This is a genomic window from Arthrobacter sp. 1088, from assembly GCF_031455315.1.
GTDB lineage: Bacteria > Actinomycetota > Actinomycetes > Actinomycetales > Micrococcaceae > Arthrobacter.
In genome coordinates this window covers 57672-108949 of record NZ_JAVDSM010000014.1, presented here as the reverse complement: position 1 = coordinate 108949, position 51278 = coordinate 57672, and the positions used below count along the sequence as shown (strand labels likewise).

General features: G+C 62.1%; 48 protein-coding genes and 1 tRNA gene (1 of these 49 only partly in view). 12 read left to right on the top strand and 37 right to left on the bottom strand.

Annotated elements, in window-relative coordinates; all coding sequences use genetic code 11:
* A partial coding sequence (locus J2Y41_RS19815; RefSeq protein WP_309931060.1) for a hypothetical protein occupies positions 1-250 on the top strand: 250 nt, incomplete at its 5' end.
* Positions 251-441: 191 nt separating this feature from the next.
* Here the strand turns inward: J2Y41_RS19815 and J2Y41_RS19810 are convergent.
* The 3 genes from J2Y41_RS19810 to J2Y41_RS19800 are packed head-to-tail and all read right to left on the bottom strand — an operon-like array spanning position 442 to position 7956.
* Positions 442-4098: a 1,4-alpha-glucan branching enzyme gene (locus tag J2Y41_RS19810; RefSeq protein WP_309931058.1), complete on the bottom strand. Its 3657-nt coding sequence runs from the start codon at positions 4096-4098 to the stop codon at positions 442-444.
* A gap of 1 nt (position 4099) precedes the next feature.
* Positions 4100-5896 (bottom strand): maltose alpha-D-glucosyltransferase, encoded by a 1797-nt coding sequence (gene treS / locus J2Y41_RS19805; protein ID WP_224166502.1) that lies wholly within the window; start codon positions 5894-5896, stop codon positions 4100-4102.
* The gene (locus tag J2Y41_RS19800) at positions 5896-7956 is read right to left on the bottom strand and encodes an alpha-1,4-glucan--maltose-1-phosphate maltosyltransferase (protein WP_224166501.1); all 2061 of its coding nucleotides are present in this window, start codon (positions 7954-7956) and stop codon (positions 5896-5898) included. The genes treS and J2Y41_RS19800 overlap by 1 nt, the downstream gene beginning before the upstream one ends.
* A 152-nt stretch (positions 7957-8108) precedes the next feature.
* Between J2Y41_RS19800 and glgP the strand changes: the two genes are divergently transcribed.
* Complete coding sequence (gene glgP / locus J2Y41_RS19795; protein ID WP_309931055.1) at positions 8109-10733, top strand: alpha-glucan family phosphorylase; 2625 nt, start codon at positions 8109-8111, stop codon at positions 10731-10733.
* A 135-nt stretch (positions 10734-10868) separates the two neighbouring features.
* Here the strand turns inward: glgP and J2Y41_RS19790 are convergent, their stop codons facing one another.
* The 3 genes from J2Y41_RS19790 to glgX are packed head-to-tail and all read right to left on the bottom strand — an operon-like array spanning position 10869 to position 13825.
* Entirely contained in the window at positions 10869-11228 is a 360-nt protein-coding gene (locus J2Y41_RS19790) for a barstar family protein (RefSeq protein WP_224166499.1), read from the bottom strand.
* 6 nt (positions 11229-11234) lie between these two features.
* Positions 11235-11699, bottom strand: coding sequence for a ribonuclease domain-containing protein (locus J2Y41_RS19785; RefSeq protein ID WP_309931052.1), 465 nt, complete (start codon positions 11697-11699; stop codon positions 11235-11237).
* An 11-nt stretch (positions 11700-11710) separates the two neighbouring features.
* Positions 11711-13825 (bottom strand): glycogen debranching protein GlgX, encoded by a 2115-nt coding sequence (glgX, locus tag J2Y41_RS19780; protein WP_224167459.1) that lies wholly within the window; start codon positions 13823-13825, stop codon positions 11711-11713.
* 240 nt (positions 13826-14065) lie between these two features.
* On the opposite strand from glgX, the gene J2Y41_RS19775 reads away from it, so the two are divergent.
* Positions 14066-14875, top strand: a complete 810-nt coding sequence (locus J2Y41_RS19775) for a carbon-nitrogen hydrolase family protein (protein WP_309931050.1) — start codon at positions 14066-14068, stop codon at positions 14873-14875.
* A 365-nt stretch (positions 14876-15240) separates the two neighbouring features.
* Here the strand turns inward: J2Y41_RS19775 and rlmB are convergent, their stop codons facing one another.
* The 6 genes from rlmB to J2Y41_RS19745 all read right to left on the bottom strand — a co-directional run bounded on the left by rlmB (position 15241) and on the right by J2Y41_RS19745 (position 20058).
* Positions 15241-16230 (bottom strand): 23S rRNA (guanosine(2251)-2'-O)-methyltransferase RlmB, encoded by a 990-nt coding sequence (gene rlmB / locus J2Y41_RS19770; RefSeq protein WP_224166496.1) that lies wholly within the window; start codon positions 16228-16230, stop codon positions 15241-15243.
* Between the two features lie 79 nt (positions 16231-16309).
* Positions 16310-17779: a cysteine--tRNA ligase gene (gene cysS / locus J2Y41_RS19765; RefSeq protein WP_224166495.1), complete on the bottom strand. Its 1470-nt coding sequence runs from the start codon at positions 17777-17779 to the stop codon at positions 16310-16312.
* A 35-nt stretch (positions 17780-17814) separates the two neighbouring features.
* On the bottom strand, positions 17815-18171 hold the full coding sequence (locus tag J2Y41_RS19760; protein WP_224094477.1) for a hypothetical protein: 357 nt from the start codon (positions 18169-18171) through the stop codon (positions 17815-17817).
* The gene (gene ispF, locus J2Y41_RS19755; protein WP_224166494.1) at positions 18164-18727 is read right to left on the bottom strand and encodes a 2-C-methyl-D-erythritol 2,4-cyclodiphosphate synthase; all 564 of its coding nucleotides are present in this window, start codon (positions 18725-18727) and stop codon (positions 18164-18166) included. The genes J2Y41_RS19760 and ispF overlap by 8 nt, the downstream gene beginning before the upstream one ends.
* Positions 18727-19509, bottom strand: coding sequence for a 2-C-methyl-D-erythritol 4-phosphate cytidylyltransferase (ispD, locus tag J2Y41_RS19750; protein WP_224094475.1), 783 nt, complete (start codon positions 19507-19509; stop codon positions 18727-18729). The genes ispF and ispD overlap by 1 nt, the downstream gene beginning before the upstream one ends.
* A gap of 66 nt (positions 19510-19575) precedes the next feature.
* Entirely contained in the window at positions 19576-20058 is a 483-nt protein-coding gene (locus J2Y41_RS19745; RefSeq protein WP_011690592.1) for a CarD family transcriptional regulator, read from the bottom strand.
* 293 nt (positions 20059-20351) lie between these two features.
* Here J2Y41_RS19745 and J2Y41_RS19740 point away from each other — a divergent pair, with 293 nt between their 5' ends.
* Positions 20352-20903 (top strand): hypothetical protein, encoded by a 552-nt coding sequence (locus J2Y41_RS19740; protein WP_224095159.1) that lies wholly within the window; start codon positions 20352-20354, stop codon positions 20901-20903.
* Between the two features lie 102 nt (positions 20904-21005).
* On the opposite strand, the gene J2Y41_RS19735 is transcribed toward J2Y41_RS19740, so the two are convergent.
* Together J2Y41_RS19735 and J2Y41_RS19730 are read right to left on the bottom strand one after the other, a co-directional pair.
* A complete protein-coding gene (locus J2Y41_RS19735; protein ID WP_159704610.1) occupies positions 21006-21686 on the bottom strand; it encodes a response regulator transcription factor in 681 nt (226 codons plus the stop codon).
* A 95-nt stretch (positions 21687-21781) separates the two neighbouring features.
* Positions 21782-23020: an ATP-binding protein gene (locus J2Y41_RS19730; RefSeq protein WP_309931066.1), complete on the bottom strand. Its 1239-nt coding sequence runs from the start codon at positions 23018-23020 to the stop codon at positions 21782-21784.
* 199 nt (positions 23021-23219) lie between these two features.
* On the opposite strand from J2Y41_RS19730, the gene phoU reads away from it, so the two are divergent.
* Positions 23220-23873, top strand: a complete 654-nt coding sequence (gene phoU / locus J2Y41_RS19725; RefSeq protein ID WP_224094474.1) for a phosphate signaling complex protein PhoU — start codon at positions 23220-23222, stop codon at positions 23871-23873.
* Between the two features lie 162 nt (positions 23874-24035).
* Here phoU and J2Y41_RS19720 read toward each other — a convergent pair whose 3' ends face one another.
* Positions 24036-24782, bottom strand: a complete 747-nt coding sequence (locus tag J2Y41_RS19720) for a phosphoglyceromutase (protein ID WP_309931043.1) — start codon at positions 24780-24782, stop codon at positions 24036-24038.
* 131 nt (positions 24783-24913) lie between these two features.
* Between J2Y41_RS19720 and J2Y41_RS19715 the strand changes: the two genes are divergently transcribed.
* On the top strand, positions 24914-25735 hold the full coding sequence (locus J2Y41_RS19715; protein ID WP_309931042.1) for a class I SAM-dependent methyltransferase: 822 nt from the start codon (positions 24914-24916) through the stop codon (positions 25733-25735).
* 6 nt (positions 25736-25741) lie between these two features.
* Here J2Y41_RS19715 and J2Y41_RS19710 read toward each other — a convergent pair whose 3' ends face one another.
* A complete protein-coding gene (locus J2Y41_RS19710) occupies positions 25742-26083 on the bottom strand; it encodes a DUF2516 family protein (protein ID WP_216921243.1) in 342 nt (113 codons plus the stop codon).
* Between the two features lie 10 nt (positions 26084-26093).
* Positions 26094-27278, bottom strand: coding sequence for an aminotransferase class I/II-fold pyridoxal phosphate-dependent enzyme (locus tag J2Y41_RS19705; protein WP_309931038.1), 1185 nt, complete (start codon positions 27276-27278; stop codon positions 26094-26096).
* A gap of 74 nt (positions 27279-27352) precedes the next feature.
* On the opposite strand from J2Y41_RS19705, the gene tmk reads away from it, so the two are divergent.
* Genes tmk through J2Y41_RS19690 form a run of 3 tightly spaced genes read left to right on the top strand, consistent with a single transcriptional unit; the run spans position 27353 to position 30794 of the window.
* Positions 27353-28027 carry a dTMP kinase gene (tmk, locus tag J2Y41_RS19700; RefSeq protein WP_309931036.1) on the top strand — a complete coding sequence of 225 codons (675 nt, stop codon included), beginning with the start codon at positions 27353-27355 and terminating at the stop codon, positions 28025-28027.
* On the top strand, positions 28024-29175 hold the full coding sequence (locus tag J2Y41_RS19695) for a DNA polymerase III subunit delta' (protein ID WP_309931034.1): 1152 nt from the start codon (positions 28024-28026) through the stop codon (positions 29173-29175). The genes tmk and J2Y41_RS19695 overlap by 4 nt, the downstream gene beginning before the upstream one ends.
* 8 nt (positions 29176-29183) lie before the next feature.
* Positions 29184-30794: an alpha/beta hydrolase gene (locus tag J2Y41_RS19690; RefSeq protein ID WP_309931032.1), complete on the top strand. Its 1611-nt coding sequence runs from the start codon at positions 29184-29186 to the stop codon at positions 30792-30794.
* A 21-nt stretch (positions 30795-30815) separates the two neighbouring features.
* On the opposite strand, the gene J2Y41_RS19685 is transcribed toward J2Y41_RS19690, so the two are convergent.
* Complete coding sequence (locus J2Y41_RS19685; protein ID WP_309931031.1) at positions 30816-31547, bottom strand: HAD family hydrolase; 732 nt, start codon at positions 31545-31547, stop codon at positions 30816-30818.
* A 217-nt stretch (positions 31548-31764) separates the two neighbouring features.
* On the opposite strand from J2Y41_RS19685, the gene J2Y41_RS19680 reads away from it, so the two are divergent.
* Positions 31765-31837, top strand: a tRNA-Thr gene (locus J2Y41_RS19680).
* Positions 31838-31935: 98 nt separating this feature from the next.
* On the opposite strand, the gene J2Y41_RS19675 is transcribed toward J2Y41_RS19680, so the two are convergent.
* From J2Y41_RS19675 to J2Y41_RS19660, 4 genes are all read right to left on the bottom strand, one after another.
* Positions 31936-33093 (bottom strand): hypothetical protein, encoded by a 1158-nt coding sequence (locus J2Y41_RS19675; RefSeq protein WP_309931029.1) that lies wholly within the window; start codon positions 33091-33093, stop codon positions 31936-31938.
* Positions 33094-33234: 141 nt separating this feature from the next.
* The gene (locus J2Y41_RS19670) at positions 33235-34659 is read right to left on the bottom strand and encodes an amidase (RefSeq protein WP_309931027.1); all 1425 of its coding nucleotides are present in this window, start codon (positions 34657-34659) and stop codon (positions 33235-33237) included.
* A complete protein-coding gene (locus J2Y41_RS19665) occupies positions 34656-34871 on the bottom strand; it encodes a hypothetical protein (RefSeq protein WP_309931025.1) in 216 nt (71 codons plus the stop codon). Before J2Y41_RS19665 ends, J2Y41_RS19670 begins: the two co-directional genes overlap by 4 nt.
* Positions 34868-36241 (bottom strand): amidohydrolase family protein, encoded by a 1374-nt coding sequence (locus J2Y41_RS19660; RefSeq protein WP_309931023.1) that lies wholly within the window; start codon positions 36239-36241, stop codon positions 34868-34870. The genes J2Y41_RS19665 and J2Y41_RS19660 overlap by 4 nt, the downstream gene beginning before the upstream one ends.
* 92 nt (positions 36242-36333) lie before the next feature.
* On the opposite strand from J2Y41_RS19660, the gene J2Y41_RS19655 reads away from it, so the two are divergent.
* The gene (locus J2Y41_RS19655; protein WP_309931022.1) at positions 36334-37245 is read left to right on the top strand and encodes a polysaccharide deacetylase family protein; all 912 of its coding nucleotides are present in this window, start codon (positions 36334-36336) and stop codon (positions 37243-37245) included.
* A gap of 95 nt (positions 37246-37340) precedes the next feature.
* On the opposite strand, the gene J2Y41_RS19650 is transcribed toward J2Y41_RS19655, so the two are convergent.
* From J2Y41_RS19650 to J2Y41_RS19580, 15 genes are all read right to left on the bottom strand, one after another.
* Entirely contained in the window at positions 37341-38060 is a 720-nt protein-coding gene (locus tag J2Y41_RS19650; protein ID WP_309931020.1) for a hypothetical protein, read from the bottom strand.
* Between the two features lie 2 nt (positions 38061-38062).
* Positions 38063-38680 carry a cupin domain-containing protein gene (locus J2Y41_RS19645; protein WP_224094454.1) on the bottom strand — a complete coding sequence of 206 codons (618 nt, stop codon included), beginning with the start codon at positions 38678-38680 and terminating at the stop codon, positions 38063-38065.
* A gap of 113 nt (positions 38681-38793) precedes the next feature.
* Complete coding sequence (locus J2Y41_RS19640) at positions 38794-39516, bottom strand: aldolase/citrate lyase family protein (RefSeq protein ID WP_309931018.1); 723 nt, start codon at positions 39514-39516, stop codon at positions 38794-38796.
* 61 nt (positions 39517-39577) lie between these two features.
* On the bottom strand, positions 39578-40003 hold the full coding sequence (locus tag J2Y41_RS19635) for a cupin domain-containing protein (protein ID WP_223935903.1): 426 nt from the start codon (positions 40001-40003) through the stop codon (positions 39578-39580).
* A complete protein-coding gene (locus J2Y41_RS19630) occupies positions 40003-40935 on the bottom strand; it encodes a polysaccharide deacetylase family protein (protein WP_223935902.1) in 933 nt (310 codons plus the stop codon). Before J2Y41_RS19630 ends, J2Y41_RS19635 begins: the two co-directional genes overlap by 1 nt.
* 38 nt (positions 40936-40973) lie before the next feature.
* Positions 40974-41798 (bottom strand): MBL fold metallo-hydrolase, encoded by an 825-nt coding sequence (locus tag J2Y41_RS19625; RefSeq protein ID WP_309931015.1) that lies wholly within the window; start codon positions 41796-41798, stop codon positions 40974-40976.
* Complete coding sequence (locus J2Y41_RS19620) at positions 41795-42568, bottom strand: MBL fold metallo-hydrolase (protein WP_309931013.1); 774 nt, start codon at positions 42566-42568, stop codon at positions 41795-41797. The genes J2Y41_RS19625 and J2Y41_RS19620 overlap by 4 nt, the downstream gene beginning before the upstream one ends.
* Positions 42569-42601: 33 nt before the next feature.
* A complete protein-coding gene (locus J2Y41_RS19615; protein WP_309931011.1) occupies positions 42602-43279 on the bottom strand; it encodes an isochorismatase family cysteine hydrolase in 678 nt (225 codons plus the stop codon).
* A 78-nt stretch (positions 43280-43357) separates the two neighbouring features.
* The gene (locus tag J2Y41_RS19610) at positions 43358-44953 is read right to left on the bottom strand and encodes an ABC transporter substrate-binding protein (protein WP_309931009.1); all 1596 of its coding nucleotides are present in this window, start codon (positions 44951-44953) and stop codon (positions 43358-43360) included.
* A gap of 28 nt (positions 44954-44981) precedes the next feature.
* Positions 44982-45812, bottom strand: coding sequence for an MBL fold metallo-hydrolase (locus J2Y41_RS19605; RefSeq protein WP_224094444.1), 831 nt, complete (start codon positions 45810-45812; stop codon positions 44982-44984).
* Positions 45813-45821: 9 nt separating this feature from the next.
* Entirely contained in the window at positions 45822-46649 is an 828-nt protein-coding gene (locus J2Y41_RS19600; RefSeq protein ID WP_309931008.1) for a hypothetical protein, read from the bottom strand.
* A 51-nt stretch (positions 46650-46700) separates the two neighbouring features.
* A complete protein-coding gene (locus J2Y41_RS19595; protein ID WP_309931005.1) occupies positions 46701-47786 on the bottom strand; it encodes an ABC transporter permease in 1086 nt (361 codons plus the stop codon).
* Positions 47783-48586, bottom strand: a complete 804-nt coding sequence (locus J2Y41_RS19590) for an ATP-binding cassette domain-containing protein (protein ID WP_309931003.1) — start codon at positions 48584-48586, stop codon at positions 47783-47785. Before J2Y41_RS19590 ends, J2Y41_RS19595 begins: the two co-directional genes overlap by 4 nt.
* Before the next feature lie 2 nt (positions 48587-48588).
* A complete protein-coding gene (locus J2Y41_RS19585; RefSeq protein ID WP_309931001.1) occupies positions 48589-49485 on the bottom strand; it encodes an ABC transporter ATP-binding protein in 897 nt (298 codons plus the stop codon).
* Positions 49482-50369, bottom strand: coding sequence for an ABC transporter permease (locus J2Y41_RS19580; RefSeq protein ID WP_224094439.1), 888 nt, complete (start codon positions 50367-50369; stop codon positions 49482-49484). Before J2Y41_RS19580 ends, J2Y41_RS19585 begins: the two co-directional genes overlap by 4 nt.
* A gap of 441 nt (positions 50370-50810) precedes the next feature.
* On the opposite strand from J2Y41_RS19580, the gene J2Y41_RS19575 reads away from it, so the two are divergent.
* Positions 50811-51278, top strand: partial view of a branched-chain amino acid transaminase gene (locus J2Y41_RS19575; protein ID WP_309930999.1) — the start only. Its footprint extends 507 nt past the window's final position; only the first 468 of its 975 coding nucleotides appear in the window; the start codon lies at positions 50811-50813; its stop codon lies off the right edge, out of view.

The window sequence follows — 51278 nt, the reverse complement described above, 5'->3', positions numbered from 1 at the left end:
AACACGGCTGCACAAAATTCGAAACCAGCTGAAAACCAAACCACCACACACGGGGGTGCGCAGCAGCCTGGCCATAATTTCAACCAATCAAAAAACAATCGGCATCAACAAACTTGGCACACTATTGAGTTCTCAAACAACAGGTCACTATTCCAAAGCAGAACCACCAGCCTTCGCTGGATCGCTCCGGAGCAACTTTTCAAACTTACCGGCTGGACCTCTCGGAGTCAAATCGGCAAGCATGACTTGATTTTTCCTTGCGGTATCTTGTCTGCTTGGCGATCTCCACTCGGGGACCAGCGCGGGTACTAACTATACCCCTACTCCAGCGAGATGGCAAAGCCCGCTGGCAGAGGTCTCCCTCGTCACCTCTGAAACCCCTGAAACACAGGGAAGGAGGGCCCGGAGCGGCAAGCTCCAGACCCTCCCTGTTCCACGGAACTAGTCAGCCAACGCGAACCACGAGGCTCCCAGTGGTGGAAGAGTCACGGTCAATGCTGCCGGCTGGCCGTCAGTCCCCGGTGACGCAGCCTTCAATGTTCCGGCATTGATGACACCCGAACCACCGTAGGTCCCGGAGTCCGTATTCAGGACTTCAACCCACTCCCCTGCTTCTGGCACTCCCAGGATGTAGTCGTTGTGCGGGCCCCCCGAGAAATTGACTGCGCACACCAAAGGCTTGCCGTCGTGGTCCCAGCGAATGAAAGTCAGCACGTTGTGGTCGGCGTCTCCACCGTTGATCCACTGGAAGCCACCGGGTTCGTTATCGCGTACATGCAGTGCAGGCGTTGACTTGTATAGGCCGTTGAGGTCGCGGACCAGAAGTTGGAGCCCACGATGCGCCGGGATGTCAGCCAGGAACCAGTCAAGTCCGTACTGCTCCGACCACTCGGCTTCCTGGCCGAATTCGGTGCCCATGAAAATGAGCTGCTTACCGGGGTGTGCCCACTGGTAGGCGAAGAAGGCCCGAAGGTTTGCAAGTTGCTGCCAACGGTCACCCGGCATCTTCCGAAGCATTGATCCCTTGCCGTGGACTACTTCGTCATGGCTGATGGGCAGGAGGAAGTTCTCCGAGAAGGCGTAGACCATGGAGAACGTGATGGTGCCGTGGTGCCACCTGCGGTTGATGGGGTCTTCGGAGATGTACTTCAGGGAGTCGTGCATCCAGCCCATGTTCCATTTGAGGCCAAAGCCGAGCCCGCCATGATTGGTGGGTGCCGTTACACCTGGGAATGCAGTGGATTCCTCTGCGATGGTGACGGCTCCGGGGTGCGTCTTGTAGACGGTCGCGTTGACCTCCTGCATGAAGGAAATTGCTTCGAGGTTCTCGCGGCCGCCGAACTTGTTGGGTTGCCACTGTCCTTCCTCGCGCGAGTAGTCCAGGTAGATCATGGAGGCCACGGCGTCAACGCGGAGTCCGTCAATGTGGAATTCTTCGAGCCAGTACAGTGCGTTGGCAACCAGGAAGTTGCGTACCTCGGTGCGTCCGAAGTCGAATATGAGGGTGCCCCAGTCCGGGTGTTCGCCCAGGTTGGGATCCGAGTGCTCGTACAAAGCCTCGCCGTCAAAACGGGCCAGCGCCCAGGAATCCTTGGGGAAGTGCGCAGGGACCCAGTCCAGCAGGACACCGATGCCTGCCTGGTGCAGGGAGTCCACGAGGAAACGGAACTCGTCCGGGTGCCCGAACCTGGACGTGGGCGCAAAGTAGGACGTGACCTGGTAGCCCCACGAGCCACCGAACGGGTGTTCTGCTACGGGCATGAATTCCACGTGGGTGAAACCAAGCCACTTCACGTAGTCAACCAGTTCCTTGGCCAGCTCCTTGTAGCCCAGGCCAAGGCGCCAGGATCCCAAGTGGACTTCGTAGACGCTCATGGGCGAGTTGTGCGGGTCCTTTTCGGCGCGCGCAGTCATCCACTCCGCGTCCTTGAATCGGTAGCTGGAGTCCACCACGCGGGATGCCGTCAGCGGTGGAACCTCCGTGCCGAAGGCCAAGGGGTCCGCCTTCTCAACCCAGTGGCCGCCGCGGGTCAGGATCTCGTATTTGTAGCACGCCCCTGCTACAACCCCGGGAATGAAGATTTCCCAGACACCGGACGAGCCGAGGGAACGCATCGCGTGGCTACGGCCATCCCAGCCGTTGAAATCACCCTTGACCCGAACCGCTTGGGCGTTCGGTGCCCAGACAGCAAAGGAAACACCGTCTACTTCACTCAGCGAAGAGCGGTAATGCTGGACGTGGGCGCCAAGGACGTCCCAGAGACGCTCGTGCCGGCCTTCGCCGATCAGGTGCAGGTCCACCTCACCCACGGTAGGCAGGTAGTGGTACGGGTCATCAATGGTGACGGGTTCGGCGTCGTAGACCACTTCCAGCCGGTAGTCCGGCACATGGCCGTGTTGCAGCGGATCCAGGACAGCGGCCCAAATGCCGTTGGCCTCGTGCTCCATGGCAGTGCGTCCGGCCTCCGTCACCACCGTTACCGACGTGGCGAGGTGCTTCACGGTCCGGATGGTGACGTGGCCGTGATCGTCCAGGTGGGCACCGAGCACGGAGTGTGGTGCGTGGTGGGCTCCAGCTGCCACGCGGGCCAAGGTCTCGGAGTCCACATGCAGGGGAACTCGGGGCCGTTCGGTGCGTGCAGAGCCTGTCATTTCATTACCTTCCGCTGTAGCCGCGGCGTGCTTGCCGCGGCTCGTGTTGTCGAGGATTTGCCGTGATGCGTTGACCGGAATGGACAGCCAGTCCGGCCGGTTCCGCAACTCATAGACCACCTCATATAAGGCCTTGTCCAGCCACAATGCCACAAAGAGCGGCGAGCGGCGGTCAATGGTTCCCGGCATGACTTCGCTGTAGCCGGCCAGGAACGCGGTGGAGCAGTCATCCGCCCATGTTGCGGGCACCTTGGCTTCGGCGTTCTCGCGGACAGCGGCTCCTGCCGCGTAGTCGAAGGAACGGAGCATTCCCACGACGTCCCGCAAGGGGAGATCGGGAGTGTTGCGCTCGTTAATGGTCCGAAGGGGCTCGCCTTCGAAGTCCAGGATGGCCCACCTGCCCGGCGCCCCCGCCTTTCCGGGAACCTTAAGGATCTGGCCAAGGTGGAGATCGCCGTGGACGCGTTGCAGCTGGCCCACATCGCTGGGATGAAGCGTGTCCAGCAGCTCTTCGAGGTTGCCCTCATAAGGCCCGACGGCGGAAGCCGCTTCTGCCCATGACTGGCGGACACGCCGGGCCAGGGTCGCAATGATGCCGGCGCCCTGCGTTTGGCCATCCAGTGTGCCGAAAGTTTCCGCGAGCCTGGCGTGGACCGTTGCTGTTGCAGCACCGAGTTCGTGGGCCTCTTTGGTGAAATCAGCGCCGGCTGCAGCGGCCTCGACTGCCAGCCTCCACGCGTCCAGTCCCCCCAGCAGGAATTCATGGGCCACCGTGAGCTCGCCGGTCGCCGAACCGCCTGGGTCCTGGCCATCCCAGGAACCTGTGATCCAACCCAACGTTGCGGGCACCTCGGTTGTCCCTGCTGCCGTCAGCGCAGCGCCCAACTCCACCTCGGGATTCCTGCCGGCTGCCAACACACGGAAGATCTTCACGATCGCCGTCGAACCGCCGTCGTCAATGATGACGGACGTGTTGGACTGCTCCCCGGACAGCACGCGGACCGAGGTAGGTCCTTCCGGAAGGGCCACACGGCCCCGGGTGAGATGGCCCGCGGCGAGGCCGTCACCTACTGTGTCCTCCCGGCGCATGAGGTCCAGCCACGCCGTGATGAACTCGGTGTCGTACACGGCGTCGTAGACGAGCCGGAGCCCCAGTTCGGGATCCGTGATCTCCCCGAGCAGGGCAGTGGGAGCATCCGGCAACGGCTGGCTCCTGAAGCTCAACGGCACCTGGACGACGTCGGTCCGGGGACCGCCGTCGGCTGTCCGATACGTTACGGCGAGCAGTTCAACCTGCAAACCGGCGCTACCTTCGGGGTATGGGAGGGTGAAGCCGCCCACACGCTCCAGCGCAAAGTCGGGGCTCTTCACCGGGAACCAGCGTTTAGTGGGAAGCCAGCTCCGGAGAAGACTCTCGATCGAGGGGTTAAGTGTTCCCTTTTTCATCTCATCCTTTGGTAGACACCACGGGAATCGCCTGGGTAAATGGCGATGACGGGTTGGAAAACGCAGAGCGCAGCCGCAACCAATAGAAGTTGTGGCTACCCAGCATGACTGTTAGTTGGCCGTTGTCCCCAACGGCCGGGAATGGTTGGCCACCGAAAATGTCGCGGAAGCCCCTGCCGGCATATTCCGGCAGATCAAGGGTCGCGGCCACCGGATGCTGCGAAAGGTTGAAGACGCACAGGATAGTCTCCGCGTCCTCGCCTTCAGGATTGCCGGCGGGCAGTTCCCGGACATAGGCCAGGACGGCCTCGTGGTCCGCTTCGATGTGGCGGAAACTTCCCAGGCCGAACACGGGGTGGTTCCTGCGCACGCTAAGGATCTGCCGGGTCCATCGCAGCAGGGAGCCTGAGTGCGCGGCCTCTGCTTCAACGTTGGCCATGCTGTAGTTGTAGACGAGGGACTGGATCACCGGCAGGTACAGCTTGCCCGGGTCCGCGCCCGAGAAACCCGCGTTCCTGTCCGGGTTCCATTGCATGGGTGTGCGGACGGCATCGCGGTCATCGAGCCAAATGTTGTCCCCCATGCCGATTTCGTCCCCGTAATAGAGGAAAGGGCTGCCTGGCAGGGAGAGCAACAGTGCATTGATGAGCTCAATCTCAGCCCTGGAATTGTCCAGCAGCGGAGCCAGCCTCCGCCGGATACCAATGTTGGCGCGCATCCTGGGGTCCGGTGCGTACCAGCCAAGCATGGCAGCGCGGTCGTCCGCGCTGACCATCTCCAAGGTGAGTTCATCGTGGTTTCGCAGGAAGGTCCCCCACTGGGCACCCTTGGGAATCTCCGGGGTCTCCCGAAGGGTCTGGATGATCGGAGCCGCCTTCTGGTCCCGGAGGGCATAGTAGAGCCGGGGCATGATCGGGAAGTGGAAGGCCATGTGGCATTCGGGGGCTTCCTCGGTGCCGAAGTACTCCACCACCTCATGGGGCGGCTGGTTGGCCTCGGCGATGATCACGCGTCCGGGGTAGTTGGCATCCACCATCCTGCGCAGGTCCTGGAGGAAGGCATGGGTGGCTGGAAGGTTCTCGCAGTTGGTGCCTTCCTCCTCAAAGAGGTAAGGAACGGCGTCGGCGCGGAAACCGTCGATTCCCTGGTCGAGCCAGAACCGGATGACGTCATAGAGTGCCTCGACGACTTTGGGGTTCTCGAAGTTCAGGTCCGGCTGGTGGCTGAAGAAGCGGTGCCAGAAAAACTGGCGCCGGATGGGATCGAACGTCCAGTTGGATTCCTCCGTGTCCACGAAGATGATGCGCGCGTCCTGGTACTTCTCATCCGTATCGCTCCACACGTAGAAATCGCCGTAGGGACCCGTGGGGTCCTTCCGGGATTCCTGGAACCACGGGTGCTGGTCCGAGGTGTGGTTCAGGGGGAGGTCGATGATCACCCTGACGCCGCGGGCGTGCGCCTCCGCCACGAGGCGCTTAAAGTCGCTGATCGTGCCAAACTCGTCCAGCACCGAGGTGTAGTCGGCGATGTCATAGCCGCCATCACGCAACGGGGAATGGAAGAACGGCGGCAACCAGAGGCAGTCAACGCCCAGCCATTGAAGGTAGTCCAGTTTTTCGATCAAGCCGTGGAAGTCACCGGAGCCATCCCCGTTGGCATCCGCAAAGGCCCGCACCAGTACTTCGTAGAAGACTGCCTTGCGGTACCAGTGCGGATCATGCTGGAGACCGGGGGCATTCAGCTCGAAGGTGTTCTTCGGAGTGAAGTACTGGCTCGGGTTTTGCGGAGAAAAACTCACTAAGGCTGCCTCCGGATGCTCAGGATGTGTGCGGGCTCCACGTGTGCGTCGAGCCTGACGTAGTTGTGTTCACCCCACCACCAGCTTTGCCCGCTGATCAGGTCATCCACCAGGAACCGGCCGTCCTCGTTGAAGTCCGCGGGATCCAGCTGCAGGGCAGCCAGGTCCAGGGAAACCGTGCTTTCGCGGGCGCTGTGCGGATCCACGTTAACAACGATGATCAACGTGTCCTTGGTGCCGTCCGGCAAGGTCTTGTGCTTGGAGTAGACGATGGTTGCGTCATCGGTGCTGCTGTGCAAAGTCAGGTTCTGCAGGTCGCCCAGGGCAAGGTGGTCCTTGCGGATGGTGTTCAACCTGGTGATGTACGGAGCCAACGTGCGGCCGGACGCGGCAGCGCCTTCCCAGTCCCTGGCCTTGTACTCGTACTTTTCGTTGTCGATGTACTCTTCTGCCCCGGGCCGGGCCACGTGTTCGTACAGCTCGTAACCGGCGTACACGCCCCAGAGCGGGCTTGCCGTCGCGGCAAGGACAGCGCGGATGCGGAAGGCCGCGGGACCACCGTACTGGAGGTACTCCGTGAGGATGTCAGGCGTGTTCACGAAGAAGTTGGGCCGGAAGAAAGCCGCGCTCTCGTGGCTGACCTCATGGAAATACTGCTCCAGCTCGGTCTTGGTATTCCGCCACGTGAAGTAGGTGTACGACTGCTGGAACCCTGCTCTGCCCAATGCATGCATCATGGGTGGACGCGTGAAAGCCTCGGCCAGGAAAACTACCTCGGGATTCTTTTTGTTGATCTTTCCAATCAACCATTCCCAGAACCAGACAGGCTTTGTGTGCGGATTGTCCACGCGGAAAATCTTCACGCCATGGCTGATCCACAACTGCACGATCCTCAGGATTTCCTTGGAAAGGCCCTCCGGATCGTTATCGAAGTTCAGGGGGTAAATATCCTGGTATTTCTTCGGCGGGTTTTCGGCATAGGCAATGGACCCATCCACACGCGTCGTGAACCATTCCGGGTGGGACGTTACCCAAGGGTGGTCAGGGGCCGCCTGCAACGCCAGGTCCAGTGCAACTTCGAGTCCGAGCTCGCGGGCATGGGCAACAAAAGCGTCAAAATCTTCAAAAGTGCCCAAATCCGGGTGGATGGCGTCATGGCCACCGTCTTTGGAACCAATGGCCCACGGCGAGCCCGGATCCTGCGGGCCCGGCGTCAGCGTGTTGTTGCGTCCCTTGCGGTGCTGGAAACCGATCGGGTGGATCGGCGGCAGGTAGATAACGTCAAAGCCCATCTCCGCAACCGCCTCCAGGCGCTTGGCCGCGGTGCGGAAGTTGCCCGACGTCCAGATACCTGTGGCGTGATCCAAAACCGCGCCCTCGGAGCGGGGGAAGAACTCGTACCAGGAACCACGACCCGCGAGGTCACGTTCCACCTGCAGCGGGAACGGCTCCGAAACCGTCACCAGCTCGCGGATCGGAACGCGTCCGACGGCGGCCAGCACCTCGGGGCTGAAACCGGCACCAAGGCGTTCCTCGGCAGATTTGGTGGTGTCGGCAAGGACGACTGAAGCGGCACGCAGGGTGCGCTTCTCCGCAGCGGTGCGACCGGCGTCGTCCTCTGCTGCCTCCGAAAGAAGGGCTGCACCCTCGGCGAGCATCAACTCGACGTCAATGCCGGCGCCCACTTTCACTTCAGCGTTGTGGTGCCACGTTCCATAGCGGTCATGCCAGGCCTCAATGACGAAAGACCACGCACCCGTGCCGGACGGCGAGAGCGAACCCTCCCAGCGGTCCAGGCCTTTCCAGCGCTCATCCTTGGCCGGCGCCATGCGGACCCGCTGGCGCTCCTTGCCCTTGGGATCAAGCAGGACGGCGGAGACACCGAGTTGATCATGTCCTTCACGAAAGACGGTCGCACCGATGGCGAGATCCTCACCCGGAAGGGCCTTCGCGGGGAACCGGCCACCCTCAACCACCGGCTGGACAGCCGTGATGGGGAACCGGCCGAAGCGAAGTCCGGCGGTGATGTCCGTTTTCGTCTTGGATTTCAAAGCGGTCATGGTTCGCGAGGTATTCGTCACAACCACGACGTTAGCGACAAAAATCCAAGAATGCTAAGCACACGAGCCATCTTCGCGACGCAAGATGACTTTTACCTAAAAGAAACCCAAACCAGTTCCGACTGCCATGTGAGTCCGTTAGTGTGGCGCTCGTGAAGGCAATTCGAAGATTTACAGTCCGTACCGTCCTCCCTGAGCCCATCCGGCCGTTGGCCCGCTTGGCGACTAACTTGCGCTGGTCCTGGCACCGGCCCACCAGGGAACTTTTTGCGAGCCTTAACCCGGCTCTCTGGGAGGCCGCGCAGCATGACCCCATCGCCCTCCTGGGGTCCATCAGCAGGGAGCAGCTGCAGGACCTCGCCAGCAACGGCGAAGTCGTTAACCGGGTACAGGAAGCTGCGGCCGATCTGGACCGCTACCTCAGCGAGCCCCGCTGGTACCAGGGGCTTGGTGAAGAAGCTCCGGCCTGCATCGCCTACTTCTCGCCGGAATTCGGCATCACCGAGGTTCTGCCCCAGTACTCCGGTGGCCTGGGCATCCTTGCTGGTGACCACCTCAAAGCCGCCTCGGACCTCGGTGTCCCGTTGATCGGCGTCGGGCTGCTTTACCAGGCCGGCTACTTCAAGCAGTCGCTGTCCCGTGACGCCTGGCAGCAGGAGACGTATCCGGTACTGGACCCGGACGGCCTGCCGCTGACTCTTCTGCGCCAGCCCTCCAAGGACGGCGTCCCCGGCAAGCCGGTGCACATTTCGCTTCCGCTTCCCAATGGCCGCGAGCTTCACGCGCATGTCTGGCGTGCCGACGTCGGACGCGTTCCGCTGCTGCTGCTCGACTCAAACGTCCCCTCCAACGACGAAGCCGCGCGCGGCATCACCGACCGCCTGTACGGCGGTGGCGGCGATCACCGGCTCCAGCAGGAACTGCTGCTGGGCATGGGCGGCGTCAAAGCCCTGCGCGTCTACCAGGAACTGACAGGTACGCCCGCACCGGAGGTCTTCCACACGAACGAAGGCCATGCAGGATTCCTGGGAATCGAACGCATCCAGGAAGCGATGTCGGACGCCAACGATCCCCTCACCTGGGACGAAGCCCTCGCAGCCGGGCGTGCATCCACCGTCTTCACCACGCACACTCCCGTCCCGGCAGGAATCGACCGTTTCGAGACCCTCCAGATCAAGCACTTCTTCGAAGCCGGGCTCGCCCCTGCAGTGCCCGTGGACCGGATCCTGGAACTCGGCCGGGAAAACTACGACGGCGGCAACCCCTCCGTCTTCAACATGGCAGTCATGGGCCTGCGCCTCGCGCAGCGTGCCAACGGCGTAGCCAAGCTGCACGGCGTGGTTTCGCGGGAAATGTTCTCCGGTCTCTGGCCCGGATTCGACCACTCCGAAATCCCCATAACCTCCGTGACCAACGGCGTCCACGTTCCCACCTGGGTGGACCCAAAGATATCCTCCCTGGCACGGCAGCAGTTCGGCGCAGAAGCCGAAGCCCTGGGCCGTTGGGACCTCGCCTACAACGTCAGCGACGAAGACGTCTGGGGGCTCCGCAAGGAACTGCGCACCCAACTCGTCGAAGACGTCCGGCGCAGGCTGCGCGCCTCATGGAAGACACGCGGTGCTGCCGACGCCGAGCTTGGCTGGACGGACAGCGTGCTGGATCCGGACGTTCTGACCATCGGCTTCGCCCGAAGGGTGCCCACATACAAGCGACTCACGCTGATGCTGCGCGACCCCGCGCGCCTGAAAGCCCTCCTGCTGGACCCCAAGCACCCCATCCAGCTGGTCATCGCAGGTAAATCGCACCCCGCTGACGACGCCGGCAAGAAAATGATCCAGGACCTTGTCCGGTTCACCGACGACCCCGAGGTTCGCCACCGGATCGTGTTCCTCCCGAACTACGACATCGCCATGGCCCGCACCCTCTTCCCCGGCTGCGACGTCTGGCTCAACAACCCGCTTCGGCCGCTTGAAGCCTGCGGCACATCCGGGATGAAGGCAGCCATCAACGGCTCGCTCAACCTCTCCGTCCTGGACGGCTGGTGGGACGAAATGTACGACGGCGAAAACGGGTGGGCGATCCCCACGGCCAACAACGGCGCATCCGCAGATGAGCGCGACGACATTGAAGCTTCCGCACTCTATGAGCTGCTGGAAACCCAAGTGGCACCGCGCTTCTACGGGACCACCGTGGCCCAAGGCGCCGGCGCAGCAGGACCCTCCGAATCCAGCCGCGAGACCGTGCCCACCCACTGGGTGTCCATGATCAAGCACACCCTGGCGAACCTGGGCCCGGCAGTCTCAGCCGAACGCATGCTGCACGACTACGTCAACAACCTGTACTGCCCCGCGGCAGTAGCCGGGCGTCGGGCCACCGCTGAATCGTTCAAGGAAGCCAAGGAGCTCGCGGCCTGGACCTCCAAGGTCCGCAGCGCCTGGCCTGAGGTCGTAGTGGAACACGTCGACTCGGTGGGAGTGTCCGAAGAACCCCAGGTCGGCGACACCCTGCAGGTCAACGCATACGTGGCGCTCCACGACCTGACCCCCGACGACGTCTCCGTGGAGGTGGCGTTTGGCCGTGCCGAGGAATCCGATGAGCTTGAGGACATCGTCGTAGCGGAACTGGACTCCCTGGAGAACCTCGGAGGTGGACGCCACCTCTTCCACGGCGACCTGGTCATCAACCGTTCAGGGTCCTTCGGCTACACCGTCCGGGTGTTCCCGAAGCACTCCGCGCTGGCTTCCAAAGCTGAACTGGGGTTGATCGCGAACGCCTAGTCCGTAACCAGACGACATCCGCCGGATGTCAGTCATCCTCCGCGTGCTGCTCCTTCGTCGCTTTGACGCACGCTTCCGGATAACTGGCATCCGGCTTTGTTGTTTGCTTCGGCGAGGCGTTGCGACTTATGAAATTTAGTTTTCGAAGACCGCAATCACCGCAAGGTCACGGCCTGCGTAGCGCTCCGCGTCTTGGAGGATCTCGCAGACCACGCCGAAGGAACGGTCCGTTCGGTAGGCCGCCGGGACTTGCCAGATCATCGTGACGGGAGTGCCGTCGTCGTCGGACAAGGCGTCGGCAAAGTCATGCAGGGAGTCGTTGAGCGCGTCCAGGTTCACGCCGTAGTACTCCGGGAAGTCCAGGACCTGGCCAAAGACCTCCAGGACGCCCGATTTTGTTGTCGCCGGCGGGACGAGGATGGTCCTGCGCCCGGCGTCTGCCACCTGCTCCTGAAGTTCTTCGATGGTCCAGGTGTCTGCGGAATAGATCTTCATGGGCTCCTACTTGCCTTCGACGATGAACTTGAACGAATCGTAATGGTCAGCGGTGTAGTACTTGGCCGTGTCCTTGCCAACAATGATTCGGCGAGCGCCGCGATCTGGCTCACCGGGTGTTGGAACCGTGTACTCCTTATAGAATCCGCTGGACTTCTTGGGCAGGAGTCCCTCGAAGTTACCGAAATTCACGCCATCCCTGTCATAGGGATAGGGCCCGCCTTTCGCAATCAGGGCAAGCGTCTGTTGCGCTTCCCTGGGAAGCTGCGAGGCGTTGATGCTGGGCAGCGCAGAGGGGTTTGCCATCGACGACGGCGCTGACGCCGAGCCAGGCTCCGCCGTCGTGGTCTGCGTGCTTGACGTTTCCTGCGGGGCGGTCAACGGGCCGCCGCCCACCATTGCGACCACAAGCGCGACGACGGCAATCACCAGAGCCCCGAAGGCCAGCAGTTTGCTGCTGATCCGTTTCATGCGGGGGGCTCCTACGTGCGATAAACGTTGATGGTGTTGGCCTGCAGGATATCCCGCTCGCCCGACGCCACCAGCGCACCCTTCCGGCGTTCATGCAGCACCGACGTTGTGAACCGGAGTTCGAACATACGCTTGCCGATGCCGGTTTCGCTCAGGATCTCGGGAAGCACCATCTTTACGTCCTGGTTGCTGCCGTTCACCACGATCAGGCCCCGGATTTCGCTGTCCTCATGACCCATCAGGAGCTGAATGGAGCGCGCGTTGGGATCATTCCAACGCGCGGGCGTCATGCGCTTTCCCTTGTCGTCGAACCATTGCAGGCTGGAATCATTCGCGTGGGCGGGGAAGCTCTCAGGCTGGTGGCGCAGGAACCACCGGCGAAGCCTGACAAGCTCCCTGGTGGTCTGGAACATGGCGTTGGCTTCCTGGGTCCGGCTCCAGTCCAGCCATGCCGTGGGATTGTCCTGGCAGTACGCATTGTTGTTCCCGTGCTGCGTTCGCCCGATCTCATCACCAGCGGTGATCATGGGGACGCCGATGGACAACAACAAGGTGGCCATCAGGTTCCGGACGGAGAGCGCCCGGGCGGCCACGATTTCTTCGTCCTCGCTACGGCCTTCGAAGCCATGGTTGTAGCTGCGGTTGTCTCCGTGGCCGTCGCGGTTCTGCTCACCGTTGGCCTCGTTGTGCTTTCGGTCGTAGCTCACCAAGTCCTTGAGCGTGAAGCCGTCGTGTGCCGTGATGAAATTGACCGAGGCCAGGCGCGTTCGGCCGGACGGCGCGAACAGGCTCGCCGAACCCGCCATCAGCTCAGCCAGCGACGCGACTGAGCCGCCTTGGCCGCCGGCCTCAATCGCGGCACGGTCCGACAGCCAGAAGCGCCGGACGCCGTCGCGGAAATGATCGTTCCAATCTGACCACCCCGGCGGGAACCGCCCTGTCTGCCAGCCGCCGTAACCTACGTCCCAAGGCTCGGCGATGAGCTTGACCTCTGACAGGACGGGATCCTCGGCAATGGCCTGCAGGAAGGGGTGGTTGGGGTCGAATTGGTTGCCCGCGTCCCGGCACAGGGTCACGGCGAGGTCGAAGCGGAAGCCGTCCACGTGGAAGTCATTCACCCAGTACCTCAGGGAATCCAAGGCAAGGTCCACCACCACGGGATCACTGAAGTCCAGGGTGTTGCCGCAACCGGTGGTATCCAGATACCGTCCATGCGCATCGTGCCGGTAGTAGCGCTTCTCCGCGAGGCCGCGGAAGCTCAGCGCAGGCCCGTCCGGTCCGGCTTCCGCGGTGTGGTTGTAGACCACGTCCAGGATGACCTCGATGCCGGCGGCATGGAGCAACTTGATCATGCCCTTCAGCTCGTCCTGCACAGCGTGGGGACCCGCGTTCCGCGCAGCCTCTGTGGCGTAGTCGGAGTGAGGGGCAAAGTAGGCCGCGGTGTTGTATCCCCAATAGTTCGTCATGCCCAGGTCCTGGAGGTGTGACTCGTCCAGATGGAAGTGGATGGGCAGGAGTTCCACCGCAGTGATTCCAAGCTCAGTCAGGTGCTGGATCATCACTGGGTGTGCCATTCCGGCATAGGTGCCGCGGAGGTGTTCCGGGATGTCCGGGTGAAGCATCGTCTGGCCACGAACGTGGGCTTCGTAGATTACGGACGTACGCATCGGCGTCCGCGGCGGCGCGTCATCGCCCCAGTCGAAATCCGTTGCCATGTGGACGCTCGTGAGGAATTCGCCCCGCTGATCCACGGCGCGACCATAGGGATCCAGCAACAAGGACTGTTCGTCGTCGTCGTCAACATCCAGTGCCGGTACCGACATCGGCAGCCCGCCCTCGGGTGGAGCAGCGCGGAATCCGTACCGCGTGCCCGGCGGCATGCCGCTGACGATGCCAAAGTGCACACCGTCCTCCAGATTGGGAAGGGTGTGAACCCGCCAACCATCACCGGGCGCTTGGTATGCGACCTCAACGCGTTCCAGGTCCGGAGCAAACACTGCGACGTTGACGTTGTCTGTCTGCTGCGTGACGGCATCAAAGAAATCGGGCTGGGGCTCGCTCAGTCCGAGGGGCCTGGGGCGCGATGCATCCAGGGCGGCTGCTGGGTCCAAAATAGGCATAACCATTGCTTGCAAGTTTAGTTCCATACAGGATGAGTGCTGAGTTGGCCGCCCGTGTGACGGCGCCCACCACGTCAAATTTCCGGCAGGTACCGGCCGCGGGGATCGTTCCGGGCCGCTCACGTGCTGGAACGCTCTGGACCGGGCAACAGCACACCCGTATCCCCTCCCCCGAATGTGTCGCCGCGGCTGTGTGTTGGCGGCAGCCTTGCCATACTGGGACTGGACAGAACTGGAGGTTCAATCGTGCGCGTTGCACTCGCTCAAGTCATCACCGGCCGGGACCTGGCTGACAATCTGCGGCTTTTGGAGGAGTACGCCCGCCGTGCCAAGGACGGCGGCGCTGAGCTTGTCGTTTTTCCCGAGGCAATGATGCGCGCGTTCGGCAACTCCCTGCTGGACATCGCCGAACCTCTCGACGGCCCCTGGGCGGGCCGGGTGCGCGAGCTGGCTGACGAACTTCAGCTGGTGATCGTGGCTGGCATGTTTACGCCTGGCTCAGCTTCGGATTCCGGCGCGCGCCGCGTGCGGAACACTCTCCTGGTCACAGGCCCCGGCGTAGAGACCAGCTACGACAAGATCCACCTCTTCGACGCGTTCGGCTTCGCTGAGTCGGACACGGTTGAGGCGGGAACAGACCCAGTGACGTTCGACGTCGGCGGCGTCACCTTTGGTTTGGCCACCTGCTACGACATCCGTTTCCCCGCACTGTTCACTGCCAACGCGTTGCGCGGAGCCGTTGTAAACATCGTGGCGGCATCGTGGGGAGCCGGACCGGGAAAGGCCGATCAATGGCAGCTCTTGTCCCGCGCCCGGGCGGTCGACACCACGACGTTCGTGCTTGCCTGCGGCCAAGGAGATCCTGCTACGCAAGGTGTTGAGGTCAAGGGTGCCGCGCCCACGGGCGTCGGGTACTCCGCCGTCGTGTCCCCCTTTGGGCAGGTCGTGGAAGCGCTCGACGGCGAACCCGGCCTCCTCTTCGCCGACCTCGACCCCGCAGTGGTGGAAGAAGCCCGCCAAAAGCTCCCGGTCCTGGCAAACCGCCGCGAATTCTGATCTTCTCTCACATCCAGCGGGTTTTTGGCCGATCTTCTCTCACATCCAGCGGGCTTCTGGCCGATCTTCTCTCACATCCAACGGGCTTCTGGCCGATCTTCTCTCACATCCCCTTTTCAAAGGGGACCGGACCGCCCGGGCCGGATGCCGCCGTCGTCGTCATTCCAGAAGGCAGCAAACGCTCCCCCACCAGCATGAAGTGAGAGAGCGTTGGCCGAAAATGGGCAGGAAGTGAGAGAAGATCCTTCAAAAACCCGCGGGAAGTGAGAGAGCATCCAAGGGCGCCGCTGGGGCCATCCGGAAGCGTGCGTCAAAACGACGGAGGAGCAGCCCGCGGAGGATGGCGCTTGCGGCGCCTTGGGGGATTAGCTTGCGCGCTGCCTCGAGACTTCGTACAGCGAGATGCCCACGGCCATGGACGCGTTGAGCGATTCCATGGCGGAGTCGATCGGAATCGAGACGATCTGGTCGCAGTTTTCGCGCACGAGGCGGCTGAGGCCCTTGCCTTCGGACCCGACTACGATACAGACGGGCTCGGTTGCTACGGTGAGGTCGGGCAGCGAGACGTCGCCGTCGCCGTCCAGGCCGAGCACGTAGATGCCCATGTTCTTGAACTGCTTGAGGGCGTTGTTTAGGTTCGACGCGCGGGCCACGGGTACGCGGACTGCGGCACCGGCGCTGGTCTTCCAAGCGGAAGCCGTGACGCCGACGGACCGGCGCTCGGGAACGATGACACCGTGGCCGCTGAACGCGGAGACGGAACGGATGATCGCACCGAGGTTGCGGGGATCGGTGATGCCGTCGAGTGCAACGAAGATCGGGGCGTTGGAGATGTGCCCCTTCTTCCACTTGGCGATGGTGGTCTCTGCGAGGTCGTAGGCGTCCTCGTACTCGTACGGCGGGATCTGCAGGACGAGACCTTGGTGGACTGCGTCCTCGGTCATGCGGTCCAGTTCGGGCTTGCCGGTTTCCAGAAGCGGGATGCCGCGCTCTGCCGCAAGCTTGAGGGACTCTTTGACGCGGTCATCCATTTCGATGCGGATGGCAACATGCAGGGCCTTTGCAGGGATGCCGGCGCGCAGCGCTTCCACAACCGAGTTGCGGCCGGTGACCAGCTCTTCAGTTGCGCGGCCCTTGGGGCCGGAGCGGGCGCCGCTTCCCGGGCGCGCAGGACCGCGCTTGGCGGCTGAACGCTCGGAAAGCTGCTTGTTCTTGTACGCCTTGTGGTAGGTCCGGTCCTCGGCCTTGGGGGTGGGCCCCTTGCCTTCGAGGGCCTTGCGACCGTGGCCTCCGGTACCCGTGGAGGGGCCCTTCTTGCTCTTGCGGATTGCACCCGGGCGACCGTGGTTGGCCATTCTGTCCACCTTGCTTGAAATTAATGAGTCTGCATTCCAGTCTACTGACCCAATGCAATTCGGCGGTGGCGGCGGTTTGTCAGTCGCGTTTCAGGCTCCAGGTAGCGCCTTCCGCACCATCTTCGACGACGACTCCGGCGGCCGCGAGGGTGTCGCGGATGGCGTCGGACGCGGCCCAGTCCTTGTTGGCCCTGGCTGCGGCGCGGGCCTCAAGCTGCGCTTCCACCAAAATTTCCAGTGCCGCGTGTTCGCGGCTCTGCACGGCCTCCGGCCGTTTCACGGCGTCCAGGCCAAGGACATTTGTCATGGCGTGGACGCTGGAGAGAGCGTCTTTTACGGCGCCCAGGTCCCCGGCAGCCAGGGCTGTGTTGCCGGCCCGAACGGTCTCGTGCAGGACGCCGAGCGCCTGCGGGACGTTGAGGTCATCATCCATGGCCGCGATGAAGGCGGCCGGCATCGCGGCCTGCGCATCCTCGGCGTAGCTCTTCGGCTCACTGAGTTGCTGCCCCACCTTCGCGGCGGCTTTGGCGATAAAGCCATCAATGCGTTCGACGGCGGCCGCTGCTTCCTGCAGCGATGTGGGTCGATAGTCCAGTACGGATCGGTAGTGGGCCTGGCCAAGGTAGTACCGGACCACGCGGGGCGAGGCCAGGTCAAGCATCTCGGCAGGACTCACCGTATTGCCGATGGACTTGGACATCTTTTCGCCCTCGTAGGTGACCATGCCGTTGTGCATCCAGAAATTGGCGAATTCATCGCCTGCGGCCTGGGACTGGGCCATCTCGTTTTCGTGGTGCGGGAATCGGAGGTCCAATCCCCCACCATGGATGTCGAAGCGCGTGCCCAGGTATTTGGTGACCATGGCGGAGCATTCGAGGTGCCACCCTGGGCGTCCGGCTCCCCAGGGGGACTCCCATTTGGCAGTGACGGGTTCGCCGTCTTTGTAACCCTTCCACAGCGCGAAGTCGCGCGGATCCCTCTTGCCGCGAGGGTCGGCGTCGGGGGCGCCTTGCATGTCATCAATGTTCTGCCGCGTCAGCGATCCGTATTTGCTCCAGGAGCGCACGTCGAAGTACACGTCTCCGGAGTCGTCCAGGGCGGGGTAGGCATGGCCGCGGTCGATCAGCCGCTGGATCAGCGCATGCATTTCCGGGATGTGCCCGGTGGCTCGTGGCTCGTACGTCGGGCGCTGGACGCCGAGGGATTCGTAGGCGTTCTCGAATTCCTGCTCGTAGCGGTAAGCCAGAGCCCACCACTCCTCGTCCTTCCGCGCTGTCGGCTCGGCGGCCCAGTCGGGACCGAAGGATTGCTCGGACTTGGCCAGGATTTTGTCGTCGATGTCCGTGACGTTGCGCACTACCGTGACGCGGTGCCCACGGAATTCAAGCCAGCGCGTCAGTTGGTCAAACGCGATTGCGGACCTGACGTGCCCTACGTGGGGCATCCCCTGAACGGTAGCCCCGCAGTAGTACACGCTGGCCTTGCCATCTTCGAGGGGAACGAAGTCGCGGACTTCGGCGGAGGCGGTGTCATAGAAGCGCAGGGTCACCGCTCCAGATTAGCCGATGACGCGCCATGACTTGCCTACTTGCAGTACTCGCCGATTTTGTTGAAGTGCACGGTCAGCTGCTGTTGCTGTTCCTGCGTTGCCGCCCCGAGCGACGACGCCGCGGCTTTGTCCATGATGGCGGCCATCTCCTTGATGGGATCGCCAATTTCCGGAGCCAGCTTGTCTGCGATCTCGTGATAGTGGGCAGCGATCTGCTTGGACTGCTGCTGTTGGTTGCCATCGGGCTTGAAGGTGTCGTTGTTGAGGAACTCGCAACTGGCCTTCACATCCATCTTCGGTGTCCCTGCACAGCCCCCGAGCAGGAGCGCAGAAGTCACGGCCGCGGACAACAGCGCGGCGTAACGCACGACGCCGGAACGCACCTTAAGCATTCAGCCCACCTTCAGTGGAACCCGGCTGGATTGCTCCGTTGACGGGGTAAACGAGGGCGGTGGCAACCGCAGAAATTCCCTCGCCGCGGCCAGTAAATCCCAAGCCATCGCTGGTGGTGGCTGTGACGCTGACGGGCGCGTTTGCAGCTTCGCTCAGGACCTTTTGGGATTCTTCCCGGCGGGGGCCGAACTTGGGGCGGTTGGCTACGAACTGCACGGCGACATTGCCGATCTCGAACCCTGCGGCCCTGACTATCCGTGCAGCCTCATCGAGCAGCTTGACCCCGGAGGCGCCGGCGAACTCGGGCCGGTCCGTTCCGAAGTGGGTGCCGAGGTCACCTATTCCACAGGCGGAAAACAGGGCGTCGGCAGCCGCGTGGGCGACGCAATCGCCGTCGGAATGTCCGGAGAGCCCCTGCTCACCTTCCCAAAAGAGGCCACCCAACCAGAGCGGCTGGGGATCGTCCTCCGGCGCGAATGCGTGCACGTCGACGCCGATTCCGGTTCGGGGAAGTATCACGTTGCCGGCAAGGCCCGCAGCTTGCTGGGCGGCCATCAGCCTTCCACCCAGCGCATTCCAAGGGGGCCCTCGAGGAGGCCCTCGGCAATGATGAGATCCAGGGGCGTGGTGATCTTCAGCGACTGGCTGGCCCCGCGGACGGCGTGGACCGGAACGCCCAGAAGCTCAACAAGCATGGCGTCATCGGTGACTGCGGCGGCCTGTTTGTCATCGAAGAGCCCGGCGGCGTCGTGCGCGCGGCGCAACGTAGCGAGGTCGAAACCTTGGGGCGTCTGGACTGCCCTGAGCTGTTCACGGGGCGCTGTTCCAGTGACAACTTCCGGAGCGATGGAGGAGTCCGGGCCGTTGGTCTCAGCGACGGTCTTGATGGTGTCCACCACAGGCATGGCTGGAATGACGGCCTTGGCGCCGGAGGCCAAAGCATCGGCCACGCGCTGGAATACGCGCTCGGGGGTCAATGCGCGGGCTGCGTCATGGACCAGGACGGCTTCTGTCCCCTCTTCCAAAGCAGCCAAAGCGGCGCGGACGGAATCGGCACGGGTGGAGCCGCCGTCGACAACTGTCACCTCAGGGCCACCGTCTACCAGTTCAACCGTGAACGCGGCGATCAGTTGGCGGAGTTCCGCATCCCCCTTGGGCACGGCGACGCAGATCTGGCGTGCGACGTCGGCAGCGACTACGCCACGGAGGGCGTGCATCAGGATGGTTTCGCCACCCAGCGGAACTTTGGCTTTGGGCATGCCATAGCCGAGGCGCTCGCCCGAGCCGGCAGCCACCACGATTACCGCCGTAACAGCGCGCTTGGAAGGAATACTCATGGTGACAAGAGTACTTTGTGGCAAAAAGAAACCCGGCGGCGCTTTCGCACCACCGGGCATCAATTCTTAGGAAGCCAAGACTTCGTCGAGAACGCTTGCTGCCTTCTCTTCGTCTGTCTTCTCAGCCAGGGCCAGTTCTGAAATCAGAATCTGCCGCGCCTTGGCCAGCATGCGCTTCTCACCTGCGGAAAGGCCGCGATCGTGATCACGACGCCAAAGATCGCGAACGACCTCCGCCACCTTGATGACATCGCCCGAAGCAAGCTTCTCCAGGTTTGCCTTGTAACGACGTGACCAGTTGGTAGGCTCTTCAGTGAACTCGGCGCGGAGAACGTCAAATACGTGCTCCAAGCCTTCTTTGCCCACTACGTCCCGGACCCCAACAAGGTCAACGTTCTCTGCTGGAACTTCAATGGTCAGATCACCCTGAGCCACCTTGAGCTTGAGATACATCTTCTCTTCGCCCTTGATGGTGCGCATCTTGATTTCCTCAATTTTTGCTGCACCGTGGTGAGGGTAAACTACTGTCTCGCCGACCTCAAAAACCATGTGGACTTTCCCCTTTCCCGCAGACTAGTCTATCACGATTAAGGCATACGACTGGCACCCGACGGGCTGTCCAGCCGCGCCAATAAAGGGAAATAGGCCCCAAAGGGGCTCGCGATACCCCTTGACGCGAGCCAGGAAAGATGCTTCACGGAAGCAAGGAGCGCGTCGGATCTTCCCGGTCGCGTTCGCCACAATGCCTTCTCGAATCCTTATTTCGGCCGCTTTGCCGATAGGCTATGGCTGAAAAGTGTTCCAATGACTCTTGAGGAGTAGGTGTCGTGCGCATTACTGCGATGAACCCTGTCCAGCGCGGCAAGCTGGCAATTGCGGCGGCTGCAATCGGCGTCGGTCTTCTGTCCGTAACCGGCTGTGGCTTCGTCAACGCCCAGCAGACTTCCCACCAGTACTCAGCATCGGACGGGGTCAAAGCAGATCTCGGCCAGCTTGAGCTGCGCAACATGCTGATCGTCGCTTCAGGCGAGAACCAGCCGGGCCGCGTAATCGGCGCCGTGTTCAACAAGTCCAGCTCGGATGCCACCCTGACCATCAGTGGTGCCAATGGCGCCCAGACGGAAATCCCGGTCAAGGCCAACTCGGAGACGTACCTGAACGACGAAGCCGACGCCGCGGTCCTTAGCACCGCAGGCACCAGGCCCGGCGGACTGAGCCCGGTAACCATTCGCAGCGGTTCGGACTCCGCAACGATCAACGTTCCCGTGGTTGACGGCACGCTGCCGGAGTACAAGGAGTACCTGCCCTCCTCCAGCGCCTCGGCAACTCCGTCTTCCACTTCCACGGCAACGCCGACGCCGACGCACACCGAATCTGCAGCTGCCGGCCACTAGCAGGCCGCGCGCTGCAAGCAACGACAATAAAGGAAGGGTTCCGCTGCGGCGGAACCCTTCCTTTGTCGTTGTCTGCTGGCCGACGGTCAGCTGTTTGAAGCTTTACGGCTCGAACTTGTAGCCCAGTCCACGCACCGTCACCAAGTACCTTGGAGCGGACGGATCCGGCTCAATCTTGCTACGCAGTCGCTTTACGTGGACATCGAGCGTCTTGGTATCACCCACGTAATCTGAACCCCACACGCGGTCAATGAGCTGGCCCCGGGTGAGCACACGTCCGGAATTGCGCAGCAGCATTTCTAGGAGTTCAAATTCCTTCAACGGCAGTGACACCTGCTCGCCGTTCACGCTCACCACGTGGCGTTCGATATCCATCCGGACGGGTCCGGCCTGCACTGTGGAGGTGATCAGCTCTTCGGGCTCGCCCTGCCTGCGGAGCACTGCGCGCACGCGCGCCACGAGTTCGCGGGAGGAGTATGGCTTGGTGACGTAATCGTCGGCACCCAACTCCAAGCCCACAACTTTGTCGATCTCCGAGTCCTTGGCGGTCAACATGATGACCGGCACGCTGGAACGTTGGCGCAGTTGACGGCACACTTCCGTCCCCGGTGTTCCGGGCAGTTGGAGATCCAGCAGGACGAGGTCGGCACCGTTCCGGTCGAATTCCACCAAGGCGTCGGTGCCGTTGTCCACTACCTCGACGTCGAAACCCTCTTTGCCCAAAAGGTAGGACAGGGGGTCGCTGAAGGACTCTTCGTCCTCCACTATCAAAATCCTGCTCAAGCGCTGGCTCCTTGCTCTTGGGCGCCGCTGGCGCCCCCTTGTTGATTAGCGTGACGGGTTGATTCGCGTGATGCGGTTAATTCGCAGGATGCGGATTAATTCGCATGATGCGGTTGCTGAGTCGTGTGGTGGGGTGCGACGGCGGCACCCGCCGCCGGAAGTTCAGGAGACGGAGCCGCGGTGGCAGCGGACGCCGGGAGGCCGGCGTCGTCGTCCTGGCCTTCCATCTCGGGCAACCGGATGGTGAACGTTGAACCTTGACCAGGCTGGGACCACACTGTGACTTCGCCACCATGGTTGGACACAACGTGCTTGACGATGCTGAGGCCCAGGCCGGTGCCACCGGTATGCCGGGAGCGGGCAGCGTCCACCCGGTAGAAGCGTTCGAAGACCCGTTCCTGGTCCTCGGGGGTCAGGCCCTCGCCCTGGTCCGTGACTGAAATAGCGACCACGCCCTCCCGCGTCCGGACTCCGACGCCTACGCGGGTGTTCTCCGGCGAGTAGCGGATGGCGTTGTCGATCAGGTTGCGCAGGGCGGTGACCAGCAGGTCCCTGTCACCGAACACCAGGGAGTCTGAATGGCCACCTACAACAATCTGGATGTTCTTACTCTCGGCCGGGAGCTGCGAGCGGTCCACTGCCTCGGTAATCACAGTGTTGATGTCCACCGTGTGGCCTTGCTGGGCAACATTTGCGCCCTGGAGCCGGGAAAGCTCAATGATGTCCTGGACCAGCGCCGCGAGGCGTCCGGATTCCTTATGCATGCGTTTGGCGAAGCGGCGCACGGCTTCTTCGTCGTCAGGCGAGGCTTCCAATGCCTCGGCCAGGAGCGAAATAGCGCCCACTGGCGTCTTTAGTTCGTGGGAGACGTTGGCCACGAAGTCGTTGCGGATCTCCTCGGTGCGGGTGATCTCGGTTCGGTCGTCGGCGAGCAGCAGGATGTACTCCCACCCGAGCATGGCTGCCCGCACCTGGACCACGATGGTGCCCTTGCCGAGGGGCCCCCGGGGAAGTTCGTATTGTTGCTCCAGAATCACGCCATCGCGGCGGACCTTTGCAGTCATGTCCAGGAGCTGCTTATGAACCACAGTGTGGCCGCGAACCAGGCCGTAAGCGTACGCTGCTGGACTCGCGCGGACCACGCCATCGATCGCATCGACCACCACAAACGCGCGCCCGACGACGGCAAGCACTTCCGCTGCACCTTCCGGAAGCAGGGGTTCGGTAACATCGAGGTCCACGATCCTGCGTTGCCGCTCGCTGATCCTGAAAGCGAGCATGCCAAAGACGCCCAGCGACAGGCCAACCAGGCCTGCAACGACACCTATAAGCAACGGATCCACATGTCCAGCTTATGCTCTGGAATCACGCCAAAGTGTTGATCCGGTGCCAAACGGGGGCGGTTCAACTAACGTTCATCTAAAGGTGCGCAACCGTTCACTGGCTCCTGACACAGTTAGTGGTTGGACTGCCAATGGTTTTTGAAATCCGTACCCCACCATGGGACAGGATTTCCAAGGAAAGGACGCCTTAGTGCGCAAGGTTTTTCAGGAGGAGCTCACCCAGGTCGGTGACGACCTCGTCGAGATTTCCAAACTGGTTCACGAAGCAATCACGAAGGCCACCACTGCCTTCGAAGGCGCCGACGTCGATCTTGCCCAGGACGTCATCGCGGCAGACGCGCGCATCGACTTCCTGCAGAACAGCCTCGACGAACGCGCCATCGACATCCTCGCCCTGCAAGGTCCCGTCGCCAGCGACCTGCGCATGATTGTTGGTTCGCTCCGTATGAGTGCGTCGCTGGAGCGCATGGGCGACCTCGCCCGCCACGTGGCGCAACTCGCCCGCCTGCGCTACCCCTCCACTGTCATCCCGACGTCCCTGACCCAGACCTTCAAGGCGATGGCCCAGCACGACATCGACATCACGGCCAAGGTCACCGAACTCCTCGAGACCCGCAACCTTGAGGTGGCCCGTGACATCCTCAAGATCAACATCGCCGTGGACGACCTCCACCTGAGCGTCTTCAAGGCGATTGCTTCCCCTGGTTGGAACGAAACTGCTTCCACCACGGTGGATGTGGCCCTGGCCAGCCGCTACTTCGAGCGCTTCGCGGACCACGGCGTTTCCGTTGCCCGCAAGGTTACATACCTCGTCACGGGCGAATGGCAGCCTGAGGGTTTCTAAGCCCGTCCCTGCATAAACAGCGACTCCCTGCATAACAGCAACGGCGGCCGGTCACCTGGGGTGACCGGCCGCCGTCGTTAACACACTACGTAGCTGCTGCCGCGGGCAGGCTGCGTCCAAGGGAGGAACGACCGGGCAGCCGCCGCGGCAGTAGCGTAGAGCCTACTTCTTACCCTGGTTCGCTACAGCGAGGATCGCATCTGCTGCCGCCTCGGGGTCCAGGTACGTGCCGCCCCGGTTGATCGGCTGGAAGTCCTCGTCCAGTTCATACACCAGCGGGATGCCCGTGGGAATGTTCAGTCCAGCGATGGCCTCGTCGCTGATGCCGTCCAGGTGCTTGACCAGCGCGCGCAGGGAGTTGCCGTGCGCGGTAACCAGGACGGTCTTGCCGGCCTTGAGGTCTTCCTTGATGTCCGATTCCCAGTACGGGAGGAGGCGGACCAGGACGTCCTTGAGGCATTCGGTCCGCGGGAGGGCGTCACCGAGGTCCTTGTAGCGGACGTCGTGTGCCTGCGAGAATTCGCTGTCGTCCGACAGGGGCGGCGGCGGGGTGTCGTAGCTGCGGCGCCATTCCATGAACTGCTCTTCGCCGAACTCGGCGAGAGTCTGGGCCTTGTCCTTGCCCTGCAGCGCACCGTAGTGGCGCTCGTTGAGGCGCCAGTCGCGCTTGACCGGGATCCAGCCGCGGTCGGCCTTGTCCAGGGCAATGTTGGCGGTGTTGATGGCCCGCTTCAAGAGCGAGGTGTACAGGATGTCCGGGAGGATGTCGTTCTCAACCAGGAGTTCCCCACCGCGCACTGCTTCGGCGCGGCCTTGGTCGTTCAGGTCAACGTCCACCCAACCGGTGAACAGGTTCTTGGCGTTCCAGTCGCTGTGGCCGTGGCGCAGCAGAATCAGCTTGTAAGTCATGGTTTTCATCCTAGCCGAGGGGTCCTGTGCCTTGCCGGGCGTTACGTTTCTCAACGCGGGGTCACTTACGGCCCATAAAGCCGCTCCGCATGGGCCGTAAGTGACCCCGCGTTGCACGATAAAGTGGGGCCGTGGTGCAAAAAGCGGAACGGGTGAGTACTTCCCGAAGTCGAAGTGGGAAGCCTGTTGGCAACGTCACCCGCGGCACCACGAACCCCAACCGCATGCGCCGTTTGGATCGGTGGCTCGCCGGTCCGCAGGCATGGCGGCTCCGCGCCGCCGTCGACCCCTTGGTTGTGGACCTGGGCTATGGCGCCTCGCCGGCCACCGCCGTCGAACTGTTTGAACGGCTGCAGGCCGTCCGTTCGGATGTGCGCGTCTGCGGGATCGAAATTGAGCCAGAGAGGGCGCGTACTGCCAAGGCGCTGGAACGCCCCGGGCTCAGCTTCCACGTAGGTGGGTTCGAAGTGCCGGTTCCCGGCGACCCCATACTTGTGCGGGCCTTCAATGTGCTCCGTCAGTATGAGGAGGCGGACGTGGCCGGGATCTGGAGCCTGGTTCAGTCCCGTCTGGCTCCGGGTGGCCTGTTCATCGATGGCACCTGCGACGAGATCGGCCGGTGTGTCACGTGGGTGGCCTTGGACCGTGACCGCCCCTTGAGCCTTGGTTTCTCGGTGCGGTTCGGCAGTTTTGAGCTGCCGTCGGAAATGGCCGAGCGGCTGCCTAAAGCCCTTATCCACCGGAATGTGCCGGGCGAACCCATCCATACGTTCCTGCGGGCCATGGACAAGGCATGGCTGGAGGTCGCGCCACTGGCATCGTTCGGCAACCGGCAGCGCTGGACGGGAATGTGCCGCTTACTGCGCGACGCCGGGTGGCCGCTTCAGGATGGCCCGTCTCGGTGGCGTCTGGGTGAAGTTACGGTGGCGTGGGACGCGGTTGCGCCGAAGTAGCGTTGTTTACCAGGGTCCGTAGGGACCGACGTTGCGGTTGCCGCCGCTGCCTGCTTCGCGGACTGCTGGACGAACGTCAGCAAGGTAGACGCAGGATGCGGTTACTGCAGCAATGCCGAACAGGCCGAGACCGCTTCCACCGCTCAAGAGGGTCAACGCACCGATGGCAAAAGCAACGCCGGTGAGGGCCAACCAGAACGTCTTGGTGCGCTTGGATGCGGCCACGAACAGGGTTGGGCGATGGCGCAAACAATCCACAAACGCCCACAGCTCAAGGACAACGGCCACCAAGCCAAGGATGAAGTAGACCGCGTTGGTGACAATCGCGATCAAGAATTTTCCGTCCACGCCCCTTAGCCTAACCGTCCAGCGACTTCAGTGCTTGCTCGAGGTCGGACCAGAGGTCTTCCACGTTCTCGATTCCCACGCTTAAACGGACCAGGTTCTCGGGGACACTGACCGGCTCAGCCGTGTGCCGGCGTCGACGTTCGATCAGCGACTCAACCCCGCCCAAGGATGTCGCCGGGAGCCAGAGCTGGAGCGCACGGACCAGTTCGTCGGCGGCGTCAGCGCCGCTGCGGGACTCGTCACCTGCGATCTGGATGCACAGGATGGAACCGAATCCCTTCATCTGGTCCTTGGCGCGCTCATGCCCCGGATCCGTGGGGAGGCCCGGATAACGGATGGACTCTACCCTCGGATGGGTGCTGAGGCGCTCGGCGAGCACTGCCGCGGAGGCCTGCGAACGCTCGATCCGCAGCGCGAGGGTGCGCAGTCCGCGCAACGCCAGCCACGCTTCGAACGGCCCGGCGATGCCGCCGTGGATGATGCGGTGGTGCAGGAGCGTGGCCCGCAGTTCCGGGTTGGAGGTCACCAAGGCGCCCAGTACGACGTCGGAATGGCCGGCCAGGTATTTGGTCACCGAGTGCAGCACGACGTCGGAGCCCAGGCTCAGCGGCTGCTGCACCAAGGGAGTGGAGAAAGTGTTGTCCGTGACCACGATCGCGCCCACAGCGTGGGCGGCGTCGGTGAGCGCCCGGACGTCGGCAATGCCAAGCATGGGGTTGGTGGGGCTTTCCAGCCAGAGCAGGTCCGCGGCTTTGCCCTCTTCCGGGCTGATCAACGCCTTCACGGCGTCCGTGTCCGCAATGTCCACGAGACGGAGCTCCAGGAAGCCCTTCTCCGCGAGTTCAGTCGCCATCACCAAGGAACCTGAGTAGCTGTGTGTTGGCATGACGACAACTCCACCGGCCGGTACCAAGGAGAGAGCCGAGCTGACTGCGGCGAGCCCGGATGCGTAGAGCAAGCCGGGCAGCGTTGCGCCTTCCAGCTTGCCCAGGGCGTCCTCGAACGGGTCCCAGGTGGGGTTGGCGTAGCGGCCATAGCCGCGATCGCCGTCGCCAAGAGAACCAGTTCCAAAGTATGTGGAGGACAGGACGATGGGCGGATTCACCGGTTCATCGTGTTTGCGCTCGGGGCGGCCCGCAGCCACCACAACGGTTTCCGGGGACAAATCGGCTGCGCGCTGATCGGAAAGGCTCATGGTTTCAGGGTAGTCGTGGGCGAGCCTGTGGATGAAAGCCGTTACGGTTTGCCCCTGATCGGTAGGCTAGACAGGTGAGTATTCAGAGCCCCGGCCTTTTTATTGCTTTCGAGGGCGGAGATGGAGCGGGCAAGTCCACCCAGGCTGCCCGGCTCTGCGATGCCCTCGAATCGCGGGGCCTGTCCGTGGTGCGCACGCGCGAACCCGGCGGCACGCCCATCGGAGAAAAGCTGCGCTCCCTTGTGCTGGACCATGGCCACGGCACCATCGATGCCCGCACAGAGGCCCTGATGTTCGCGGCGGCCCGGGCAGCGCACGCCAGCCAGGTGATCCGTCCGGCGCTCGCAGCCGGTCGTGTGGTCATCACGGACCGCTACATTGACTCGTCCGTTGCCTATCAAGGTGTTGGCCGCGGGCTCGGGGCAGAGGGTGTTTTGTCCCTCAACGAATGGGCCACGGAAGGCCTGCATCCGGACCTGACTGTACTGCTCGACGTCGAGCCCTCCGACGGCCGCGAACGCCGCACCGCCGGTGCGGCTGCTGAGGACCGTTTGGAATCGGAGCCTGACGTGTTCCATTCCACCATCCGCCACGCCTTCCTTGATCTCGCCGCTGCTGCTCCCCCGGATTACCTGGTGTTACCTGCCAAATCAGACATCTCGACGCTGGCCGCGCAGATCCTCGAACGGGTGGAATCCTTGCTGGCTGAGCGCGGGCTGGACGAGCGTGTTTCCGGGAACCACCTGTGAGCGTTTGGGACGACCTCCAAGGCCAGGCGCCGGTCGTTGCCCAGCTCAAGCAGGCAGCGCAGGGCGAAACCGGCCTCACCCATGCCTGGCTGTTCACGGGCCCTCCGGGATCGGGCCGTTCCAATGCTGCCAAGGCCTTCGCTGCCGCGCTGAACTGCGAGCAGGACGACGTCACTTTGCGTGGCTGCGGCGAGTGCGCGGCGTGCCACACGATCCTGGGCGAGACCCATTCGGATGTCACGTTCGTGCGAACCGAAAAAGTCACCATCACCATTGACGAAGCCCGCGAACTAGTATCAAAGGCCGGTGACCGGCCCGCCACTGGCCGATGGCGGATCATCATCGTTGAGGACGCGGACCGTATGGCGGAACGAACCACCAACGTCCTCTTGAAGGCCATCGAGGAACCAACTCCGCGTACCATCTGGATGCTGTGCGCCCCATCGCCGGCAGACGTACTGGTTACCATCCGCTCGCGGTGCCGTCCCGTCAGCCTGCGACTTCCGCCAGCGTCCGACGTCGCGGCATTGCTGGTAAGGCGCGACGGCATTGATCCTGAACTCGCGGACCGGGCTGCCCGTGCCGCGCAAAGCCACATCGGGATTGCCCGCCGCCTCGCCCGGGACTCGGACGCCCGCGAACGCCGTCTCGAAACGGTTCGCATCCCCCTGGGGCTCCGTGGGGTTACGGCAGCGGTGATGATGGCGGAGAAACTCGTCAAGATCGCCACCGATGAAGCCAACAGCTCCAATGATGAACGCGACGCGGCCGAGAAAGTTGCGCTCCTGGCAAGCCTCGGCGCACCAGAGTCGGGCACGCTGCCACCCTCAATGCGGAGTCAGGTGAGGCAGCTTGAGGACGACCAAAAACGCCGTGCCAAGCGCTCCATCACGGACTCCCTGGACCGCACGCTGACCGATCTGTTGTCCTTCTACCGGGACGTCCTGATCATCCAATTGGGGAACGCAGTGGAGCTGGTCAACGTTGAGCTCAAGAGCGATCTTGAAGAATACGCCGCCCGCTCAACCCCGGAAGCGACCCTCGCCCGGATGGACGCGATCAACAAGGCCCGTGTCCGCATTACCACCACCAATGTTGCGCCGCTGTTGGCGGTCGAGTCCATGGCGACGAGCCTCATCCAGCAATAGGAGAATGCATGAAGTCCGCACTTCGCCGGCCCGCCGGTGCCCGTTCAAGGGACCGGTCTGTCCAGCCTGCTGCGGGCGGGGGTGCCAGGCTGCGGGGTTTCGCGGCCCTCTGCTTGGCCCTTGCCTCCCTGCTGGTGCTCAGTGCCTGCTCGTTGCCTTTCCTGCCAACACCTACTGCGAAGCCGAGCACCAGCACTGTTGACCCGTCCATTGCGGCCTCGGCGCCTAAGGGACTCGAAAAGTATTATTCGCAGTCCGTGAAATGGAGCTCATGTGAGGATGGGTTCCAGTGCGCTGAAGTGAAGGTTCCCTTGGACTACGGCAATCCGGACTCCGCCGAAATCACGCTGTCCGCCATCAAATTGCCCAGCACGGGCACCAAGAAGGGTTCCATCCTGGTCAATCCGGGAGGTCCGGGCGGCTCCGGTGTCGACTTCGTCAAGGATGCGGGAAACACGCACTTCACCGAGAAGCTCCGGGCCAACTTCGACGTGGTGGGCTTCGACCCCCGCGGCGTCAAGCGGTCCGCTCCGGTCACCTGCATGTCGGATGCCGAACGGGACGCCGCGCGCGAGAAAGTATTCCGGAAGGAAACGGACCAGGGCCTGGCGGCGGCATTGGCCTTCAACAAGTCCTTGGCTGAGAAGTGCGTCGAGAAGACCGGACCCGTGCTCGAACACATTGATACCGTCAGTGCTGCCAAGGACCTGGACGTCCTGCGTGCCGTCGTCAACGATGCCAAGCTCAATTACCTGGGCTATTCCTACGGTACTTTCCTGGGTTCCGCCTACGCCTCGCTGTTCCCGGAGAACGTCGGGCACCTCGTGCTTGACGGTGCCGTGGACCCGTCCATCAGCAACGAGGAACTGACTGCGGGGCAGGCAAGAGCCTTTGAAAAGGCCCTCCGCACCTACGTGGACGACTGCCTTCGTCAAAAGGAATGCCCCCTCAGCGGCTCCGTTGATAATGGAATCCAGGAAATCAGGGATCTCATCAACGCAGTGGACCAGAACCCGCAAACAGCCAAGGACGGAAGGCTGGTGACAGGGACCGAGTTTGTCAACGGGCTCTTCCTCCCGCTCTATGACAACCAAAGCTGGCCGGCATTGACCCAGGCCCTGGACAGCGCATTCTCCGGCGACGTGTCCCAGATGATGCGCATCGCCGATCTCGGGGCCGACCGCGAAGCCAATGGTACGTACAGTTCAAACTCGGCATTCGCGTTCCAGGCCATCAACTGCCTCGACTACCCAATGGTCACTGATACCGCTGGCATGAGGGCGGAGGAAACCCGCCTTAAGCAGGAATCTCCGACCTTCGGCGCATTCTTCGCCTACGGCGGGGTCACCTGCAAGGACTGGCCCTACAAGAACACCCGCACGCCTGCTCCCGTGGATTACACCGGCTCCGCCCCCATTGTCGTTATCGGCACCACGGGAGACCCGGCCACCCCCTTGGAGTGGGCGCAGTCGCTGCGCAAACAGCTTGAAAATGCCTCTCTGGTCACGTGGGAAGGCGAAGGGCACACAGCCTACGGCCGCTCGAACTCATGCGTCAGCACCGCCGTCGACGATTACTTTGTTGACGGAAAGCTGCCGCAGGACGGGCTCCAGTGCTAGGCCGACCGTGACCTATGCGTGCTAGACGCGCCTGGCCTCCCTCTTCTCCAGCAGGAGCGGGAGCTGCTTGATGGAATCCACGACGACGGTGGCGCCCGCTGCGCGCAGCGTCGCCTCGGAGTGGAAGCCTGTGAGGACTCCGGCAATCAGCGAAGCACCTGAGCGAACGCCCGAGAGCATGTCTGAGCTGGTGTCTCCGATGACGGCCACCTCACGAACATCGTCCAGGTCCAAAGCCAGCAACGCCGTCAGGATCATGTCAGGGAAGGGGCGGCCCCGTCCGGCATCTGCCGGACACAAACTGAGGTCCGCCAAACCCATCCAGCCCAGTGATTCCAGGACCATGTTCTGCGTGTGACGGCCAAAGCCTGTGGCAAGGCACACCTGCATGCCGGACTGCCGCATCCAGATAATGGCATCCTCCGCACCGGGAATAGCACGGATACCACCGTCCTCAATCAACTCGTCATAAGCCCTCTCGAAGGCCTTGTTCGCGCTCTCTGCTACACCAGGGTCACCAAAAAGGTCCCCAAAGACGGCCATTTTCGAGAAGCCCATGGTGTCACGTGCATAACCGAGCATGCTCTCGAAGCGGGTGCTGCCTGGTTCTACGCCATGCTCTGCCAACGCCCGGGACAACGCCCGCTCCGTGCGCCCATTGTCGGTAATGGTGGTTCCCACCATGTCCACCACAGCCAGCCGCAGCCGCGTGTGGGTGTGGCTGGTATCCCTGGTCATTGCGTCCCCGGTCATTGCGCGGCTCCTTCGGCTGGTTTTGCGTGGCTGGATATAACCGCCACCGTTGATTTCCCAGCCTCCGGCGGCCGGGAAAAGGCCGCCTGAACCCGGCCCGACGTGCAAGTGAACATCCCCGCAACGGCCGCCGCCGCCCTCGTTTTGACCCGGGCGCGGTGCCTCTATTACAGTTATGTCTTGCGTGATCGCCCGGGAAACCGGTGATGGACGCGGTGCTTCCTTAGCTCAGTCGGTAGAGCGTTTCACTCGTAATGAAAAGGTCATCAGTTCGATTCTGATAGGAAGCTCGGTAGAGAACCCCTGGAAATCAAAGGATTCCCGGGGGTTCTCGTGTTTTTCTCGAATGAAGCCGCTGCCTGTGCCTACGGCGAGGCTCTGGTCTCGCTTAGTTGACTGGAAGCCCAAAGTGGTTGACGAAGTTTGCCGTCTTCCTGGACTTGAATGGTCCCTCGCATATCCCCGTTATTGCAGAACAAACTGAGATCCCTGGGCCGATGAGGGTCAACTCTTCAGGTCCGGCCCAACCGTAACGTTGCTGGAAATCGCGTCCGATCTTGACGGTTGCGCCGGTCGCCGTCTCGACGATCAGGTCATAAGCCGGTGCGTACCAGAACCGTCCATCAGGACTGAGGCCGCTACCGAATGCCGTGCGGTCTCCATAGGACGTGTGGACCGATGACAGGACGGTTCCGTCGGCGCTCTGGAAATTGATCCGATCTTCGCTCACTACCGCCCAGGTGTCACCGCTGACGTCGGCAACATCAAGGTTGCTGGCTTGGGGAGCCGCACCTTCGGCCCACCGCCAAACCCACACCTTCGCGATTGTGCCTCCGCCAGGCGAGGTTGCGTAGTAGAGCGCGGCATCATCTATCGATCCGAAGATCACACCATGCTCGGGAGGTGAATTGATTCCGGCGCGGGCGAGCACTTTCCCTGTACTTGGCTGCACTATGACGATGTCCCCGCGGTGTCCGTCCGTTGTTTCGACCCAGGAGACCAGGTCATGGCTGGGGTTCCCGACTATTTCCCGGAACTCACCCCACTGATGGCCCACGCGGGTGCCGTTGGGTTCCAGCCAGGGCTGCCGTCCGATGGCTCTGGCAGCATGCTCCCAGTCTTCCCACACAACGCCCGACGACCCAGCATCGACGTACACCACCCCAGTGGAAGTCGTTGTAAACGATGCCACACCAACTGCCGACACCCATTTGTTTTCTCCCGTATACGGGATTCCGGTATCCGTGTAGAACAGCCCATCGGGGCCCCAATCCTGCCGCGCGGCAGCAGTTGGTTCCGGGTCCGGGACCGGGACCGGGGGCGCGGGAGAGACAAAGCCGGGCAGCGATTCCTCCCCTACCGGCTCCTCATAGGTGCAGGCGTTCAACGAAAACACCAATCCCAGGCTGACAATGAGCGCCGCCACACGCTGACGCTCCATGTCCCGCCAGTATCGGTAGCGGGGATGGAAGCCTCCCTCTGCGTTGCGGGCAAAACGGTAGTCAGACGGGCAGACAGCCTGTACAAGGGGTGTCCTGGAGCTCATCGATATACCAAGCCGCTACTGGGTGCTGCCAGGCCCCGCAGCCGGATGGCCCCGCGGGCGGCACGACACGCGACGCCGCCGGTTCAAGTCTCCTCCGGCACGGAACCCATGGCAACGAAGAACCACGGTTCATATGTGCCGTCAGGATCCGGGCATTCCCTTGGCGATGGCAAGCGGCAACACGTGAACCGGCACCTGTTGGTGCCACTGCGTGGCGCGCTCATAGGCTTGGGCGATCGCGAGGACCCTGGCATCGGTGTGTTCCGGTCCCATGATGTGCAGGCCAACGGGCTGCCCGTTTGAGAAGCCACAGGGAACACTCACCCCGGGCATGCCGGTCAGATTCGCAGCTGAGAGCATGCGAAGGGCAGCCGAAAGGGAATCCTCTCCGGGGGAACCAGTCAGTTCAGAGGACATCGTCTTAGCCAAGGGGGCGATCGTCGGCAGCGTAGGTGACACGAGTCCCTGCACTCCAGCCTGTGCCATGGCGCGCGGCAAGAACCACCGGAGGTGCGCCCTTACCTGCCACGCCAGGTGAAGGTCCTCCTCGGAAGCCAGCGCACCTGTTTCGATCATGATGCGGGTGGCGGGCAAGTATCGTTCCGCCGCGCTGCCCAGCCGGACGCGATGATGCTGGGCAGCTTCGGAAAGAGAGATTGCGACGCTGGCATGCAGGGCAAGGTCAAGCTCGGGAAGCGGAAGTTCCACGACCTCGAATCCAAGGTCCCTGAATACACGAAGCGCTCCTTCCACGGCCTCCGTGACTTCCGCGGTAACTCCCCATTCCGACCACATTCTGCGATCCACCCCAAGCCTGACCGGAACAAGGGGGTCACGGATTTGGGCTGAGACTGGCCCGCCAAGCAGCGCCACGCCCTGTGGCTCCACCATGCCGTCCAGAAGCGCCGCGCAGTCTTCGACGCTCCGGGCAATAGGTCCCACGTGATCCATGGTGTGGCTTACGTGAAGGACGCCAGTGGAAGAAGCGACGCCGTAGCTTGGCTTGAGCCCCACCAGCCCGTTGATGGCGGCCGGGTTCCGGACGGAGCCACCGGTATCAGTGCCCAGCGCCCCGGGAATTGAGCCCACAGCAACGGCAACGCCCGATCCAACGGATGAGCCTCCTGCGTACCGGTCAGAGCCCCAAGGGTTTCGCGACGGAGGAGTTCCTTGTCCGAAGGCGAACTCGTGTGTTTGAAGCTTCCCGAGGATCACGGCACCGCTTTCACGGAGTCGGCGTACCACTCCGGCATCGTCCGGCGCGATGTTCCCACGGAGGCTTTCGGAGCCGGCCTCCGTCGGCATCCCCTGGACGTCGATGACGTCCTTCATTCCGATGGGGATCCCGTGAAGGCTGCCTGCGAATTGGCCCCCGACGGCCAGGTCATCGGCGATGCGGGCAGCTTCACGTGCGCCGCGTTCGTCGATATGCGCCCAGGCCTGGGCATACTCCTCTGTGGCCCGGGCACGATCCAGAACAGCGTCGAGCAGTTCAACAGCGGACAAGTGGCGACGCCGGATGAGTACAGCTGCTTCCGCGATGCCCAGTTCCCACGCTTCCGTCAAGGATTCACCTCCCGTTTTGCGTCGGTCTCCTTTTCCAAAAGGATTTGCTGTTCAAAGGCAGCCTTCAGGGAATCCATCCCAGTCCGGAAGTCGCGGTAGGCACTCTCCAGCGCGGGAAGGTCCTGCTGGGCAATCGAAGCTCCAACCAGCTCACGGACGATTGCCAGTTGGTGACTGCTCAACGGCAGCGCCTTGTTGGATGGTTGACTCATCGGTGCGCCTCCGGGGTGAGCCGTCCAGCGCGAACCACGCAGACGCCGTCTGCCAGAACAAAACGCACATCCCGGAAATCCCCGGCGTTGGCGACAACTACATCCGCGGCCATCCCTGCCTTGAGACGCCCGGTTCCGGGTGCGATGCCCGGGACCAGATCAGCCACGGCAGAGGTTGCCATGGCGACGGCACCCGCCAAGGATCGGTGTCCGTGCGCCGCAATATCCTGGACGGCAGAGATTAGCTCGTCATGATCCCCGTCGTGTCCATAGTCGGTCCCGATGACCGAGATCAGGCCGGGTTCCTGAAGCAGCAAGTCCCAGTGCTCGCGCGTCGTCACCGTTCGCCGGCGGTGCAGGAGATCAAACACTGAAGCCTCGGCCGGCCAACCCATTTTTCTGCCCAGGACAGCCAGTTCGTAGGCCTCGGCCGGCGTGTGGGACGGGTGGTTGGCGTGCGCGGCAATCACCGAGGCTCCCGTTCCAGCAAGCTCGGGCATCAGTTCCCTTAAGACGCTGGAGGTCGCGGATGCGCTGTGCACGATGGCTGGCACGCCAAACTTCGACGCTGCACGGACGCCCTCCCTGATTCCTTCAATGGCCGGGACAAATGACGGCATCACGGTGTCCCTGACGAGCTTCGCCAGCTGGGTAGCTGTGAAGGCGTCCGCCAGGCCTGCGTCCTGCGCCGCCGCAGCAAGGGCTGCCGGATCAAATGCGCGGGTATCGATAAACCTGCCCAGGACTGCTTCCTTGATGCGGCGGGCTTGATCAATAGTGACTCGAATGCCGGAGGTTTTTTGGATGGCCGCAGGGATGTAGACGAGGTCCTGCCCTCCGCCGCCCAGGGTTTGTCCACCGCCCAACTCACCGATGGCGACAGCGCCGTCGTCGAGCATCGCCTCAACGGTGAGTTCGCCCGCTTCGGTTGTGAGACCCTGGCCATCCGCCAAAGTTGCGGCCCGCAAGCAATGCGGTAAATGCGTCGTTGCACCACGGACGTGTACGGCGTGCCTTTTGTCTGCTTCGCGGACATCGTCCATGGAGGCGAAACCACAGAGGCTGAGCACTGTGGTGGTTCCCGCCAGAAGGTGCCTGTCCAGATTCGCCATCCATCGCTCGGCAGGCAGCGCCGGTGCCGCACTCGGGAACAGCGGGCCCGGGGTCACTCCGTGGGTGTGGATATTGATCAGGCCTGGCATGACCACGCACCCGGATGCCTCGATGACTTCGCCGTCAAACGGCTGACCTGCATCCCATCGGTGGAGCACATCCGCGATGCGGCCATCGCGGATGACTACCGCGCCGCCGTCGATGACTGTGTCGCCGGACGCCGTAAAAACTGTGCCTCCACGGATGAGCGTAGACATTCAGGCCCCTCTCGGCTAGTTTCATCATATCGAAGTTTGCTTCACTATAGCCGTAACGCTGCGGCGCAGGAACCCCCGAGATGGAGAAGCCAATGGCACAGCCACCCACGCAGCGGGATTTCGTCGGATATGGCGAAACGCCGCCAGAGTTCCGCTGGCCGGGCAATGCCAGGGTGGCAGTTTCCCTCGTGATCAATGTGGAAGAGGGTGCCGAGCGCAGCATCGCCCGCGGCGACAAGGCCGACGACCTGGCGGCACACTGGATTCCCGCCCAGCCAGCAGCAGTACGCAACGTCGCCCTGGAATCAGCCTTCGAATACGGCTCCAGGGCCGGCATCTGGCGCTTGCTGAGGATCCTGCGGAAACACAGAGTCCAAGCGACCGCCTTCTGCTGTGCCGCAGCGTTGCAGCTCAACCCTCCAATAGCTGCCGCGTTGGTCCGCGACGGACATGAGATCGCAGATCACGGGCACCAGTGGGACACCCACACGGAACTCGACGACGACGCGGAGCAGCGCCTGATTGTCGCGTCCAGGGATGCGATCAAGGAGAGCACAGGCCACGTCCCCACGAGTTGGTACTCGCGCGATGGACTCAAGCCGGGGACCCGCCAGGTGCTCGCCACCAACGGGTTCTCCTACGAATCGAACAGTTTCAATGACGACCTGCCTCATTGGGGCAGTGGCCAGGGAAACCCGCGCCTTCCCGTCCTGCCGTACGCAGGCGATACCAACGATTCCGGGCTGTTCAAGCAATTCCCAACCGCCACAGCGTTCGGCAACCACCTCACAGCCGCCTTGGACATGCTGCTCGAAGATCCCCGCGGCGGCCCCTCCGTGATGAGCGTCGGACTACACCCCCGGCTTATTGGACGGCCAGCGTACGCAGTGGCGCTCGAGCGATTCATCTCCCACGCACGCCAGAAGGATGCCTGGTTCGCGACACGCATGGACATCGTCAATGCCTGGCTGGACGTTACGGCGGGCGGAGCAGACGACCGCTGAACACACGACGGCGGCGGGTCACCGGCGTTGCAGGGCACGTCATAGGGCCTCCGGGAAGCTGCCCTCGGGCCACTTCCATTCAGGGCCAGCCGCTTCTACTCCAAAGCCAGGAGCGCTCCCCATCCCGGGATCGGCCGGGCCACCCCGGCAATGCGGAGCAGGTGCCAAAGAGTCGCGATGGCACTGTCGACTACGGGAATGCCGAACTCCTGCTCAAGGCCGGCGACGAAGTATCCCGAGCGAAGGTTGGTTCCGATGCACACCACGGCATCCATGTCCGCAGTGAAGGCGGGCCTCATCAGGCCCACGACTCCGGACTTGTCCAGTCGGGCTATTTCCGGGTTGGTCATCACCACCTCCGGAACCGAAATACCCGTGACGTCAATGCCGTGGGCCGCGTACTCCTCCTGAATCAGGGCTGCAATAGAGTCGGGCCCTGGAAAAACGAGGCCGACGCGCGTCGCCTTCAAGACTGCAAGGGCCTCGACGACGGCCACGGATGCGGTGGTTGCGGGCGCGCCGCACACGGACTCAAGTCCGGCACAAAGTCCCTGATCGCCTGCGATGCCCGTCCAGGAACCGGATGTACCGTGGAAGGCGATGGCTTGCAGCTCGGCGTCATTCAACAGGGAAGGAGCCTCTCCGAGGACTCCCAGGTCAACTGGATCATCAAGCCGGGGAGGCAGACGGAAGCGGCTGTAGTGCACTCCAAGATCGGGCTGTTCCGCAAGGATCGATGCTGTGAGGGTTTCCGCATTCGAATTGCTCGACGGCACCAGGATGCCAAGCCTGGTCTTCGGGCCGGGAGTGCCCACGTTTAGTGCGCTTTGCCGAGAGAGGGCGGCGTCGAGATCGCGAGCATGACTGCGGCCGAATTCGTTTGGTTGCTCCACCAATGTGGCAAGGAAGCGTCGTACGTCAGGCTGTCGCCGGCTTCCAGCACGAAATCCTGGCCACCGATGGTCGCCACCAGAGTGCCGGCCTGCAGGATGACACATTCCTCGCCCTCGTGGGAGTGCGGAACGTGTGCGCCCTCGAAGTTGGCTGGAATGGTCATGCTGATGACGCCGAGCTTGCGCTCCGAATCCGGAACGATCAGCTCCATGATGATGCCCTGGGAAGGAATTTCGATGCGTCGCCGATCGGCCCGGCGTACCAGCATGTGGTCCTGGCCCTCATTCGGGTCCATGAACATGCTTGCCAACGGAAGGTCCAGCGAGTTTGCCAAACGAAGCAGCGTCGCAAAGGAAGGATTACCGATTCCGCGCTCGATCTGGCTAATGAGTCCCGCGCTGACGCCTGCGCGTTCAGCAAGCTCCTCCACCGTGAAACGGCCGAGGCGCTGCTGTTTGATCATGGCCCCGAGATGGGCAATCCAGAAGTCGCGTTCCAGGGACTCGGTTACTTCGCCTTGTGCTGTGTCTGTACCGTCCACGACGACTCCTTCATTAGTCCTCGGTTTTGCGTCAGTATATCGAAGATGATTTCGCTTGGATGCCTTTTTGAAGGCAACGGTTTCGACGGCGGATGCGTCCTTGGCAAGGTTGCTCACGCCGCCCGCAACCCGGCGTAACCGGTAAGCATGGAAGCAACCTCTTTCTCCCAATAGACGGCACAACGGTCAGCGCCACGGCTGAAAACAGTCGCCGCTGCGGCCATTGCGGGCGCAGGAACTCCAATGCTGTAGCCAGCCCCTGCAACAATGTCGACCACATGCTGGATGGCTTCCTGCAAGGCTTCGGGGCGCTCTTCCCCATGTCGACGCAGATCCGTGCCCAGGTCAGTCGGGCCCACCCACCCTCCGGCAAAAGCGTCACTGTCAACGAACTCCTTGACCCGTTCCACAGCTTCTGCCGTCTCGAACAACACGGTCAACAAGGGAGAGAAGGAATAGTCCAACCCAAAGGACGAAGCGGGCGTGACTTGGTGGGGACGTGAACCCACGGGGGCGTACCTCGTAGCCTCGTAAGCCCGTTCGAGTTGGTCCACCGTGCGCAGCTGCGGAAGGACTATCTCGTCTACCCCGGTGTTCGCGAAGGCCACCAGTGTGTTCGGTTCCAAGTCCGGTACCCGCACTGCCACGTGCACCCCGGAGCCAGCCAGCCGTTGCACTGCATCACGGCATTGCCGGACGGAAATCCCCGTCTGTTCAGCGTCCAGGACAAGGAAGTCCACCCCGGCGTGCGCGAGGAGTGCCAGCAAAGTAGGGGTGGGGTCGGCGGTGATGATGCCAACGCTGCGTTTCAGGACCGGAGGCTGTTCCTGGTTCACGTGTGGTCCTCCTGAAAGTGATGATGACGAATGGATCTGGCCTTGCCGTCCGCTGGAGACTTCACTCATCCGGGACGAATTGCCAGTCAGCAGGCTTGCTCACACCAACTACGAGATCCACATTTTCCGAACCGTCGTTGGTGAGTCCGTGGGTAGTCCCGCGGGGGATGTAGATGCCATCGCCCGGTTTTGCCCGGTACGTAAGGTCGCCAAGATGGACAATCGGGGTCCCGCTGATGACAACATAAAACTCTGACGCGTCCGGGTGATGGTGGCACAGGTGGTGCTGACCGGGAAGGATCCGGCCCCAGCTGACGCACAAATCATCTGAACCACTGAGGTCCCGGGAGATGAGCGTGCTGACCAGGCCTTGGTCGCGCTGCCCGTTCAGTCCTACCTTGTCCAGTGCAGTAAAGCCTTGCTCGTGTACGTTGTGCACGAGCCGATCGATGGTTACCGTCGCTGTTTCGCCGTCTCTTGTTCCCATCAGGCCGCCCCTTCGAAAGCAGCGCCGACCGGCGTGGCATTGGCCTCAACAGGCGGGTGCTCCATCCACCACCGTGCGATTTCCTCGCGCGTGGCGAACCAGACGCCCTCTTTGGCGAGCGCGTACTCCAGAAAACGGCGCACGCCGTAGGCAACGCTGGGCCGGCCGCCGATCCTCAAATGCAGCCCGACAGACATCATCTTGGGAACCGTTTCGCCCTCAATCAGCAGGCAGTCCAGTGAGTCCTTCAACACGTTGAAGAAGTCCTCCGCAGTGCCGAGGCTACCGTTGCCCCAAAAGCGGGCATCGTTCGTGTCACCCGAATATGGCACCACCAGGTGATTGTGCGTGCCGGCCTTCACATAGTAGGGAAGATCGTCTGCATAGGAATTGGAATCGTAAAGAACGCCTTCCTCGGCCAGGATGGTTCGCGTGTTCTCGGTGATGCCCTCGCGGACATACCAGCCCACCGGCCGCACTCCGGACACGGCCTCGACGGCGGCCAACGACTTCCGGATTTCCTGCCGTTCTTCCTCGGGTTCCATACCCACGGTTCCGCGCCACTTGTAGCCGTGTGCGCAGATCTCATGACCGTCCCGGACAATAGCAACGGCCGCATCCGGATTCCGTTCAAGGGCAGCTCCGCAAGCCATGACGGTTGCTGGAACGTTGTACTCCCGCAACAGGCCCAGGTACCGCCAGATGCCAACGCGGCTGCCGTATTCGAAGAAGGACTCCTTCATGAGGCTGCGCCGCGTGGGATCAGCGGACCACCCGCCAAAGATCGAAACATCCTCGTCCCGCTCATCGCCGGCTTCGATCGAACTTTCAGCGCCTTCCTCGTAGTTCAGCACCAAGGAGACGGCAACCTTGGCGCCGTGGGGCCAGGTGACAATCGGGGGATTCTCCCCATATCCAATCAGGTCCCGCATTGACTCGCTCCTTGCTGTTCATGGTGACGGGAGTTCATTCAGACCCGCCGCCCTTCGTAAACCTTGCGGTGGGCAGCCAGTGATGTCTTGAGCATGCCCTGGACGTCGTCAATGACGTTTCCGTGGGCAGGCCCTATCAACCTGGCTGGGTAGTTTTCCAAGGATTCCTCGATGCTTCGGAACGCACTGCCGACATCAACGAATTTGGTCCAGTAGAGGGCACGGCCCGTGCCATACGCCGCCTGTTCCACGGACGGCGGTTCCGGCATCTCAGAGGAGAGCAAACGGCACTGCCCGGGCAGATGCACGGGTTCGTCGTCCTCATCCGGTCCCGGTATGTCGTGGATGTAGGAAAAGCCATCGGAAACGAACATGATCCCCGCACCGGAGTCGTAGCCCCAGAGAGTGTTTTCCAGGTCGCGAATGTAAGCCGGAAGGAAATGGAACTCCCTGTCCCCTAGGTCAACCGACTCCCCAGCACGCTTGGCTTGCAGACGATCGGCATACTCGGGGAAATGAAGCCCATAGTCACGAACGTCGCCCACAACGACGGCCGACGGATAACGCTCCAGCAGAACCGGAAGATTGCCAGCATGCGGGATTTCCGGATGCGTTGGAAACACGTAATCAAGCGATCGGCTTCCAAGCGCATTCTCCAGTTCCGCCAGGACCGTATCCCTGTGCGCGGGATCTCCCGTGTCCACCAGGATGGATGCTTCGGAGCCCATCACCAGATAAGACGAGACGTGGTAGTGGACTTCCTGTCCCTCGGCGCTGGCGGACAGGCAACCACCCAGCCAATGCACACCCTCTGCGATGACGCGACCCTTGGTGGACTCCCCGCCTGAAACCTCGACACTCACTGGCTACCTACCTTCCTGATCGCCTCGGCCAGGACGGCAGCCTCGGCAGCAGATTCGCTAGCGCCAACGATTGGCTTGCCGTACCCGGGTCCGATCGCCTCAACCTGCCGCCGAAGGATTACTTCTTCAACGTCCCGCGCAATGTCTCTCGTATCCGCCTGGGCAAACCACTGGAACTTATGCAGTCCCGCCGCCGGGGAGCTGCGCAGAGAGCTGTCTGGGGAGCGATGCGTGAATGCGTCCGAGGTCAGGAGCACCTTGGAGACTGGATCGAAGATCCAAAGTGTTGGCAGCAGCCGCATCAACGGCGATACGAACTCCAACGTCAGGCCGTCCATAACCTCCACTTCACGGGAGGTTCCAGGATTGACCATGATGCGCTGCGGTGATGCAGCCATCCTCGGCACCGTAATTCCCCCGGTGTACCAGACCGATTCGACATTGAACCGTTCTTCGATGGCCGGAAGGTTCAGGCAACATTCCATTTCCGTTCGTGTCAGCACCACAACCAGGGGTTCCCCTTGTTCCAGGAGAGAGTCCAGCTGCCGGATGATGTCTGCCTCATGAAGCCGGATACCCGTATCCACCAGCACCGAGCCGTTGTCTCCCTTAATGAGGTAGCAATTGACAGCCTGGGTGGTTCGGGTGCCGGGCGGGCACCAGCTGACGTTTTCATCCAGGACGATATTTGCTCCCAAACGATAAATGCGGTCTCCGATGAGGCTGTGGGCGCCGGTGACCGCCGCCCGTTGGGCTGTACGTGGATTCAACGGCTTCTCCTCTCCGTGGTTCCGTCGGTCGAATCAGGAGCTGGCGCTGGCCGAATCCCACACCTCAATGGCTTGGTCCAGCGTGCAGACATCGTGGCGGGCCCTCATGACAGTCAGCGCAGCGTCGTGGATCACGGTGTCGTAGGCGCCCACGGCGTCCTCGATCAGGACTGCATAGAAGTCGTTATGAACCGCATCCCGCAGCGTGGCCTCGACGCAACCGCCTGTGGATACTCCTACCAAAGCGACTGACTCGATGCCCTGGCTCCGTAGCAGGAGCGCCAATTCCGTGCCCACGAATGCGCTGGGGCGGCGCTTCGTGATGACCACTTCGCCTTCTTCCGGCATGCACTCGGCGCAGAATTCCGTAGCCGGATCGCCTTTGAGGCTGAGCCTGCCAAGATCGATCGGCCGCCCGTTGGCAGCTGTGTACAAAGCCCGCAGCCACGCGGGAGGCGAGCTGGCGCCGTCGGGAAGGTTTTCGACCCGGATGTGGAAGATAGGTACGCCATTCTTCCGCGCAGACTCAATTGCCCTGCCGCAGTTCTTGGCGACGGCAGGCATCATACTCAGGTCGTGGCCGGAATCGCCGATGGCGCCGCCGGCGTAGACGGCTCCTTCCTGCATATCGATAACCACAAGGGCCGTAGTGGCCGGATCCAGTAACTCCTGCAGGGTGTCGCGGACTTGCTTTCCGCAGATTTCAATCATCGAAGTCTTCCTTCTGTAGGGTGATGCCGGCCAGGTTTCGACGGCGACCGGCCGGCATCACGCGTAGCTACCGGCGGCCTAGCGGCCCAGGGAATTGAAGTGGATTTGGCCGTTGGTCAGTGGAACCGCGCCCGAGAGACCGTCTCTGGTGACCAGAACTCCCCTGGTTTCAACGAGCGACAGAATGGCTGCGCCCTCATCCACCAGCCCGGCCATCTTCTTCAGGAGGCCATCGCGCTTTTCCGTTTCCTGGTCCGGAGTCGCCGCGAGTTCGCTGCGTGCCTTATCGAATTCAGGGTTGGACCATCCGGTGCTGTTACTGGGAGCGGCCGTGCCGTAGAACGCGTAGCTGTAGAAGGCGGGATCGGCAATGACGATCGGCTCCGAGTACAGCACCGCCTGGTACCGGCCGTCGATCAGCGCGGTGGAGAAGTCAGTGGAGCTGGCCACATTCTGCAGCTGGACGTCGATGCCGACTTCCTTGAGCATGGACTGGATCAGGACCGCCGACTTGGCGGCTACGGGTCCCGGACGCGTAACGCTGTAGCTAAGGGTCATCGGGAAACCATTGCCATATCCGGCCTCGCTTAGCAGCTTCCTGGCCTCGTCCTTGTTGAACTTGTAGATCGCAGAGTCCTCGACATTGGGGAAGATCGAACCTGCGGGTTCACCAAAGCCGGCGTACGCACCCTTGATCAGCGCCTCGCGGTCGATGGCCATGGAGACTGCGTGCCGAACCTTGGGGTCGGCAAGCGGACCGGTCTTCGTGTTGATCATCATGGTGTCGCGGGTCTGGCTGGGGCAGTTGAGGACAGTCACGCCGGGAGACTTCTCCAGTGACTTGTACTGGTCGTATTCAAACCCATTGGCTACCTGTACTTCGCCGGTTTCCACCAACTGGCTGCGGGTAGCGGTGCTCTGGACAGCCTTGACGGACACGCGCTTAACCGTTCCGCGAGTGCCCTCCCACTGAGGATCGGCCGTCACCGTCAGGGAAGCTCCGGGAGTAAACTCTTCCAGCTTCCAGCCGCTGTAGTCGGCGAGGTTCTTGGAAAGCCAGGCGTTGGCGGTGGGGTCATCCGCCGTGGCATGCTTCTTTGCCTCGGTGCTGTCGTGGATGTAGAAGAGGTTGTTTTGCAATGATTCTTCTGTGTAAGAGGTAAGCCCCGTGGTGTTCAACTGGAAAGTGCGCTCGTCGATCACCTTGACCAGATTGTCAACGTTGAAGCCGCTGCTCTTCAGCGTCCCCTTCATAACCGGCTGACGCTTCATGCCGATGTCGAAGCTCCATCGGACATCCTCGGCCGACAGTGTGTTTCCAAACTGACTGGTGAGCTTGCGAAGGGTGACTATCACGCCCGTTCCGTCGGGGCTTGGTTTGGCGCTTTCGGCCAGCCTGCCCGATACCTCTGTGGACGGCGCGGGGCAAGACTTTCCGTCGCTTGTTCCAACCTTGTATTCGAGGAGTTGCGAGCCGAGTCCACTCAGCACCACGTGGGAGGCGCTGCCGCCCCACGGTGCGGGCGTCAGGCTGTCAGGCAGGGCGCCCACAGCAACAACAACGTTTTCAATGGATTTGGTAGCTGCAGTTTGCGGGGCTGGACCCCCGCAGGCAACAAGGCTTGTGGTGAGGGCTATTGCAGCGCCTCCGGTGAGCAAACGCAGACTTTTCATGAAGGTGGCTCCGTTTATTGGGGGGAAGCTACGGCTGTGCAGTCTCGTAGCGGTATGCCCGCTTGTGGCCGGCCCGGATGATGGGCTCCACATCGCGGATGTTGCTAATGAAATTGCCGTGGGTTGGGGCCACGGACGTGACGCCGAGTTCATCAATAAGGTGAAGGACGCGGTCATATACTGCGTCTGCGTCATTTGCGAAGCGTGCCCAATAAAGAGCACTTCCGGTGAAGAAGGCCGCATTCTCGACGGCGATGGGAACCTGCAGTTCGCCGGTGGTCAAACCGCATTCGCCCGGGAGGTGTACCGGGTCTTCGTCGTCGAGTTCGGGCCGGTGCATGTAACAGAAACCGTCGGCGGTGAAGAGCACGCCGGCTCCAGGCGCGAATCCCCATTGGGTGTTGGGCAAGTCCCGGATGAGGGCTTCCACCACCACAAACTCCTGCCCACCAAGATCCACCTTGTCCCCGGGCACCTTTGCGTGGAGATTCGGAACGATCTGCGGGTAAAACAAGTGGTAGTCGCGGATGTCGCCCACCACCTGGATGTTCGGATACTTCTCCACGAGCCTTGGCAGGTTTCCGGTGTGCGGAAGCTCAGGGTGCGTGGGGAAGACGTAGGTCAGCTCCCGTCCATCCAGCAGCTCATCCAGAGTGCTTGAAATGATCGGCCAACTGGACGGGTTACCGGTATCGACCAGGATGGACGAGTGTTCGCCCTGGACCAGGTAGGTGGAGTTATGGCCGTGGATCACGCGGTCGGCCAGGTGGAACGGGAGGCAGGAACTCATCCACGTGACGCCCTTCGCGACGCTGCGTGGGAGGTCGCTGCTCATCGTCTCTACGAGTTGTTCTTCCATGGTTCTCTCCTAAACCAACTGCGGGGTTAGCGCGTCGAGCATGAAATCGAGGTGCCGGCGAACCACGTCGCGTCCCTTGAGAACGCAGCCGCGGGAGGGTGCGATGATCTCTGGATCCAAGGTGTCGAACTTGTCCTGGAGCCACTCCCTCAGGGGCTCGCACGTGGAGCGCGGGATCCACTCGTACTTCGCATACAGGTGCCCGGCCACCTGTTCCACCGTGGTGGTGTCCTCCACTGTGGAGTCGATAATGCGCTTGCCGTCGGGCCGGTCCATAACGCCGTGCGTGAAGGTATCCGAGGTGAACAGCGTGCCCGTTTCCTGGTCCCAACCCCAGAAGGTGGGAAGGAGGCGCAGGAGGGGCGATTCCACCTGGAGCACGCGGCCGGGTGCTATCTGGATCTCGGCAGCCCTGGCCAGGGAGTCACCTTCTTCGGTTCTGTGCGCGTCGATCTGGTGGCGCCTCCCGCGCAGTGCCATCCTGCTCAGGTCATCGAAGGCATCGAAGGGGTTGATCACCCCGCCAGTGAAGAGCCGCTCGATGTCGAACCGCCCGGCGATCCGTTCGAGGTTGGACACACAGTCCATCTCGCTTCGGGTGAAGAAGATCGATACTCCCCCGCCTTCACCAATGAGCTCCGCCAGGTCGTCAAGGATCTCTTCGCTGTGGACAGCCAAACCTGAATCAACCAAAAGGCTGGAGGTTCCTTCGGCCAGGAGGTAGGCGTTCGACGGCTGGAAGCCTGTTGCACCTTGCGGAACCCAGCTCACGCGGCCGTCGAGCGGGATGTTCCCGCCAAGGACCGTCAACTTGTCTGCATGCAATGAAGTGAACATATCTTCAATCTATTGAATCTGGAGGGTTTGTCAAGGATTTTCTTTGGGCGCCTAACCCTGCTGCACGGCAGGCTCTACGACCGGCTCTGCAGCAGGGGCCGGTTTCGAGGGACGCCTAACGCCACTTTTTACGTTGTTGCGTGTCCTGGGATCCAGCAGCGTAATCAGGGTGTCCAACAGCACATAACCAAGGAGGCTGGTAGCACCCATGATCAGCACAAACCCCTGTATGACGGGTACGTCGCCCTTAAGCACCCCGTCCAATGACCAGCCACCAACACCTGGCCAGGAGAAGACACTTTCCACAATTGCCGCACCGCTCAACGCGGCGGCAAACAACAGCACCATGTAGGTCATCAAGGCTCCCCTCACGTCGCTGAGGGCGTAGCGGAACACCTGCAGCGGCTTCAGTCCGCAGGCCCTCGCAAATTCGATCTGCGGTGAGTTGAGGACTTGGAGGAGACCGGTCCTGACGGTCTTTCCAAAGGGAGCCGCAAAAAACAAGCCCATGGTGATAATCGGCAGCACTGCCCTGCTGAGGATGGATTGCATCGTCCCCCATTGCCCGGCGAGCATCGCATCCAGCGCCAAAGATCCCGTGACTTTAGGTGGCGGGATATCGGAGCTGGAAAGCATGCCCAAGGGTGCGGGGGCCAGATGGAGTTGCTGATAGAAGATAAAGAGAAGAAGGAGCGCCAGGACAAACTCCGGCATGGCCATGAGGACGGAGACCCCTGCAGTGAATGCCTTGTCTGCCACGCGCCCATATCGGTAGGCCGCAAGGGTACCCATTCCCATTCCAATGAGCAGAGCCAGCACCAGCCCAGGCACCAGATAGACAAGCGTGTTGGGCAACCGCGTCCAGATCTCGCTGGAAACCGAGCTTCCGGTGAAGAAGGAATTTCCCAGATCTCCGCTCAACGTCCGGCCAATGTAATCGAAGTAGCGGTCCCAAAAAGGCTTGTCCAAACCGAGCTGGCTATTGATCCGGGCAATATCGGTTTCAGTAGCGTACTCACCCAATAGCGCCACGGCCGGGTTACCGGGGAGCAGGGAAACCAATCCAAAGCTCAGGGTAATGAGTCCCAACAGGAGTAAAAGGGCAATAACAATACGGGAGAGGATGTACCGGATCATGCCATGGCCTCCTTGGCTCCTGGGTTGTAGGGAATGGGAGGCATTGCCGCGGACATCAGGGCCTGTGTGTAGGGCTCCTGGGGATTGGAAAGAACGTCATCCGTGGAACCTGTTTCAACGAACCGTCCGCGGTGCATGACAGCCACGCTGGTACAAAAGTGACGGACTGTATCAATGTCGTGGGAAACGAAGACATAGGTCAGGCCCCTTGCCACCTGGAGCTTGGCCAACATGCGCAGGATGGATGCTCGGATGGTCAGGTCCAGCGAGGACGTCGGTTCATCCAGGACCACCAGCGTCGGGTCAGTGACGAGGCAGCGGGCAATGCCCACCCGTTGCTGTTGCCCACCACTGAGGTTGGCGGGACGCCTGCCGAGGAAATCCTGCGACAACCCCACCTCTTCGAGCGTGTCCGTGACACGGCGCAGACGTTCGGCCCGGGAGCCATATGTCTTCGCAACGATCAGCGGCTCTTCGACGATTTGGCGGATCGTCAAACGCGGGTTCAGGGACGCGAAAGGCTCCTGGAACACAATCTGCCAGCGCCGGCGTCGTCTTCTTAGCTGTGCTTTCGACAAGTCCCGGATGTCCTCGCCCTCCAGGAGGATCGTGCCCGAATCGGCTTCAATGAGCCTGAGAATCAGGCGGCCCAGTGTGGACTTGCCGGAGCCGCTCTCGCCAATGATTCCCAAGGTTTCGCCCCGTTCGACGGCCAATGAGACTCCGTCCACCGCAGTGACGAGTTGCCCTTGGGGGCTTCGGAACGTTTTCCTGACATCCTTCAGTTCGATGATGGGCATGGTTAGGCACTCCTGGATGGAGAGAGAACGGTGGGATTCGTTGTGTCGGAAGTTTTCGGCTGCGCGCTGGCGGGCCTCTCGGCCTCCGGCTCTGCTTTGCCGGGCGCAGCGGCCTTCGGCTGCACCACTGAGTCAAGCAAGGACACGGTGTAGGGATCCTTCGGATGGACAAAAACCTCAGACACGGGACCATGTTCAACAATCCGGCCGCGGTACATCACCAGGACGCGATCGCAGTAATTGGCCACCACTCCAAGGTCATGCGTGACGATCAACATCGACCGTCCACTCCCTTTCGTCAACCGGGTGAGCGTGTCCAGTACCTGGCGCTGCACGGTGAGGTCCAGGGCCGTGGTCGGTTCATCCGCAATAACCAGACGTGGGTTGAGGTACAGCGCCATGGCGATGACGACTCGCTGAGCCATACCGCCGCTGAGTTCGTGCGCATAGCCACGCATTACCCGTTCGGGTTCGTTGACACCGGAGGAGGCCAATAAGTCCAGCGCCCGGCCACGTAATTCGGCGTCTGCCCTCAGCCCGTGGGCTTTGGCGATGTTTGCGAACTGCTTCTCGATGCGGACCACCGGATTCAACGCGCTGAAGGGGTTCTGCGCCACGAAGCCGATCTCTTTGCCACGGATATGGCGAATTTGCCGCTCCGGCAAACGGATCAGATCCTGGCCGTGGAATTCGGCAGTACCTTCCATGACGCGTCCGGGAGGCATCAGCAGCTTGATCACCGAGCGCACAACAGTGGACTTCCCTGATCCCGACTCACCCACGATGCCCACGACTTCGTTGGCGCCGACATCGAAGGAGATACCGTGCAGGGCCCGCGTTATTCCGCCGCGGGAGTGGAACTCGGTGACGAGGTCCTGTACGTGAAGTCCTGTCATCATCGTGCCCTTTCCACTCGCTCGATCTTGGTTTCGATTCCCCCGGCGATCACGTTCAGGGAACCAATCGCCAGGAGCATGGCAAGCGTGGGAAAGGCAGCAGCCCACCATTCCCCGCGAATCAGCATGCTGACGCCATCGTTGATCATTGCCCCCCACGTGGGTGTAGGCGGCTTCACGCCTACACCCAGGAAGTTCAATGCAGCAATGGTTCCGAGCGCGTTGGCAGCGGTGAGCGTTGCCTGCACCAGGACCACGCCATATGCGTTGCGGAAGATGTGGTTGAAGGCGATGCGGATCGGAGAACAACCAATCGCTGCGGCAGCCTCCACATATCGCGCGGACCGAAGTGCCAGCGCCGCAGCGCGGGAAAGTCGTACAAACCTGGGCGCAGCCACGATAGCGATCGCAAGGACCACGTCCGTCGCCCCACCACCCATCAGCTTGATGGAGACCACCGCGATCACAATGATCGGAAGGGCTGCAAATGCGTCAATGACGCGCATGATGGCATCGCCGAGCTTGCCGCTCGTTGCGAACAGGCCCAAAGGAACGCCAACTACCAGCGACAGTGCCGTGGCGGCGAGGGCAACTGGAAGGTCCAGCTTCGCAGCCTCGATGGTGCGGGAGAAAATGTCCATCCCATTTCCATCAGTGCCAAACCAATGGGTCCCGTTGGGTGCAATACCGATTGCGTCCGTATCCGGACGCAATGGGTCGTGCGGCAGTGGAGCCACCATGGCCATAAGCGGCAATCCCACAATGATGGTCACCGCGATTGCGACCATGATGGTGCTCGACCGGTTCATCAGGAGGCTCTGGCCGCGGCGGGCCCACCCCGTGACGCGGAGGCCGGGCGATGTACGCGGAAGCCCTTGAATGCTCATGGAGCCTCCTCACGAAGTCCGCGGGAGTTTGAGAGGGAGTTGTTAGGCGTGCTCGCGTTGAGCCCACTCACAATGTATTGAAGATCGTCCTGGCTTCGGACCGATGGCTGGTACATGTTCAGCTCCTGTTCGGACCTTGACGGGCGAGGGCCTCATATCAAAGTCTCATCACTTTATTGAATTTGACTGTAGCGCCAAGTGTGACGAATTGCACTCCTTTTTGGGAAAATCGCCGGATTGGCGCACTTATAGGAGCTGCAGTGCGGATTCTGCCACGCTTGCCCCTCCGTGGCCACTTGTGCCCCTGGAAGCGGCCAGAAGACAGTCTGAACCATTGACATCACCGAGAAGTGACTTCAATATAGTGAGCAAGTGCCGCTTGAGATGAAGCTGCTGGCTGTCATGCCCGCCAGCACAGATAAAAGAGGAACGGAACCTACCATGGACGACTTTCAAGAAGCAGCAGCCGCAGTTGGCACCAGGCAGCCGGCTCCCGGCCAGCCAGTAAAGTACCTCCTCCACGACGGTGAGCTGGTGGACTATGCCGATGCCCGCCTTCATGTGCTGAGCACATCACTGAAGTACGGCGTCGGGGTCTTTGAGGGCTTCCGCGCGTATTGGAGCGAGGACGACCAGCAACTGTACGCGTTCCGGGTGGCCGACCATATGAAGCGACTGATCGATTCCATGCGGGTCGTGGAAATCGACGGCCCACAGGACATCGACCAGCTCGGCGACCAGCTGCTCGGACTCATTCGCGCCAACGACCTGCGGGGCAACCTCCATATGCGGGCGCAGGTATTCGTCGATTCCAAGGATGGCAAGCCGGAAGACACGGGTCCCTCTACTGTCTTCATGGCAGCCATTCCCATGGGCAACTACTTCGGCGCAACCGGCCTGGATGTGCAA

What these genes read in the sequence shown, in the direction of transcription:
- J2Y41_RS19810 (WP_309931058.1), bottom strand. Translation starts at nt 4,098, where the DNA reads ATGAAAAAGGGAACACTTAACCCCTCGATCGAGAGTCTTCTCCGGAGC.
- J2Y41_RS19800 (WP_224166501.1), bottom strand. Translation starts at nt 7,956, where the DNA reads ATGACCGCTTTGAAATCCAAGACGAAAACGGACATCACCGCCGGACTT.
- J2Y41_RS19790 (WP_224166499.1), bottom strand. Translation starts at nt 11,228, where the DNA reads ATGAAGATCTATTCCGCAGACACCTGGACCATCGAAGAACTTCAGGAG.
- J2Y41_RS19785 (WP_309931052.1), bottom strand. Translation starts at nt 11,699, where the DNA reads ATGAAACGGATCAGCAGCAAACTGCTGGCCTTCGGGGCTCTGGTGATT.
- glgX (WP_224167459.1), bottom strand. Translation starts at nt 13,825, where the DNA reads ATGGTTATGCCTATTTTGGACCCAGCAGCCGCCCTGGATGCATCGCGC.
- rlmB (WP_224166496.1), bottom strand. Translation starts at nt 16,230, where the DNA reads ATGGCCAACCACGGTCGCCCGGGTGCAATCCGCAAGAGCAAGAAGGGC.
- J2Y41_RS19760 (WP_224094477.1), bottom strand. Translation starts at nt 18,171, where the DNA reads ATGCTTAAGGTGCGTTCCGGCGTCGTGCGTTACGCCGCGCTGTTGTCC.
- ispF (WP_224166494.1), bottom strand. Translation starts at nt 18,727, where the DNA reads ATGGCCGCCCAGCAAGCTGCGGGCCTTGCCGGCAACGTGATACTTCCC.
- ispD (WP_224094475.1), bottom strand. Translation starts at nt 19,509, where the DNA reads ATGAGTATTCCTTCCAAGCGCGCTGTTACGGCGGTAATCGTGGTGGCT.
- J2Y41_RS19745 (WP_011690592.1), bottom strand. Translation starts at nt 20,058, where the DNA reads ATGGTTTTTGAGGTCGGCGAGACAGTAGTTTACCCTCACCACGGTGCA.
- J2Y41_RS19740 (WP_224095159.1), top strand. Translation starts at nt 20,352, where the DNA reads ATGAACCCTGTCCAGCGCGGCAAGCTGGCAATTGCGGCGGCTGCAATC.
- J2Y41_RS19720 (WP_309931043.1), bottom strand. Translation starts at nt 24,782, where the DNA reads ATGACTTACAAGCTGATTCTGCTGCGCCACGGCCACAGCGACTGGAAC.
- J2Y41_RS19705 (WP_309931038.1), bottom strand. Translation starts at nt 27,278, where the DNA reads ATGAGCCTTTCCGATCAGCGCGCAGCCGATTTGTCCCCGGAAACCGTT.
- J2Y41_RS19690 (WP_309931032.1), top strand. Translation starts at nt 29,184, where the DNA reads ATGAAGTCCGCACTTCGCCGGCCCGCCGGTGCCCGTTCAAGGGACCGG.
- J2Y41_RS19685 (WP_309931031.1), bottom strand. Translation starts at nt 31,547, where the DNA reads ATGACCGGGGACGCAATGACCAGGGATACCAGCCACACCCACACGCGG.
- J2Y41_RS19675 (WP_309931029.1), bottom strand. Translation starts at nt 33,093, where the DNA reads ATGAGCTCCAGGACACCCCTTGTACAGGCTGTCTGCCCGTCTGACTAC.
- J2Y41_RS19665 (WP_309931025.1), bottom strand. Translation starts at nt 34,871, where the DNA reads ATGAGTCAACCATCCAACAAGGCGCTGCCGTTGAGCAGTCACCAACTG.
- J2Y41_RS19660 (WP_309931023.1), bottom strand. Translation starts at nt 36,241, where the DNA reads ATGTCTACGCTCATCCGTGGAGGCACAGTTTTTACGGCGTCCGGCGAC.
- J2Y41_RS19655 (WP_309931022.1), top strand. Translation starts at nt 36,334, where the DNA reads ATGGCACAGCCACCCACGCAGCGGGATTTCGTCGGATATGGCGAAACG.
- J2Y41_RS19635 (WP_223935903.1), bottom strand. Translation starts at nt 40,003, where the DNA reads ATGGGAACAAGAGACGGCGAAACAGCGACGGTAACCATCGATCGGCTC.
- J2Y41_RS19630 (WP_223935902.1), bottom strand. Translation starts at nt 40,935, where the DNA reads ATGCGGGACCTGATTGGATATGGGGAGAATCCCCCGATTGTCACCTGG.
- J2Y41_RS19615 (WP_309931011.1), bottom strand. Translation starts at nt 43,279, where the DNA reads ATGATTGAAATCTGCGGAAAGCAAGTCCGCGACACCCTGCAGGAGTTA.
- J2Y41_RS19610 (WP_309931009.1), bottom strand. Translation starts at nt 44,953, where the DNA reads ATGAAAAGTCTGCGTTTGCTCACCGGAGGCGCTGCAATAGCCCTCACC.
- J2Y41_RS19605 (WP_224094444.1), bottom strand. Translation starts at nt 45,812, where the DNA reads ATGGAAGAACAACTCGTAGAGACGATGAGCAGCGACCTCCCACGCAGC.
- J2Y41_RS19600 (WP_309931008.1), bottom strand. Translation starts at nt 46,649, where the DNA reads ATGTTCACTTCATTGCATGCAGACAAGTTGACGGTCCTTGGCGGGAAC.
- J2Y41_RS19595 (WP_309931005.1), bottom strand. Translation starts at nt 47,786, where the DNA reads ATGATCCGGTACATCCTCTCCCGTATTGTTATTGCCCTTTTACTCCTG.
- J2Y41_RS19590 (WP_309931003.1), bottom strand. Translation starts at nt 48,586, where the DNA reads ATGCCCATCATCGAACTGAAGGATGTCAGGAAAACGTTCCGAAGCCCC.
- J2Y41_RS19585 (WP_309931001.1), bottom strand. Translation starts at nt 49,485, where the DNA reads ATGATGACAGGACTTCACGTACAGGACCTCGTCACCGAGTTCCACTCC.
- J2Y41_RS19580 (WP_224094439.1), bottom strand. Translation starts at nt 50,369, where the DNA reads ATGAGCATTCAAGGGCTTCCGCGTACATCGCCCGGCCTCCGCGTCACG.